The organism is Nostoc sp. (assembly GCF_036917975.1).
In the GTDB taxonomy this organism is placed as follows: Bacteria; Cyanobacteriota; Cyanobacteriia; order Cyanobacteriales; family Nostocaceae; genus Nostoc.
On the sequence record NZ_JBALEJ010000027.1, the window covers coordinates 57,672 to 98,591 of the forward strand.

General features: G+C 42.2%; 30 protein-coding genes and 1 pseudogene. 19 read left to right on the forward strand and 12 right to left on the reverse strand.

Going from position 1 to position 40,920, the window contains the following annotated elements; all coding sequences use genetic code 11:
• Positions 1-131 precede the first annotated feature (131 nt).
• Positions 132-365 carry a hypothetical protein gene (locus V7K76_RS13085; RefSeq protein ID WP_334776253.1) on the reverse strand — a complete coding sequence of 78 codons (234 nt, stop codon included), beginning with the start codon at positions 363-365 and terminating at the stop codon, positions 132-134.
• Between the two features lie 75 nt (positions 366-440).
• Here V7K76_RS13085 and V7K76_RS13090 point away from each other — a divergent pair, with 75 nt between their 5' ends.
• The 3 genes from V7K76_RS13090 (at position 441) to miaB (ending at position 4,859) form a co-directional block, all read left to right on the forward strand.
• On the forward strand, positions 441-1,793 hold the full coding sequence (locus V7K76_RS13090; RefSeq protein WP_334776252.1) for a histidine phosphatase family protein: 1,353 nt from the start codon (positions 441-443) through the stop codon (positions 1,791-1,793).
• Positions 1,794-2,027: 234 nt separating this feature from the next.
• Positions 2,028-3,335, forward strand: a complete 1,308-nt coding sequence (locus V7K76_RS13095) for a dihydroorotase (RefSeq protein WP_442936243.1) — start codon at positions 2,028-2,030, stop codon at positions 3,333-3,335.
• A gap of 156 nt (positions 3,336-3,491) precedes the next feature.
• Positions 3,492-4,859 (forward strand): tRNA (N6-isopentenyl adenosine(37)-C2)-methylthiotransferase MiaB, encoded by a 1,368-nt coding sequence (gene miaB / locus V7K76_RS13100; RefSeq protein ID WP_334776250.1) that lies wholly within the window; start codon positions 3,492-3,494, stop codon positions 4,857-4,859.
• Between the two features lie 42 nt (positions 4,860-4,901).
• Here the strand turns inward: miaB and V7K76_RS13105 are convergent, their stop codons facing one another.
• Both V7K76_RS13105 and V7K76_RS13110 read right to left on the reverse strand, forming a co-directional pair.
• Entirely contained in the window at positions 4,902-5,186 is a 285-nt protein-coding gene (locus tag V7K76_RS13105; RefSeq protein WP_334776249.1) for a hypothetical protein, read from the reverse strand.
• A gap of 58 nt (positions 5,187-5,244) precedes the next feature.
• Entirely contained in the window at positions 5,245-5,424 is a 180-nt protein-coding gene (locus tag V7K76_RS13110) for a hypothetical protein (protein ID WP_334776248.1), read from the reverse strand.
• 369 nt (positions 5,425-5,793) lie between these two features.
• Between V7K76_RS13110 and V7K76_RS13115 the strand changes: the two genes are divergently transcribed.
• The gene (locus tag V7K76_RS13115) at positions 5,794-6,189 is read left to right on the forward strand and encodes a hypothetical protein (RefSeq protein WP_334776247.1); all 396 of its coding nucleotides are present in this window, start codon (positions 5,794-5,796) and stop codon (positions 6,187-6,189) included.
• Between the two features lie 273 nt (positions 6,190-6,462).
• On the opposite strand, the gene V7K76_RS13120 is transcribed toward V7K76_RS13115, so the two are convergent.
• A complete protein-coding gene (locus V7K76_RS13120) occupies positions 6,463-6,594 on the reverse strand; it encodes a hypothetical protein (RefSeq protein ID WP_334776230.1) in 132 nt (43 codons plus the stop codon).
• Positions 6,595-7,026: 432 nt separating this feature from the next.
• Positions 7,027-9,669, reverse strand: coding sequence for a sensor histidine kinase (locus V7K76_RS13125; RefSeq protein WP_334776246.1), 2,643 nt, complete (start codon positions 9,667-9,669; stop codon positions 7,027-7,029).
• Positions 9,670-10,285: 616 nt separating this feature from the next.
• On the opposite strand from V7K76_RS13125, the gene V7K76_RS13130 reads away from it, so the two are divergent.
• On the forward strand, positions 10,286-13,096 hold the full coding sequence (locus tag V7K76_RS13130; RefSeq protein ID WP_334776245.1) for an ATP-binding protein: 2,811 nt from the start codon (positions 10,286-10,288) through the stop codon (positions 13,094-13,096).
• Positions 13,097-13,258: 162 nt separating this feature from the next.
• On the opposite strand, the gene V7K76_RS13135 is transcribed toward V7K76_RS13130, so the two are convergent.
• Positions 13,259-14,497 (reverse strand): acyl-CoA dehydrogenase family protein, encoded by a 1,239-nt coding sequence (locus V7K76_RS13135; protein WP_334776244.1) that lies wholly within the window; start codon positions 14,495-14,497, stop codon positions 13,259-13,261.
• Positions 14,498-14,997: 500 nt separating this feature from the next.
• Positions 14,998-15,225 carry a hypothetical protein gene (locus V7K76_RS13140; protein WP_334776243.1) on the reverse strand — a complete coding sequence of 76 codons (228 nt, stop codon included), beginning with the start codon at positions 15,223-15,225 and terminating at the stop codon, positions 14,998-15,000.
• 726 nt (positions 15,226-15,951) lie between these two features.
• Between V7K76_RS13140 and V7K76_RS13145 the strand changes: the two genes are divergently transcribed.
• Positions 15,952-16,893 (forward strand): N-acetylmuramoyl-L-alanine amidase, encoded by a 942-nt coding sequence (locus tag V7K76_RS13145; protein ID WP_334776242.1) that lies wholly within the window; start codon positions 15,952-15,954, stop codon positions 16,891-16,893.
• A gap of 776 nt (positions 16,894-17,669) precedes the next feature.
• Positions 17,670-19,289 (forward strand): ArnT family glycosyltransferase, encoded by a 1,620-nt coding sequence (locus tag V7K76_RS13150; RefSeq protein ID WP_334776241.1) that lies wholly within the window; start codon positions 17,670-17,672, stop codon positions 19,287-19,289.
• Positions 19,290-19,746: 457 nt separating this feature from the next.
• On the opposite strand, the gene V7K76_RS13155 is transcribed toward V7K76_RS13150, so the two are convergent.
• Positions 19,747-20,133, reverse strand: coding sequence for a hypothetical protein (locus V7K76_RS13155; protein ID WP_334776240.1), 387 nt, complete (start codon positions 20,131-20,133; stop codon positions 19,747-19,749).
• A gap of 450 nt (positions 20,134-20,583) precedes the next feature.
• Here V7K76_RS13155 and V7K76_RS13160 point away from each other — a divergent pair, with 450 nt between their 5' ends.
• The gene (locus tag V7K76_RS13160) at positions 20,584-22,467 is read left to right on the forward strand and encodes a chloride channel protein (RefSeq protein WP_334776239.1); all 1,884 of its coding nucleotides are present in this window, start codon (positions 20,584-20,586) and stop codon (positions 22,465-22,467) included.
• A 531-nt stretch (positions 22,468-22,998) separates the two neighbouring features.
• On the opposite strand, the gene V7K76_RS13165 is transcribed toward V7K76_RS13160, so the two are convergent.
• Complete coding sequence (locus V7K76_RS13165) at positions 22,999-23,412, reverse strand: AbrB family transcriptional regulator (RefSeq protein ID WP_179068863.1); 414 nt, start codon at positions 23,410-23,412, stop codon at positions 22,999-23,001.
• A gap of 438 nt (positions 23,413-23,850) precedes the next feature.
• Between V7K76_RS13165 and V7K76_RS13170 the strand changes: the two genes are divergently transcribed.
• From V7K76_RS13170 to V7K76_RS13190, 5 genes are all read left to right on the forward strand, one after another.
• Positions 23,851-24,291: an Rrf2 family transcriptional regulator gene (locus V7K76_RS13170; RefSeq protein ID WP_292853777.1), complete on the forward strand. Its 441-nt coding sequence runs from the start codon at positions 23,851-23,853 to the stop codon at positions 24,289-24,291.
• A 256-nt stretch (positions 24,292-24,547) separates the two neighbouring features.
• Positions 24,548-25,519, forward strand: a complete 972-nt coding sequence (gene cbiB / locus V7K76_RS13175; RefSeq protein WP_334776238.1) for an adenosylcobinamide-phosphate synthase CbiB — start codon at positions 24,548-24,550, stop codon at positions 25,517-25,519.
• A gap of 219 nt (positions 25,520-25,738) precedes the next feature.
• Positions 25,739-26,275, forward strand: a complete 537-nt coding sequence (gene pyrR / locus V7K76_RS13180; RefSeq protein WP_334776237.1) for a bifunctional pyr operon transcriptional regulator/uracil phosphoribosyltransferase PyrR — start codon at positions 25,739-25,741, stop codon at positions 26,273-26,275.
• Between the two features lie 576 nt (positions 26,276-26,851).
• Positions 26,852-28,123 carry a DUF4912 domain-containing protein gene (locus tag V7K76_RS13185; protein ID WP_334776236.1) on the forward strand — a complete coding sequence of 424 codons (1,272 nt, stop codon included), beginning with the start codon at positions 26,852-26,854 and terminating at the stop codon, positions 28,121-28,123.
• An 83-nt stretch (positions 28,124-28,206) separates the two neighbouring features.
• Positions 28,207-29,133, forward strand: coding sequence for a phosphodiester glycosidase family protein (locus V7K76_RS13190; protein ID WP_334776235.1), 927 nt, complete (start codon positions 28,207-28,209; stop codon positions 29,131-29,133).
• Positions 29,134-29,302: 169 nt separating this feature from the next.
• Here the strand turns inward: V7K76_RS13190 and V7K76_RS13195 are convergent, their stop codons facing one another.
• A complete protein-coding gene (locus tag V7K76_RS13195; RefSeq protein ID WP_334776234.1) occupies positions 29,303-29,593 on the reverse strand; it encodes a hypothetical protein in 291 nt (96 codons plus the stop codon).
• 127 nt (positions 29,594-29,720) lie between these two features.
• On the opposite strand from V7K76_RS13195, the gene V7K76_RS13200 reads away from it, so the two are divergent.
• The 3 genes from V7K76_RS13200 to V7K76_RS13210 all read left to right on the forward strand — a co-directional run bounded on the left by V7K76_RS13200 (position 29,721) and on the right by V7K76_RS13210 (position 35,119).
• The gene (locus tag V7K76_RS13200; protein WP_334776233.1) at positions 29,721-30,041 is read left to right on the forward strand and encodes a hypothetical protein; all 321 of its coding nucleotides are present in this window, start codon (positions 29,721-29,723) and stop codon (positions 30,039-30,041) included.
• 313 nt (positions 30,042-30,354) lie between these two features.
• Positions 30,355-30,561, forward strand: coding sequence for a helix-turn-helix transcriptional regulator (locus tag V7K76_RS13205; RefSeq protein WP_334776232.1), 207 nt, complete (start codon positions 30,355-30,357; stop codon positions 30,559-30,561).
• Between the two features lie 313 nt (positions 30,562-30,874).
• Positions 30,875-35,119 carry an ATP-binding protein gene (locus V7K76_RS13210; RefSeq protein ID WP_334776231.1) on the forward strand — a complete coding sequence of 1,415 codons (4,245 nt, stop codon included), beginning with the start codon at positions 30,875-30,877 and terminating at the stop codon, positions 35,117-35,119.
• Between the two features lie 225 nt (positions 35,120-35,344).
• Here the strand turns inward: V7K76_RS13210 and V7K76_RS13215 are convergent, their stop codons facing one another.
• Entirely contained in the window at positions 35,345-35,476 is a 132-nt protein-coding gene (locus V7K76_RS13215) for a hypothetical protein (protein ID WP_334776230.1), read from the reverse strand.
• 536 nt (positions 35,477-36,012) lie between these two features.
• On the opposite strand from V7K76_RS13215, the gene V7K76_RS13220 reads away from it, so the two are divergent.
• The 3 genes from V7K76_RS13220 (at position 36,013) to cas6 (ending at position 40,236) form a co-directional block, all read left to right on the forward strand.
• Complete coding sequence (locus tag V7K76_RS13220) at positions 36,013-38,223, forward strand: EAL domain-containing protein (protein ID WP_334776229.1); 2,211 nt, start codon at positions 36,013-36,015, stop codon at positions 38,221-38,223.
• A 133-nt stretch (positions 38,224-38,356) separates the two neighbouring features.
• On the forward strand, positions 38,357-38,977 hold the full coding sequence (locus V7K76_RS13225) for a hypothetical protein (protein WP_334776228.1): 621 nt from the start codon (positions 38,357-38,359) through the stop codon (positions 38,975-38,977).
• A gap of 95 nt (positions 38,978-39,072) precedes the next feature.
• Positions 39,073-40,236: a CRISPR-associated endoribonuclease Cas6 gene (cas6, locus tag V7K76_RS13230; protein ID WP_334776227.1), complete on the forward strand. Its 1,164-nt coding sequence runs from the start codon at positions 39,073-39,075 to the stop codon at positions 40,234-40,236.
• Between the two features lie 192 nt (positions 40,237-40,428).
• Here the strand turns inward: cas6 and V7K76_RS13235 are convergent.
• A pseudogene (locus V7K76_RS13235) lies at positions 40,429-40,827 on the reverse strand (transposase family protein); the annotation flags it as partial.
• Positions 40,828-40,920 lie beyond the last annotated feature (93 nt).

Sequence of the window (40,920 nt, forward strand, 5' to 3'; positions counted from 1 at the left end):
AGCATGGCAATCTTGAATAACTTGTGATAAATAAGATCCCCGACTTCTTTAAGAAGTCGGGGATCTGCAAGTTGCAATTATGACAAATCAATAGTATTACAATGATAAATAATTGTGCCTCACTTGTTACACTAACTTTGCTTGGAAGAAGATTGTTTATGTTTTGAAATACCACGCTGAGGATTTAAAAATGGGGGGATGGGACAGTCTAACGTCATAGCGATCGCTCTGAGTAAATCTGCCTCTGAAGGAGTAACTTTATTATCTAATAGTACCGTGTGGGCGCAAGCATCAGCAATAGCCTGTTTGAGTTTAGGAGTAGCAAGACGGAGATCCCCCTGCCCCTTTTCCTCTTGCTGACTCAATCTGCCTTCTGGAGTCGATAATTATGCAATCATTTTGCAGTAAAATTAATCGTCAAGATAGAGGAGGGCTTTGAGATGACTCGTGTCATCATTGTGCGCCACGGTCAAAGTGGTTATAATACCGAGCGGCGTATCCAAGGACGCACTGACGCGTCAACATTAACCGAAAAAGGTCGTAACGATGCCAGTAAAGTAGGCAAAGCCCTCAGCAATATCTTATTTAATGCAATTTATAGCAGTCCTTTGCAACGAGCAAAGCACACGGCAGATATTATCCATAGTGAGTTAGCTAATCATGCTGAACAATCTGCTGCAATCCAAGTTTCTAATTTACTGTTAGAAATCGACCTGCCTTTATGGGAAGCACTGCTGACTTCTGAAGTCAAGCAGAAATTTGCCGAAGACTACCGCACTTGGCATCAACGCCCAGACGAACTGCGGATGCTGCTTAATGATGCCCAAGGGACAAGAGAACATTTTCCCGTTCTTGCTTTATACGAACAAGCAAGGCAGTTTTGGCGAGAAACTTTGTCTCACCATCAAGGCGAAACTATTCTGATTGTGGGACATAACGGAATTAATCGCGCCCTGATTAGCACAGCACTAGGAATTTCTCCCAGTCGCTATCACTCAATACAGCAATCTAACTGTGGCATCACTGTATTAAATTTTGCTGGGGGATTGGGCGAACCAGTCCAGCTAGAATCCTTAAATCAGACGCAACACACCGGAGAATCTTTACCCTCTTTGCGACCGGATCATCAAGGAGTACGATTGTTGCTGGTTCGTCACGGTGAAACCGACTGGAATCGCCAAACCAGGTTTCAAGGACAAATTGATGTCCCTCTCAACGACAACGGTAGACAACAGTCGCAAAAAGCAGGCGAATTTCTCCAAGAGGTAGCGATTGATTTTGCGGTAAGTAGCACAATGTTACGCCCTAAAGAAACAGCAGAGATTATTTTAAAACAACATCCGAATGTAAAGTTAGAGTTGCAAGGTGGTTTAAGAGAAATCAGTCATGGACTTTGGGAAGGAAAATTAGAAACAGAGATAGAGCAAGAGTTTCCGGGAGAGTTGCAACGTTGGCGGCTAGTACCAGCCGAAGTGCAAATGCCCGAAGGAGAAAATTTGCAACAGGTGTGGGAACGCAGTGTTGTTGCTTGGCAATCAATTGTACAAGCCGCATTAAATAATGAATTCAAAACTGTTTTAGTAGTAGCTCATGACGCTACTAACAAAACTTTGCTTTGTCACATTCTAGGCTTATCGCTGGAAAATTTCTGGAATTTTCGTCAGGGTAATGGCGCAGTCAGCGTTATTGACTATCCTTCTGGAATCGATGGTTTACCAGTCTTGCAAGCGATGAACATCACCACTCACTTGGGTGGAGGCGTACTAGATAAAACAGCTGCGGGAGCGTTGTGATTGAGTGCTGAGTGCTGAGTGCTGAGTGAGGAGTGAGGAGTGAGGAGTGAGGAGTGAGGAGTTAGGAGTTAGGAGTGAGGAGTGAGGAGTGAGGAGTTAGGAGTTAGGAGTGAAAAATTATGAGTTAGGAATAAAGTTAAAAATGATCAGCAAGGAACAAATAACTGGTAAATCTTAACTCATAACTTGTAACTTCTAACTCCTAACTTTATTTTTAACTCCTAACTAAAAAAAATTATGATAGAACTGCTGCAAAAAGTACGGGTGATTGATCCGGTTTCTGAAATCGATGAACTCTTTGATGTACTGATTACTGATGGTTATATCAAAGTAGTAGCTTCGCACGTTTCTGATATTAGTTCCGATACTAAAATTAGAGATTGTCAGGGATTAGTTCTTGGGCCTGGGTTGGTAGATTTGTATAGCCACTCTGGGGAACCTGGTTTTGAAGAACGGGAAACTATTTCGTCTTTTTTACAAGCTGCTGCTGCTGGTGGCTTTACCAGAGTTAGCATTTTACCCGATACATCCCCAGCTATTGATAACCCTGCACTTGTGGCACAGTTGCAGCAGAAGAGAGCAGAGGGGCAGAGGGGCAGAGGGGCAGAGGGGAATTTATCTCCCCTGCACCCCGGCTCCCCTGCTCCCCTGCTTCATATCTGGGGCGCTATCACCCTAGATGTTGCTGGAAAGCAAATGACGGAATTGGCAGATTTAGCGGCGGCTGGTGTTGTTGGTTTTACGGATGGTAAGCCGTTAGAAAATTTGGCGTTGGTGCGAGGAGTATTAGAGTATCTCCAGCCGTTGGGGAAACCAGTAGCGTTTTGGCCTAGCGATCGCCAATTAACAGCAAATGGTGTAATGAGAGAAGGCTCAGATGCTCTCCGTTTCGGTTTACCTCCAATACCCGCCAGTGCTGAAACAACTGCGATCGCAGCTATGCTTGAATTAGTTGCAGCAATTGGTACACCAATCCATATTATGCGCGTTTCCACCGCTCGCAGCGTGGAATTAATCGCCTCGGCTAAGGCGGCTGGTTTACCAATCACCGCCAGCACCACCTGGATGCACCTTTTACTGGATACAAAAGCAGTTAAGAGTTATCACACTAGCTTGCATTTAGACCCGCCTTTAGGTAATCCTCGTGATGTGGTGGCGTTGCGTGCTGGAGTACGTGCAGGTGTGATTGATGCGATCGCTATTGACCACACACCCTACAGCTACGAAGAAAAAGTCCAAGCCTTTGCCGAAGCACCAGCCGGGGCAATTGGTTTGGAGTTAGCATTACCTTTGCTGTGGCAATATCTCGTTGAAACTAAAGAATTTACAGCTTTAGAATTATGGCGAGCATTGAGTACCAGTCCAGCAGAGTGTTTAGGGCAGAAAGTAAGTGCGATTCTACCTCATCAACCAGCAGAACTTACTTTATTTAATCCCCAACAAACCTGGAAAGTCGAACGGAAAAGTCTTTATACACTTTCACAAAATACACCTTGGTTAGGACAACAGTTAAAGGGTCGTGTTGTGCAAACTTGGTGCTGAAATAATTTGTAATTCGTAATGACGCTCGTTCCGACGCTCCTACGTCGCTAACGCTGCGCTATCGCTACGCTAACGTAATTCGTAATTCTACTTTTATGACTCCAGTAGAATAGAAATAAAGTTTATAATAATTACGCTGATTAAGCAGAATTGCCCATGACCTCTTCTAAACGCCAATATCACATCACTACTTTCGGTTGTCAGATGAATAAAGCTGACTCAGAGCGCATGGCTGGCGTTTTGGAAGAAATGGGCTTTGAGTGGTGCCAAGACCCAAATAACGCAGATGTAATTCTCTACAATACCTGCACAATTCGGGATAATGCGGAACAAAAGGTATATTCTTACCTGGGTAGACAAGCAAAGCGCAAACATGAACAGCCAGATTTAACCCTCATCGTGGCTGGTTGTGTTGCCCAGCAAGAAGGAGAAGCGCTGTTGCGGCGAGTGCCAGAATTAGATTTGGTAATGGGGCCACAACATGCCAACCGCCTGAAAGATTTGCTGGAGTCGGTGTTTGAAGGCAACCAAGTTGTCGCAACTGAGCCAGTTCACATTATTGAAGATATTACCCAACCGCGACGAGATAGCAAAGTAACTGCTTGGGTAAATGTGATTTACGGCTGTAACGAACGCTGTACCTATTGCGTAGTTCCCAATGTGCGCGGTGTCGAACAATCTCGCACACCGTCAGCTATCCGGGCTGAAATGGCAGAATTAGGACGGCAAGGTTATAAAGAAATTACTCTACTCGGTCAAAATATTGATGCTTACGGTAGAGATTTACCTGGAGTGACATCAGAAGGTAGGCATCTGAACAACTTTACAGATTTGCTTTATTACGTCCATGATGTGCCGGGGATTGAAAGGCTAAGATTTGCGACTAGTCACCCCCGTTATTTTACTGAGAGATTAATTCAGGCTTGTGCTGAATTGCCCAAGGTGTGTAAACACTTTCACATTCCCTTTCAATCTGGGGATAATGAACTTTTAAAGGCGATGGCACGGGGTTATACCCATGAGAAATATCGCCGGATTATCGATACCATTCGGCGGTATATGCCAGATGCCTCCATTAGTGCTGATGCCATTGTCGGTTTTCCTGGTGAGACAGAAGCACAGTTTGAAAATACCCTCAAATTGGTGGAAGATATTGGCTTTGATATGTTGAATACAGCAGCATATTCACCACGTCCAGGGACACCAGCTGCTTTGTGGGACAATCAGCTGAGTGAAGAAATAAAAAGCGATCGCCTCCAACGGCTCAATCATTTAGGAAACTTGAAAGTAGCAGAGCGATCGCAACGTTACTTTGGACGCATTGAAGAAGTTTTAGTAGAAGACCAAAATCCTAAAGATCAAACCCAGGTGATGGGGCGCACTGGTGGTAATCGTTTGACCTTCTTTAGCGGCAACATCAAAGAACTCCAAGGGCAATTAGTGAAGGTAAAAATTACCGAAGTTCGCCCTTTTAGTTTGACGGGTGAACCAGTTGAAGTGAGGCAAACCGTTTTGCAGTCATAACTAGTTGACATGCCTCTTTAAGATTGGCAAATATTCCTAGACTTACCAATTAGGCATAGCCAAAATTTCAGCTAATTTAGGATTTGGTTCGGCTTTAGCTGCTGCGGTCAATTTCTGCATAGCTTGAGCCACTTCAGGATTAGCTTTAGCAGCTGATTCCACCTCTAGTACAGCTTTTTGATAATCAAATAGTTGCTCTGGTGCTTTCTCGATCGCTGCTACAGTATGGGAAGACTGTTTTTTCAGCGTGACGAGAAACTTGCCAGTCTTATCCACTAAAGACTCTGTGACGAATAGCACTAAGAAAAGCCCAAAGGCTTGTGTCACCTCGTTCCCAGCCTGGAGGCTGGGAATGTATTTAAAAGAGGCTCTGCCTCTCGTCAAGCTACTGGAGGCGTAGCCTCCCAGAATGGGTTCTCAGCCTGGAGGCTAGGAACCAGTCAGAGCAAGGGCTGTATCTTTTCTTAGTGCCATTCGACTCTGTGACCTTTTCGGTTGTTTTTTCTAAGGCTTTGGTGGGTATTATAGTGCCAACAGCGATCGCAGCAGTAGTTAAAGGTTCCATGTGCTACTTTGATTGACTATGTGTATCCTATTTACTTATTAACATAACTCACCCTACTGGCTCTAAGCATAAAATTACGGTTTCATCAACAAGAACATGTTTTTCATCAACAAAAACATGTTTTTCATCAACAAGAACATGTCTTTCATTAACAAGAACATGTCTTTCATCAACAAAAACATGTCTTTCATTAACAAGAACATGTCTTTCATCAACAAAAACATGTCTTTCATCAACAAAAACATCATTTTTATGACAAATACTGAGTCTCTACTTATACTAATGACTAATTTATGAGGATTTTACTGAACTAGGATACAGCTTTAGTAAGGCAAACTAGCTCTAAAGCAGAATAAAAGGGATACATTTATGCCTGGGAAGCAACGTACATATCGCGTTTTAGAAAAAGCTGAATTAAGAGCGGCGGGACTTAAAGCAATTGATCCCAGTATGGATTTTGGGGATGAGCGCAATTTGCAAAATATGACACAACTAATTGAGCAGTACCGCAGCAAAATAGATGCTTATAATACTGCTCTAGCCGTGATTGATTCTTCTAGAACTGAGATGGATCAATTGGACAAAACTTTAAGCGATCTAACCGAAAAAATGCTGATTGGGGTTGCTTTTAAATACGGCAAAGATAGCCGGGAATATGAAATGGCGGGTGCTGTTCGCAAAAGCGATCGCATCCGTAAAAGCACAGCAACACGCTTGAGAGCAACTTCAGAGGAAGCAGCTACTAAGAGTGATAAAACTGCATAAAAATTGCTTTCAGATTAAAGTCTGGGGCTACTGAAACAAATCGGGCTAAAAACAAGCCTTTAGGCATGAATCAGAGTTATACAAAGTAGGGCAACAAGTACTAATTACTGTCGTGCTTTTATTTTGGATTATTTTATTGTCTAGAACAACAATCAAAGCTAAACCTTAGTGATTTTTCTGCTTTGTACTTTACTTTATAGCGTTTCCCATTCAGATGGGGTACAACGTTATATCGCAAGGTGTAGGGGCACGGCATTGCTCATTAGTGTCAACTTAAGCTGAAATTCCTTTAAAACCTCGTTTCCAGCCTCCGGCTGGAAATGCTGCTCCTGGTGGCTCTGCCGCCAGCAAGCGAGGCGGAGCCTCTAGGATGGCATTCCCAGTCGGAGACTGGGAACGAGACAATATCTAAAAGCTTTTACTAGGCTAGCTTTCACGTTAAGTTGCCACCAATGGGCATTGCCCATTGGTGTTAACTTAACGCGAAACCGCTTGTCCGCCGGGAATTAAAATTCCCGTCTCATAGCTAAAGTCATCTGAAGATGACTAAATATCGCCAAAAATCTCCAGTCTACTTCAGTAGACTTTAGCCTACTAGCCCGGAAATTTATTTTCGGGCGGGCATGGAAGCCAACAGATAAACTATTTCCAGCTTAAGTTGACACCTATGGGCAATATCGTGCCCCTACGGGTGTACCTCACGTAAACGAGAACCGCTATAGTCATCAGAAACTTTACGTAAATTTTTTGATGTAACTATAAGTAAATTCAGTAAAATTCGTAAGGTTTAACAGATATAAATTAAATAAAATTACCTTTATATATGATCAATATCTGTTAAACTTCAACTTCCCATTTATCCACCTTTTTCCACGGAAGCTTCACCGTAAATCGGCTACCTTTGCCTAACTGACTTTCGGCGTGAACAGTTCCACCGTGCAACTCGACAATTTTTTGCACCATCACTAAACCTAAACCACTGCCCGTAGAACGACGAGTAGAGGCATTTTCAACCTGCATAAAAGGTTGAAATAATTTAAAAAGATCATCAGAAAGCATCCCAATACCCGTATCTACGACGCTGAAAAAGATATATTCATTGGTAGCAGTTGGTTGCACTTCTATCCAAACTTCGCCTCCTTCTTTAGTAAACTTAATGGCGTTAGTCAACAAGTTGATAAATACTTGGCGAATCCGACGTTCATCAACTTGGATAGGTTCGAGTTCTTCAGGTACTTGTGCCCTCAACTGAATGTTTTTCTGGAATGCTAGATGTTTGACAAAATTTAAGCTGTAATCACATAATCCTTGAATTGAAGTAGCAGCTAGTTGCAGTTCTATTTTGCTGGATTCGGTATCGGTAAAGTCAAGGATTTGGCTAATTAATTCTAGTAAATTCTTACCGCTAGATTCGAGTATAGTTAAAGACTGCTGCTGTTCTTCGTTTACAAGGCCATACACTCCATCTTTGAGGGCTTCTGTGATTTCCAAAATAGAGTTTAAGGGATTTCTCAAATCGTGATTGATGTTTACTAAAAAGGTGCTTTTAGCACGATTTGCCATTTCCGCAGCTTCTTCAGCCTCACGTAAAGCGGATTCTGCCTGTTTGCGATTGCATACTTCTAAAGTTAGGGCAACAAATTCTGCAATTGAGCTAACAAAATTTTCCTCGCTTACTTCCCATGTCCGGGGAGTGTCAATTTGCTCATACAATACTGTTCCCACGATTTTACCCCCAACCCAAATAGAGGTATCAATTAGGGATACAATATTATTTGGTTCTAGTAATTTATCCCATAATTCCTGTACCCGTAAATCAGTGCGAGTGTCAGTAATGGCAATGGTACTCAAAGCCACCACGGCTTTATAGTAAATTAAATAATCTGCAAGGTTGCGTTCTAAACCTGCTGAATGTTTTTGATTGCTACGTTCATAGAGACTTATACATTGTAGTTTGGTACGCTCATCATTAAATAACCATACACTTACTCGCTCTACTTCTAAGGCATTGGCTGCTTTTTCGGTGATGACTTTGAATGCTGTTTCTAGATTTCCTTCAAAAAGCGCTTTGTGATTTGCCAGTTCTGCTAATACCCGATGATGTTGGCGCAGTTTTTGTTCACTATTAATACGTTCTTGAATCTCTTGCTGTAAGTCTTGAGTTCGCTGCTTAACTTGCAGTTCTAACTCTGCATTTTTAATAGTCAGTGTAGTAAAATTTTTGCGTAACTGTTGCGCCATCTCATTAAAAGATTCACCCAGAATTTCTACTTCTTTAATGCCCTGTACTATCACCACTGAGTCTTTGTCATTGGTAAAATCGGTTAAATTTTTTGTCGCTGTGCTGAAATCCAAAATTGGCTGAGTTATCCAACGGGCGGTAACAATCCCCAGTATAGTAGCTAATCCTAATGCTCCTAAACAGAGAAAAATTGTAGTTTGAGGATTGCGATTAATTTGTCCCATAAAATCTGCTTCTGGGACATTTACTACAATCAACCAGTTGAGATTTGATTCGCCCTGTAATGGTTTAACTTCTAAAAATTGTCGTTTGCCGTCCAAAGAAAAATTTAGTTGCTGTAAACTTTGAATTTGGTCAAAGTTATTAAATTTAGTTGTTAAATATTTAGCGGCTGCTTGAGTCGAAGAATTCACACTTTGGGAAGCTGCCAACCGAATTGGCTTACCATTTTGTAAGCGGAATGGTTCTTCGGTTGTGGAACTTGCAACTAATAGCCCTGAACGCTCGATAATAAAAATTTGCCCAGACTTGCCAACTTTGATATTTTGCAGCAAATCTCCAATTTCTGATAAACGAATCAGAGTGCTGTTGACTCCGAATAACTGACCTTGGGAGTTATAGATGGGTTGAGATGCACTAATGAAGAGTCTTGGTTCATTGCTGGGTATAAAAATCTGACTAAAGCTGAATTTTTTGGCAGTAACAGCTGTTTGATAATCAGGACGCGATCGCGCATCATAGTTTTTAATCACCTCTGGTAGCTGGGTACGTTGACCTTGAGAGTCAATTTTGTAAGTGTAAAGGTCGTACTCAGTTGACTTTCCGGCTTTTTTAAGTAAAAATTGGCGATCGTTGAGCTTTTCTACCGTTAGGTGTTCTTGTTGTTCATTACTTACCGTTAAGGCCAAGGCATCAGGAAAAGTCTTTAACTGCTCTATTAAGTATGACTCCCAGGTTGGAAGATTTTCTATCTTTAGCAAGCCGATATTAATCAGATTTTGATTACCGCGTAGTACCTGACGCGGAGTTGACAAATAAGTTTGTAAATTCTGCTCAACTCGATTGACAACTTCATGACGCAATTCACTAGCCACCTCATTGACTGCTTTTTGCCCATTGTGAATTGATAAATACGCAGTCAATCCCACAGCTAGGAGGATTTGCAGCAGAAACAGCACTACCAGAATGAAGCTTAGAGGTATACCTTTAAATAGGGAAAAAACAGTATTTTTGGTCATCTGCCCACTCCCCTTGCTCCCTCTTTCTGTCTTGTAGTACTGAGTACAACACCGCGAGTTTGCTGTCCTGTGGGCTTATGCATAGTTTGTACTCGGTCGGGTCAAGTGCCAATATAGCACTTCTGACAAAAGAACAAAACGTTAATTAACTAGACATCTGGTGAAAATGAATGTAGAGACGTAGCAGTGCTACGTCTCTACAAGGGTTCTGGATAACGCATATTTAATTTCTGGAGATGTCTACTGTATTAGTGTCAAATTCATTTTGTGGTTCGTTTTCTTATCCCTTAAATTTGAAAACCTCGTTTCCAGCCTCCGGCTGGAAATGCAACTCAAAAGCGGCAGAGCCGCCAGCAAGAGAGGTGGCAGCCCCAAAGACAAGCATTCCCAGTCGGAGACTGGGAACGAAACAATATCAAAAAGCTTGTACTAGGCTAGTTTTCACGTTAAGTAGACACAAATGAGCATTGCTGTGCCCTTACGACTGGCGCGACGCTGAGAGAATCAAAGTATTTTAAAACACGCTCCATACAGAAAATTTATGTTAATACCACTTAGCAGATGGGAACTCTAGTTAATAAGCTTAATTACAGTATCCTACCCAAAACTACCAATCATGTCCCATTTTGCTCATTCCACTTTGGGCCAATCTTCTTACCCTCGCTTAACTAGAAGCTTAAGTGCTGTTGAAAGTTGGGGTTTTGGTTTGACGGCTCATATTTCTTGGACAGCATTGGTTCCAGCAATTCATGCTGCTCTCGGTTTCCAAGCTATTTTTGTTTGGATACCTGCGGTGATTTTCGGAATGCTACTTAACTATCAAGTCAAAAGCTTGGGTATACATTTTATTAATGTGGCTGGAGGAACACCCAACTATACTACCAAGCTACTGCAACGCTACCCTGGAGTAGCTCGCTATGCAGCAATTGGATACCTTCTCAACTGGGTTTCTTACCTATCAGTTAATACAATCGTACTTAGAGATTTAATTAAGGTGAATTTGGAGGCGCTGGGTATTACCTGTCCAGATATATTTTTGGATCTGAGCTTTACACTGTTGCCTTTTATTGTGGCGTTTAGTGGGACTCGCGCCCTGAGTATTTTACATTTGTTTTTTGTAATTCCAGCCTTTGGACTGCTAATAACCTTCTGTGTGCAAGGTCTGGCTTGGTTAGCGTTTTCTCCCGTTAGTCCTGGGTTTTTTCCTAATAATTGGTCATCTTTAAGCTTTGGAGATTGGGCAAAGTGGTTCTTTTTTGTCACTTATGCAACCTACAGTTGTGAAACGGCTTCTTCTTTTGTCGCTGATAGCCGCCAACCCACTCAGACGCTACGCTTTCTAGACGTTGCCGCTTGGATGATGCCACCCATCTTTTTGGGTGGGTCTTGGGTAGTCATGCGGTTAGCAACAAATCCTAATCTTAAAGATAATGCTTTTCTGAATCTTGTAGCGGCTTCCCAGCCCTTTTGGGGAAAATTTGCTGGTTTAAGTGTTTCTTTTTTGTTAGTCGCTGCTTGTCTTTTAGGTTCGGCAACGGTAGTTTCTAATTGTCCGCGAATTCTGTATCAATTGTCTTTAGATAACCATCTTTCACCAGTATTTTCCGTTGTCTCACGTCGGGGTGTGTTTGTCCCAGCTTTGACATTGACACTGCTATTGTGCTTAGTCTATTTGATTTGGGGAGATGTGGCGCGAATTGTCGCTGTTGGTAACGTCGGTTGGTTTGTCTCCTTTATGTTACTGCATCTAGGGCTTTGGCTTGGGCGCGATCGCCCAGAAGTTTTGTTCCCCCGCATATCTTTAGGCATTTTTTTCTTAGAAGTTGTAGTGCTGTTGGTGGGCGGATTTGCCTGGGGTTGGCTGAACTTCCTGATTGGGTTATTGTTTCCCATTGGTGTCTTAGGAATTGATGCAGTAATTCGCCGTGTGAATTTTGCTCCCTTCCATACCAGTTGGTGGCTGCGGCGATATCGCACGCGTTCTGTGGTAATCATCAAAGATTCAGTAATTCTTCAGGTGAGCATCCTGATTTTTTTACTGTGTGGTGCAGTGGCAGTTGGCTGGTTATTTGGCGTCAAACTTAATAACGTGGCAACTGCGGGGGGTGAGAATATATTTGTGGTGTTGCTGATGAGCGTGGCATTTGTCGGCGTAGCGATCGCTTGTTGGACAACTTTACCGCAAGTGGTAGCGATCGCAGAAGCTCGAGAATCTGCCGAACATCTGTTTACTGTTGCCCAAGATGGTATTTTAGTCGTAGACGATCGAGGCATTATCCGGCAAGCTAACCCAGCCACCAAATCATTTTTTGGTGTCAACCCATCTGAGTTACTAGGAAATCACCTCAACAAATGGCTGCCCGCATTAGTCTACTATCCAGACCAGTGGACAAAGCGTAGCGAACAACCCCTACTCGGTCATGGGAAAAACAGAACTCTGGAAGTTTCCATCTCAGACCGACCTCATCAGGATTTTCAGGAATACGTTGTCATTCTCCACGACATTACCCAGCGCAAACAAGCAGAGCAGATATTGCAATACTCAGAAGCACAATTGCGCCAAGAGGCCAAGCAGTTAGCATCTCAATTGGTGCATAGTGAAAAAATGTCCAGTTTAGGGCAGTTAGTCGCAGGTGTAGCGCACGAAATCAACAACCCAGTCAATTTTATCTCTGCCAATATCGGCTATGCGAATCAATATATCCAAGATTTATTGAGACTGCTGCAACTATACCAGCAAAGCTATCCTCATCCAGCCACAGAAATTCAAAAAGAAACAGAAGCCATTGATTTAAATTTTCTGATTGCAGACTTGCCTAACTTGCTAACTTCCATGACCGTTGGTGCCGAACGAATTACCGAAATTGTCTTATCTCTGCGAAACTTTTCCCGCTTAGACGAAGCAGAGATGAAAGCAGTGAATATCCATGATGGTATAGATAATACCTTAATGATTCTGGAACATCGCCTCAAACCTAAATCTAACCATCTAACCATTGAGGTGATTAAAGAGTACGGCGACCTGCCATTAGTAGAATGTTATGCTGGACAACTGAATCAAGTATTTATGAATCTTCTTGCCAATGCGATCGATGCTTTGCAAGAGTCGGTAGAGAATATTGAGTGGGGAGTGGGAGAAAAAGCGCTTCCGACTCTCCAGATATGCATTCAGACTAAACTCACTAGCGAAAATCAGGTAGTTATTTGCATTGCTGATAATGGTACAGGTATTCCAGAAAATGTACAAAAACACTTGTTTGAACCATTTTTTACTACTAAACCAATTGGTAAAGGTACTGGGTTAGGTTTATCTATTAGTTACCAAATTATCACCCAAAAACATCAGGGAAAATTACAATGTATTTCTGCTCCTGGTGAAGGGACAGAATTTGTAATTGTAATTCCGTTGAATCAGCAAAGTAATTGAACTGGGGACTGGGGACTGGGGACTGGGGACTGGGGACTGGGGATTGGGGATTAGACATCTCCAGAAATTAAATATGCGTTACCCAGAACCCCTGTAGAGACGTAGCAGTGCTACGTCTCTACATTCATTTTCGGAGATGTCTATTGCATTAAAAACTTAGCTTTAGAAAAATCCTCGTGTCGGCAATGGTGTACCGTTGATCTCGTAGTCTCCGATCGCACGAGCTTTGAAGTGACCCGGATTATGAGATGCCAGGGTGCGTGCATTGCGCCAATGACGATCAAAGTTGGAGCTTTTCTTGGTTGTAGAAGCACCGCCAACCTCAAATAACAAAGTGGCTGACTTTAACGCTAACTCATCAACAATTAATTTTGCCTTGGCTGCACTCAAAGAAGCTGCCAGCGCCACAGCTGTCTCAGAGTCTTCACCCTGTGCTTGAGCAGCAGGAAGGCGATCGAGAACGTCGGCGGCGGCTAGAACGATCGCTTCGGCGGCAAAAGCGTTACTGGCAATCTGACCAACGGTCTGCTGCAAAATTGGATCATCTGCGGCTTGCTCGGTTGTAGCATGGTAAAAGGTTCTGGGTCGTTTGTGAATCAGTGCCGTCGCATCGCGGAGAACGCTGCGAATAATGCCAGCATTAATTGCAGTCAGAAATAATTGGGGAACGATATTGTATGGCAAGTTGTCCTTGTCTGTATCTGTCTCCAGAATAACTTCATCTGCCTCTACGCGGACATTTGTGAATGTAGTCGTTCCTGTACCAGTCAGTCTTTGTCCAAAGCCATCCCAGTCGTCCACAAGGTCAATCCCTTCGCGTTTCGTTGGCAAAAGCGCCGTCGCTACGGTGTCGTTGGGTGTTAATAGACGCACAAAGATCAAGTCTGCATAAAGGCTACCAGTGCTGTAATACTTCGTCCCGTTCAGACGATAACCACCATCATCAGGTATCAATTTTGTATTCGCAACTTGGCCGCCACCAGCTCGCTTAACCTCCAGTTCGGTAGAAGCGAGGCCGATGATTGCACCATCGACGACAGCTTTCAGCCAGCGACGATTCCGGGGAGTGCGTTCTGAGCGCAAAATCCGCTCTGTCACAGAGAAATGATTCCGTACAATGTGAGCAACGTTTGGGTCAGCATCTCCCAGCCGAATAGCAACCTCGAACAGTTCGCGCGCGCTGCTACCACCCCCACCCTCAGCAACAGGGATTCGCAATGCACCCAATCCCGAACGCCGGATCAGTTCGACTACATCATAAGGAAGGATGCGATCGCGATCGCGCTCACTTGCTCCCAAAGCAATAAAATCGAAAAGGGTTTGGAGTTCTGGAGAGTTCGCGGTGACAGGAGCCGAAAACTGAAATGTGGAGTCTAGAACTTTTTCTTCAATCTTGATCATTGTTTTTCTCTCTGAAATATACGGCGTTGAAAATCGATACCAGAACGCAAGCACAATGCTAATCTTGCAGCTAGCGTTGATAAAATCTTTAACTTGAAAGCGACAAATAATTGATTCAGTTTCCAGAAGATAAAAGTTACAAAATAGTTATTCAAAATATCCGCGATCGCTGCTTGAGACTAAGTGCAAAGACTCTCAAGAGACTACAAAACCCTATAATTAAATAGGCCTTTATTCTGTTCAAAAATACAAAAGTATGCTTTACTTACATACTATTTTCGTTGATTAAACAGCCATTGAAGAAACTCCCAAAGCTAAGATAGGTTACAAAATACTGCAAGCCTATCGGTTTACGGGAGTTAATGAGATGATAGGAAATATCCTACAAGGCTAGATAAGGCAAGTCAAGCTTTTCTTGAAGAATCCCAGATTTTGTTGAGGCACTTATACCGTTTCTTTGTGAAACTGCGCCAAATCTCTTAATTTCTTGGCGTACTTCTCTAACGAGACGCTACGCGATGGCGGCAGCCTGCGGCAAGCTGCTTTGCGTCTACGTTCTTGATTTCTTGCAGATAAGCGTACCCTAGACAGGGTTCATTCATGGAATTCTTTAGTAGCTTCACAAAATTTAAAGATCCGATAAAACCTCGTTTCCAGCCGGAGGCTAGAAATGCTGCTCCTAGCCGCAGAGCCGCCAGCAAGAGAGGCGGAGCCTCAAAGACGAGCATTCCCAGTCTCCGACTGGGAACGAGATAATATCTAAAAGCTTGTAATAAGTAAGTCGGTGCTAATATTTCCAGCTATGTTAAGGAATTTTTGGGGATTTTTAGTCATCTTCAGATGACTTTAGCTATGAGGCGGGAATTTCAATTCCCGACGGACGGGCGGTTTCACGTTAAGTTGACACCAATGAGCAATGCTGTGCCCCTACCACATGGTCTATTTACCTGAAAATAGCTGTAAGTTGATACGAGTGGGCAAGCCATGCGCCTACGGGTGTACCTCACGTAAACGAGAACCGCTATAAACATACCATTTCAAACGGCGCAAGAAGCTCGGAATACAATTCTTTTGACTTTTGACTTTTGACTTCCGCCTTGGGGTGCTAGGTACACCTGTCATAGCTTTCTACTTTTACAAAGCGTTATTATCTGAATAACGGAAGCAATTGCCGCATTTCAATTTATTGCAAAAATTAACTTGTTATTTACGATTTTGATAACTTATAATAGTTCTGTTTTTGCTTACAATACACCTTGCAATTAGTGGATTTTAGACATAAAATTGGCTGTTCAGGTTCGCGCAAAAACTTATTTTGTTTACCACCGTAGTAATGCTTAAAATAATGCAGTCATTGCTAACAAGTACTTCAACAGATTTATTAACAAAACTTTGTCTCTATAATTAGAAGAGTTTTGGACTAGTGTAAAAATAAGTAAGTTGAGGATGAAATCATGAAATTTGGAATTGATAGCGGGCACAATTGTCCACCAGACACAGGAGCTAATGGAATTAGATTTGAGGATAATTTAACTCTAGATGTAGGTAATAGAGTTATAGCCAAGTTAAGAGCTTTAGGAAACGAAGTCGTAGTATGTAGACCAAGTAGTGCCCGTACAGTAACGGAATCGCTTTCAAAAAGATGTTCTACAGCGAATTCAAGCAAAGTAGATATTTACGTCGCGATTCATTTTAACTGTTTTAATGGACAAGCTAACGGCACAGAAGTATATGCAACTAGCGATACAGGTAACAAAATCGCTAAACCTGTATTAGATGAAATCGTCAAATTAGGATTTTTTAATCGCGGCATTAAGAGTGGTTCCCACTTGTATGTTCTGAAACATACAGATATGCCTGCGATTCTTGTAGAAGGTTGCTTCATTGATTCGCAAAAAGATATGAATCTTTTTGATCCTGAAGCAATGGCTAATGCAATCGTCAAAGGCTTAACTGGGAAAGTATCAAGTGTTCCTGTTAAGCCCGTACAAGATCAAGAAAATGATGTAGATGAGACTATCCTCAGATTGCAAAAAGCCTTAAATCAACTCAAAATAACTGATAAAAATGGTAAGGCGTTAGTAGAGGATGGCTTCACCGGGGCTAGCACCAAATCTGCTGTAGAAAAATTTCAGACTATTATCGCAGTTCAGCCGACTGGAATTGCTGACACAACTACATGGAATGCCATAAATATAATTTTGGCAAAACGAATTATCAGACCAAACCATGCTGGTGGTGCAGTTGTCAGATACTTGCAATACCGTTTAGGTGTTGATAATGATGGTGTCTATGGCCCACAAACAGAGGTTATAGTGAAGAACTTTCAAAGGCAAAATGGTTTAGATGCCGATGGCATTATTGGGCCTGCTAGCTGGCAGAAATTAATTGGTTAGATTAGTTATTTGTGCGATCGCCTGAAGCTGTTGACCTAAAATAATTTAAAGAGATAACCAGGGCGTAGGAAGTCACTTATGCTGCTGACAGGAATATGTTCAACTTAACCAAGTTGGCGTTTGATAAGTATCAATCGCATTTGGTCATAAGTAATTTCCTATCGCTCTGGTGTTTTTTTGGCGGTGAAGTTTCGCCAAAAGTAAAGGGCTTTCCAAGCCTATAACAATTGTTACTGTTTTGTTGTATGAATGGACACAATTTTTGCTAGCTTTCCAAGAAAATCGTCAGGAATTCTATTTTGAATTATTTACAACCAAAAAGATCCCCGACTTCTTGAAGAAGTCGGGGATCTGAGCCTCTCAACGTTCAGATGCCAAATAAAATTGGGATAAATGCTTATATCTTATTCTGAAGAATATTATCCCATCAGGACGTTATTGAAATTCTTGTTTTTCTGAGACTAGCAATCTTACAACTAACGAGATAAAAATTAAACTTAGGGTAAAACTAAAAATAGAATACAAGTTTATTTACGGACTAACAAACAGGTTATAAATAATTTATTGCCTGTATTATTTTTATCATTTATTTGCCAAAATGTTCTCTAAATAACCAATATAAATTTTTCAAAAAATAGGGCTAATTATAAAAAGTTGAGTTAATCTTGGAAACTAGCAATTGTTAAGAACATACGTTGTTACTGGGTGGCAACATTGGAGATTCGCTAGATGTCTCTATGTAATCAAACCAGCAAGTAAAATGATTACCAGAGAATATGCAAGAAGGAAGCTTTATTTGGAGTCATCTGGAAAAACAGCATCGCACGGTTGGCAAATGGATTGATTGGGTATGGCTAATAGTGTTGCTGTTGGCAGCAGTGTTACTGTTTAGCATCAATTTAGGAGGATTGCCGTTGCGAGATTGGGATGAAGGTACTGTGGCTCAGGTTGCTCATGAAATTTGGCACGCACCAGCAGGTTCAATGCGTTGGCTTTATCCAACGCTAGGAGGCGAACCATATCATAACAAGCCGCCTTTGATGCATTTGTTAATTGCTTGGGCTTATTCTCTAGGAGGTGAAAATGAGTGGACAACGCGTCTACCTGGAGCAATTTTAACAGCGACATCTGTACCTTTACTGTATTGCATTGCTCGAGAGATATTTCGTCAGCGTTGGGCAGCGATTTATAGCGCTTTGATTTACCTAACAATGCTACCCGTGGTGCGTCATGGGCGGTTAGCAATGTCAGATGGAGCAATGGTAAGTTTTTTGATGGTGATGATGTTGTGCGTGTTGCGATCGCGCCGGGATTTACGTTATTGTCTTGGTGTTGGTGTTAGTTTCGGGTTGATTTGCCTGACTCAAGGATTGCTAGGCATATTACTAGGTGCGATCGCACTTGTATTTCTGTTTTGGGATACGCCACGACTGCTTACCTGTTACTATCTTTGGATCGCAATCTTAATTGGCATTCTACCTGTAGCTGGTTGGTATGGTGCCCAACTAATTCATTATGGTTACACTTTCGCCCAAGTTGGACTTGTAAACCCATCACTAGGTCGAGTTGGCTCATTTGCCGAAGCAAATCCTGAACCACCTTGGTACTATGTTATTGAGCTTCTTAAGTATACATGGCCGTGGTTATTATTCTTACCACAAACTATCCGCTTAACCTGGGAAAATCGCAACCTGAGTTGGGCAAAACTAGTAATGGCGTGGAGTGGTATTTATCTGCTGGTAATTTCCTTCATGATTACCAAAGTTCCCTGGTATCTATTCCCGATTTACCCTAGTTTAGCCTTAGCTTTTGGTATCCAGTTATCAGATACAGAAAACTCGCCTTTACTCTCATCCTATCCCCGTGCTTGGGTTGCTGGTTTGGCAATACTTGCTGTAGTCGCTTCTGCTGGTAGTATTTATTTCAGCTCGGGTACGACACCCACAACAGACTTACAACTGATTTTTGCCGCAGTAGCCGTGACTATGACTTTAGCAGCCATTTTGGCAGAACGAGGCGACGGGCAATTTCTGAAAATTTTGTTCTGGGGAAGTTATGTTTCACTACTGCTGTTAATGAAATCTAACTACTGGGTTTGGGAATTATCTGAAGCTTATCCAGTGAAACCAGTCGCCGCTATGATTGTGCGAGCAAATCCAGCTACGAAGAAGATTTACACATCTTTTCCCTACCATCGTTCCTCGTTGGATTATTATAGCGATCGCACCATCATTCCCGCTTCTGTTGGTGAACTGGAATATTATTGGCACTACAACGGACAACCCTACTTTCTACTTCATACATCTGCTTTCAACAATCTTGAACTAGAGTCGATGAAGCTAATTGACCAAGCTGAAGGTTGGAAGTTAGTCACAAAAGATACTAATCGGCTATGAAGAAGGGGAAAGAGAACCAGTGAAAGCAAGTCTAGAACTAGCTTTTAGATTGCCTCGTTCCCAGTCTCCGACTGGGAATGCTTGTCTTTGAGGCTCCGCCTCTCTTACTGGCGGCAGAGCCGCTTTTGAGTTGCATTTCCAGCCGGAGGCTGGAAACAAGGTTTTAAAGGAGTGCATTAGACATAGGTTGGGTGGAGCGGAGCGCAACCCAACAGATATCAGGATGTTGGGTTACGCAAAGCCTACACCCAACCTACAATTTTTTTACTACTTCTTGTGAGTTAGCAATTTCGCCCACCTCACAAGATTGGATAATTTATTTGTTGGAAATCCTTTAAGTAGACATAATATAAAACCGTGTCCTATTTGGGGTGAACAAGACACGGTTTTATCGGAGTATTTAGTTATAATATTACAAAAATCAAAGTAGAATTTGATTTATACCAAATTAATCCATTTACTGAGATTTGTTTCCTGGTTCATTAACTTTCTCTGTTGTGGGAAGTATTTGGCGATCGTAACTTATACTTTCTTGGGTAAGAGCGATCGCACCAAAGAAAATCGCACTTCCTACAGCCAGTGCCACCATCGGACGCTTGAGTAGGACAAAATCTCGGAGAATCCTTGCTAAAGGTCGGCTTTGCCGACGTAGCGCCGAAGAAATCATCATTTGTCTCCAAGTAAACGGATCGCGGACATAATGACCACTTTGGCAAACTACTAGCCGTTCCTGGCAATAGGGACAGCAAAACAAGCCCATGCGGGTTTTAATTGGTTTGGGCGTAGCATTTCTTTGGCAAATTGGGCAAGTAACATAATGATTATCAAAAGTGTGTATATTCATTTACCTCGTCCGCCTAGTCCATTTACTCGCTCTATAACAATAGCTATACTGACTTGGGATCAATGTATGGTCGGAAATCAGGCATAAACCATACATACATTCTATTACTACCAAAGATGACTCAATGGTCGCAACACGAGTATAGCTAGATTTAAGCAAGGATGACTCCTAGTTAATGTTTACGGGTGAGTCCACCCAACCGACAGAAACTTTCTTGTCTCTAGAAAGAATAGTGTTGGCGTTGCCCAAACTGAGCATCGCTTACCCTCAGATATTAATTGTCTCCCATTTAACCATTCTCACCACAAAAATTTTGCACAATGACATTTTTAGCTAAAGCTTTGTAAATCGAGCAAATCAAGTCTACTTGTCCGGTTGCTAAATAATGGCTCACAATGAGAAGTAACAGATAAAAATTTAAATTTTTTCTTACATTTACCCCGCCTCTCAATGACTCTCTTGCCTGCCACTCAACTGAGGAAGGTAACGGAACAACCTGCCTTTCCTACACCTTCCACTCCTTTAGCTCGCCTAATTAATCGTTTTCAACCATCTCCAGAAACCGTCGTGCTATTTTTAGCCATGCTGATTGGCGGTGGCACTGGTATGGGTGTAGTTACCTTTCACTATTTAATTCAGCTGATTCACCAGCTAATGCTGGAAAATTTAATGGGTCAAATTGGCGTCTGGGGTTCTTGGACTTTAGCCTGTGTTCCCATCCTTGGCGGATTAATTGTTGGCTTGATGCGTTGGCGCACTCAAGACTTTGGCCCTGGACTTTCATCTCTAATTGCCGCCTCTGAGGGAACGGAGATTAGGCGACCATTACGACCAGTTACAAAAATGCTGGCTGCATCTGTTTCTTTGGGGAGTGGTGCTTCTTTGGGGCCAGAGGGGCCGAGTGTCGAAATTGGGGCCAATTTTGGGATGTTGTTCTCTGTGATTCTCAAAGTATCTCAAGAACGACAGCGTTTGCTATTAGGTGCTGGTGCGGCGGCTGGACTGGCAGCAGGATTTAATGCTCCCATCGCTGGAGTATTTTTTGCCTTAGAGGTGGTGATGGGAGCGACATCTTTTGCTACTTCTGCTGTCAGTGTGGTGCTACTAGCGGCGGTGGTAGCAGCATTGATTGCCCAAATCGGTTTGGGGACACAACCTGCTTTTGATTTACCTGTTTACCAAGTTCGTAGCCCCTTAGAATTACCCCTTTACCTTGGCTTGGGTTTAGGGGCTAGCCTAGTTGCTCTGGCTTATACTCAATCCATTCGGGGAGCAAAAGCCTGCTTTGCTGGGAAGGTTCCAGGCTTTGCTTTTTTGGGACGAATTCCTGAGCCGATTCATCCAATTATTGGCGGTGTAATCATTGGCGCAGTTGCTTTGAAATTTCCGCAAATTCTGGGTGTCGGTTATGAAACTGTAGAAGCAATGCTTCAGGATGTAGAGTTTCCACTCTATCTGTTGGTAGTGCTGTTGGTGGTGAAGCTACTGATAACTGCAATTAGTACAGGTAGTGGTTTCGTCGGCGGTTTATTTGCACCAGCAATGTTTTTAGGTGCTTCTTTTGGATCGGCTTATGCCAAAATTTTGGCTGTAGCATTCCCGGCAATTTGCGATCAAATGGCGGCTCCCCCAGCTTACGCAATGGTGGGAATGGCAGCAGTGTTAGCCGCTAGTGTTAGAGCGCCGTTAACGGCTATTTTAATGCTATTTGAATTAACGCGAGACTATCGCATCGTTTTACCATTGATGGCAGCTGTGGGCTTGAGTGTTTGGCTAGTGGAAAGGATGAAACCAACTTTTAACTCTAACTCTAACTTACAGCAAATTGGTCTTTCAGAATTGAAAGATGAACAAGCAGAAATTGTGCAGCAAATTTTGGTAGAAGATGCTATGTACCCCTGCCCAAAAAAGTTATCTGCAACTCTTGGGGTGTTAGATGCAGCTGTGGAAATGACACGCGATCGCGTCCGCAGTGCTTTAGTAATTGATGAAGCAGAGCAATTAGTTGGTATACTCTCTCTAGAAGATATTAACCGTGCCCTCGATCTTTGGCAAACATACCCAAATTCGCTAACTGAAATTCCAGATAATTTATCCAGTCAAACCCTTATAGACATTTGTACTACTGAAATTCTCTATGCCTGGCAAGATGAATTATTATCTGAAGCTTTAGACCGAATGAGTCTTCGAGGTTTGCATCAATTACCAGTGATAGCACGAGACAAACCCGATCTCATTTTGGGTTTACTAGAAAAAGAGCAAATTGCATTAACCTGCAATTTAGCAGTAACGCGCAAGGCACTTCGCCACTATTTACCGAAAAATTGGGTTTAGAGCTACGTCATAAATGACGGCTTTCAATTAATTAGTGTACCAGTACACTATAGTAATAATAGTGGAAAGGTAATCAACCACTTAAAAAACCTAGCTGTCAAAAGACAAAGCACTGAACCTTGATAATTGAACGGCAGTTGCTCTACTTGGGGAAACCCCAAGACCGCACTGCCTCATCTATGCGGTTGTACTGCATTTTTCTAGTTTCCTCCTAGCAGTAGGTAAAAGATTCATAGGGGCTAGACGACTCAGAATTTTGGAACAAATTGTTTCAAGTAAAACAGGACTTGCAGAAATGCAACTACCGAGGGGCACTCGGAAAGTTAACGCTTGGGGAGAATCCCACCTCTGGTCTAGATGACGCAAGGACTCTAGGTTAAGTGGTTTCGTTGAACCAAGAATCCCCTTCGATTTATCGTGGGGAGTGTCAACAGTCTTACCTACCACAGATATAGCTATTAGTCATTAGTCATTAGTCATTAGTCATTGGTTTTAACAAAAGACAATTGACAATTGACTAATGACAATTTATTAAGCTGTGGCTTCTATGGCTTCATCATCTTCCCGATCTTCTGGATCTACCTGTCTTAGGCGAATGTGCTTTTTGCCTAAAGTGATCAAAAATTCATCTCCTGGTTTCAGATTCATCTGTTTTGTATAAGCTGAACCTATAAGTAAGTTACCATTCGATTGCACACTAATTCTATAGCTAGCACTACGTCCACCACGCCCATTAGCGCTGGGTGTACTGTCCAACTGAATGCCTTCAGCATCAATTAGGGCATTTAAGAACTTCATCATATTCACGCGCTCTATACCGTTTTTGGTAACGGTATAGTAGCCGCACTTCTTGGCTTTATCTTCCTTGCTCTCGTTTTCTAGCTCTTTGACTTTTTTGAGCAGTTCTTCACCGAGTAGGGGTTCAATTTTTTTCAGTTTAGGCATCAACTTAGGTCGAAAATGAATGTTTGAAGTGTTTGAATCGATTTTATTTTAGCTGAGGTTGAGCTAATAGGAACATAATCCTTTAGTTTTTTATCTCAACCTAGCCAAGTATATTACACTCAGATGCACAATTGTTATGCTATTACCAAATATTGCCAAGACAATCTATTTTAGAGAATGCTGCCAATAGTGATAACTATATATATAGTTTGTGAATTACTGCTAGACTATATAAGTTTTAAGTTTTCTAAACTAACGCTCAAAAGGTTGTCTAGTTGCTGAGGATGATAACTGAGTCACAGAATGATAAGCAAAACTGATCCTTAGTCATTGATCATTTATAAATTTTACTGAGCGTTGCCCTTGATGCAGCCTCTCATAGAGAAGTATTAGTCATTGGTCAATGATTACAAAGGATAAACAACAAAGCTTACCAAAATGAAACTAACTACCAGAGGACACTATAGTGTGAAGGCGTTGCTAGATTTAAGTTTACAGCCAAGATATGGCCCTGCATCTGTAAGAGCGATCGCCAAACGCCAAGATATCCCAGCTCCTTATCTTGAAAAACTACTAATAGAAATGCGTCGTGCGTCTTTAGTCAAATCAATTCGTGGTAGCATTGGCGGATACCAATTGGCAAGAGAGCCTGCACAAATATCTATAGGACAAATTTTAGAAGCAGTTGGTGAGACTAGCCATTTACCCCATCACACCCCAGCACCTACACAAGCTGAAGATTGGGTAACATTTAGTCTTTGGCAGAGACTCAACCAAAAGCTCAAGGAAGCTCTGTACAGTATTACTTTAGCAGACCTTTATTACGATGCTCGTAGTTGGCAAGCTTCCCTTGGAGAAGAGGCTAGTTTTGTGGTTTAGTCAAGAGTCAGTAGCCAAATGTTGACTACGAATTTTAGATTTTAGATTTTAGATTTTAGATTTTTTGGTTGATACCCTGCCCGCTAATCCGTTTCGCAACGCTTTCGCAGGCGGAACAAATCAAAAATCCTCAATTTCAACTCCGACGCTCAAGAGCCAAGTACCCAGACTTCGTAACGCTACGTTAACTTGGTCGGGGTCAATCCAAAATTCAAAATCCAAAAGCCAAAATTGGTTGATCCAAGACTTGTGACTTATGACTAATAATATCTATATATTAATAATTGCTGCATTTTTAGATTACTTGATTGGCGATCCTTGGGATTGGCCTCATCCCGTGCAAGTTATGGGGTGGGTAATTTCTCGCCTGAGCAAATTTTCTCTCCAATTGTGTCAAAATTCTCTAACACAACGCCTAGCTGGAATTGTACTAGGCATTATCTTGATAATTGGTAGCGGGCTTGTTGGCTTTTTGATAATTAAAATTGCCCGATTGGTTCATCCACTGTTGGGAATTGCAGTAAATAGCATTCTTTTGGCTAGTTGTTTTGCTGGCAAAAGTTTGCACGCAGCAGCGGAGGCTGTTTTACAACCTTTAACAACAGGAGATTTGGAGAAGGCTCGGAATATTTTAAGTAATTATGTTGGTCGAGATACACAAAACCTTTCACAAGCAGAAATTTCGCGAGCCGTTTTAGAAACGGTTGCAGAAAATGCCACTGATGGGGTCATGGCTCCACTTTTTTATGCAATTGTTGGTGTCTTTATACCAGTTGTCGGGCCAACTCCCTTGGCTTTGGCATACAAAGCTAGCAGTACCCTTGATTCAATGGTAGGCTACCGAGAAGCACCTTATACTTATTTGGGATGGTTCTGTGCGCGGTTAGAAGATTGTTTAACTTGGCTACCTTGTCGGTTAACAGTTGTGACTCTGGCACTGTTATCGGGTAAACCGATGTACCTTTGGCGAATTTGTCGTCGGGATGCAGTTAACGATCCTAGTCCCAATTCTGGCTGGAGTGAGTGCGCCTATGCTGCTTTTTTAGGTGTGCAGATGGGGGGTACAAATTGGTATCGTGGGGTAGCTAAGTACAAACCACTGCTAGGAGATGCTATTTATCCCATTACTACAACTTCTATTCAGAATGCTTTGCAGCTAACTCGATATTGTTTTTTGCTATGGTTGGGGATAGCGATCGCTATATTCTTAATGCTCTCAAATCGGTAATGATAAATATAGGGAATAGGGAATAGGGAATAGGGAATAGGGCATAGGGCATTAAGCAATTATATTGAGCATTGCTGTTGCCGCAGCCTCTCATAGAGAAGTATTAGTTATTCCTCAATCCCCAGTCCCCAGTCCCCAGTCCCCAATCCCCAGTCCCCAGTCCCCAATCCCCAGTCCCCAGTCCCCAGTCCCCAATCCCCATATCTTCAGTCTGTAGCTATGTCTGCCAAAGTAGTTGAAATTCTCTCATCTGAAGAAATCCGTCGTACCTTGACTCGCCTTGCTTCTCAAATTATCGAAAGGACACGTGATTTGTCTCAACTGGTGCTTATTGGTATTTATACCAGAGGTGTGTTATTAGCTGAATTGCTGGCACGTCAAATTGAGACACTGGAAGGTGTAGCCGTGTCAGTCGGCGCTTTGGATATTACATTTTATCGAGATGACCTTGACAAAATTGGATTGCGGACTCCAACGAAAAGCGAAATTCCCTTTGACCTTACAGGCAAAACAGTTGTACTTATAGATGATGTGATTTTCAAAGGACGGACAATTCGTGCTGCTTTGAACGCAGTTAACGATTACGGTAGACCAGAGGTGATTCGTTTAGCCGTATTAGTAGATAGGGGTCATCGAGAATTACCAATTCACCCAGATTTTATTGGCAAGAAGTTGCCTACTGCTAAAGAAGAAATTGTCAAAGTTTACTTACAAAATTTCGATGGACGAGATGCAGTGGAGTTGATTAGTCATTAGGCATTAGGGGTTGGGAGGCGGAACTATAGCGCTTCTGGTTTGGGTTTCGAGTTCTCGGCTCAAAAACTGAGACTGATTTTGATAATATTCGAGAATATAGATAGTTTCAAAATTTGATTAGTCGTTAGTCATTGGGCAAATCCCCAATCCCTTTGAATGGATTGCGGTTTTTGGCTAACCCACAGCTTAATGTCATGAAAAATCTATATTATGACGATGCTGTAATCTCAAACTCGCCAGTAATGTGATGAAAACATGACATTATGATCCCGGAAGGGCTGATAAATTCGTGAAACAGGCAAAAAACCTACTTCTTACCCCTTGATCCCTAGATATGCTTAGTGGTTAATATTGACTTAACAAACAGAACTCCTCACGATCCCAAAGAAATGCTAATTTTGGCATAATCAGGAATCGCAAGGATGTTACCTCAATTTAAAAACAGATTAAAAACTTAAAAACTGGGCAAAACCAGGAGTCAGGATAAGAAATTCATCTGGAGTGGATGAGATTTTTATATAGCATTCTTTAACCAGGGGAAATCATTTACCGCTTAAACTACTGGAGGCCAAATTAATGGCAAAAGAACGCCCACCACTAGAAGAGATGACCTTACGCCAACTACGCAAAGTTGCTAGCGAATATAGCATCTCTCGCTATAGCCGAATGCGTAAATCACAACTGCTGGCATCAATACAAGAAGTCCAGCGCAGCAAAAATTTACTCAGTCCATCTCGTTCATTGGAGGCACAAGAAACCGTGGAAGCTGCAAAGTTTGAATTAGGTCAGGAAGATCGTACTGGCGGATCTTTGGCTGATGTTGATGAAGGACTGGCAGATTTGCCCTCTGGCTATGGTGATAGCCGGATTGTACTCTTACCGCGCGATCCTCAGTGGGCTTACACTTACTGGGATGTTCCCAATGAACACAAAGAGGAACTGCGCCGCCAAGGGGGACAACAACTCGCACTGCGGATTTATGATGTCACCGACATTAATATCGAATACCAAAGCCCCCACAGTATTCAAGAATATCCAGCTGATGAACTAGCAAGAGAATGGTATTTACCAGTTCCAGTTAGCGATCGCGATTATGTGATCGATATCGGCTATCGTGCTGCTGATGGTCGCTGGTTAGTACTAGCTCGTTCATCGAGAGTACACATCCCACCCGTCTATCCTTCTGACTGGATAGAGGATGTCTTCATCACTGTCAACTTTGAAGAAGAAGATTTGCGTGGCAAGACTCAATACGAACTAGTTCCCCCTGCCAAGAAGGTTGCAGCTACCGCCACCGCCAATGGTAATACTGTTGTGAATAACGGCAACCTGAATAACGGCAACCCCATCTACGACCAAATCTTTGGTTTAGCGGAATCTGCCGAAGTGTTACGGGTTGCTGGTTCTATCTTTGGTTCTCAGCATCAAGTACCAGGTTTAGCGCGTCCCGAACAAGCTCTCAGTTCCTACATTTTCCCCTCTGGTGTTGGTCTGTGGGCATCTGGGTTAACCGCTTCCGGTGCAGGAATGTCAGGTGTTGGCTTCTCGGCTTCTGCTGTACCAGTGCGTCCACGCAAGTTCTGGTTAATTGCCGATGCTGAATTGATCGTCTACGGTGCAACCGAACCTGATGCTACTGTAACCATTGGTGGCCGTCCAATTCAGCTAAATCCAGATGGAACATTCCGTTTCCAGATGTCCTTCCAAGATGGTTTAATTGACTATCCGATTTTGGCTGTCGCTGCTGATGGTGAACAAACCCGATCAATTCAAATGAAGTTTAATCGTGAAACACCATCTCGGAATACTAACACCAAAGAAGAAGCTGTTTTAGAATGGTTTTCTTAAGTTTTGGTTCTCAGATTAACTCCAGACTGAAATTTTAAATTATTCCCCGCTATAGTAATTCTGTAGCGGTTTTTTTGCATTATATGTCTACAAAAAGATTATTTTTGTTATTTATCTTGATAATCAGTGCAAGCTTATTATCAGGTTGTCAAAAAATTGAAGCAAATTCAGTCTCAAAAGCATCTAAAACTTGTCCTGGCAAAGATGCCAAGTTCAGTATTGATTTTTTTAAAACCAATAATCAAGGTAAAAAAAATCCCAGAGGTATTAATAATGTGATTATTTTTAATCCCAAATCAGCAGAATTAGATTTCAAAGTTAATCTTGGTCTATCTCATAAACTCTACGCCAAAGATGCTAGGGGTAAATTGCGTAAAGAATATGTAGCAAAACAGTTTCATGAACTCATCACTGATGAAAATGCCAAATTAAACGGACAGCTACCCATTGCCGCAATTAATGCTGACTATATAGGTACTGATGATAAACCACAGGGCTTAAATGTTTCTCGTGGCGTAGAATATTCAGGAGTATTTAAAAATAAGCGTTCTTCCTTTGGCATATCAGGGGGTACACCCAACCAGCGACAAGCTACTATCCAAACAGGCAGAAGAAAAAACGATATTCTCAATTACAATTTAGTGGGTGGTAATGGCAGATTTTATCGTCAGGGTAAATTTAAAGATATTTGTCAAGACTTGGGAGAATTTGCTTGTAAAAATGCTAAAAATCGCTCTCTGGCAGCGATTACTAATCAAGGCTATGTAATTCTATTAGTTAATGACTTGAAAGCTAATTCAGATATTGAGTTATCTCAAGTTAATCAAGAATTACTACCAGATATGTTTAATAATGTCTTAGAAGGTATAGCTAGCAATAACTGTTTAGGTCAGATTCAAGAAGGGATTTTATTTGATGGAGGTATGTCTCCAGGATTGTATTACAACCAGAAAACTTATGTAGAAAATTTTGGGCCGATTGGTTCAGTTTTTTTGATTTACAAAAAATAAAAATATCGAGCCTACTTTATTTATAAAAATCACAATACTCAGATCACCGACTTCTTGAAGAAGTCGGTGTTCTCGTCACTCAGGAATGATTCATAAATAGTTTTGTACCTAGCTAAAATTAGATTTAATTCCATCTAGCGTAATTTTAGAATACTGACTCTTTAACTTTTTACGACTTCTCAAGCTTGTTTGGATTCACCCAACGATTGACAAATTCGTTGTTATGTTTGTATACCTTAATTTGCACTTGCTTGGAACTTAACTTGACTATTTCGGCGGGAATTCTTTGAATATCGCTAGAATCTGCGCGAGGCTTATAAAGCCAAATAACTTTTTGCCCAACTTCAAAGTAGTTATGATTGCTAGTCAAAGAAGGCGTACTTTCTGCCCAAGAGGGGAAAGCAACTGCTAAGTTGATCAAAAGTACTAAGACCACTAAACTTATTTGGAAAAGTTTCATGATCATTGCACTTGTCTTAGGTCTTGTGGGGCAATCAATCTGCTGCTCTAGCATTTAAATATTATCCTGTTTATTAATCGCAAACTAAGTGGGAGCATCCCAAATGTGTAAGTTATATCAAACCCGAATGGCACTAAGAAAAGATACAGCCCTTGATCTGACTGGTTCCCAGCCTCCAGGCTGGGAACCCATTCTGGGAGGCTCCGCCTCCAGTAGCTTGACGAGAGGCAGCAGCCCCTTTGAATACATTCCCAGCCTGGAGCCTGGGAACGAGGTGACACAAGCCTTTGGGCTTTTCTTAGTGCCATTCATATCAAACCCAGGTGATAAATTGTCATTGCGTACTCCTTCGGAGAACCCGCAGAGTACGCAACATCGTGGAGCGAATGCAATGACAAACATGTTCTTGCAAAATTGGGATGCTCCCACTGATTTTAGGATAAAGTGACTTCGCAAATAAAATCAAATATTCTTTTTGCTGGAAACGATAAATTAATTTTATGATAAAATTTGTGATGTTCTGACTTAATCACAATCTCTATCTCAAGAATAATAGACGAAAAAGAACACTCTCTCGTAAAAATTGATAATAAGTAAGTCGGTGAGAAAAATTCAATGTATATGAAGAAATATAAATTAGTAGGGTGTGTTATGCCGTAGGGTAACTTCCTTGAGATTGTTGACTACATTAAAATTCCTTAACATAGCTGGAAATATTAGCACTGACTTACTTATATAGTGCTTTATAAACTTTGATCTATATGCCTCAGAGTATAAATTTACTTGCGGCGAAGCAACCTAAACTAGTTCGTGCCCTGCGGCAAGAGTTAAATCTGTCTAAAGAAAGTTTTGCTACTGAGTTTGCTATCACTTCCCAACAATTAATTAATTGGTGGAAAAATGGATATGTAACACCTTCTCTTTTAGCAATACTGCGAATTAGGAGCCTACTGAATGAGTCAGGTTAACATGGTCAAATTATTCAGCCAACATACTTATAAGAAAAGTTTTGTGAGTTCTGAATGAGAATCCCCCTTGGTAGCTGAGAATATTGATGATATAAAGGTGACAATAAAAATAGCCAAAACAGCAACTTGCCCCAAAAAGACTATTTCAATACTTTGGAAGGTCACAACATTAGCATTTCACGCTGTATATACCCTTAAATATCCTCTAAAATGACTGTTTAGAAGCTTAAACATCTTAATTCCTAGAGGATTTTCCCAAAAGACGATCGCAAATGTAGCTTGTAACCGACGCATGACCAATCGAGAGGAATTAATGAAGAACGAATCAACGTCAGCCAGAAACGCCGACGTAAATTTACTTCTCGGCGGGGGTGAAATGGGTGCTAGGATGCGAGAACTGGATTGGTCAAAAACTTCACTCGGCCCAACACAGCAGTGGCCACAGAGTTTGAAGACTGCCGTGCGGATTATGCTAACTTCCCGTCAAGCTATGTTTGTTTGGTGGGGCGAGGAACTGATTAATCTTTACAATGACGCTTACAAGGCTATTATTGGCGGCAAACACCCAGAAGCACTTGGGCAACCGGCTGCGTACGTGTGGCGGGAAATATGGGATCAGGTTGGGCCCCGAGCCGAATCAGCGATGCTGAAGAATGAGGGCACTTACGACGAAGCGCTGCTGCTAATTATGGAGCGCAATGGCTACCCAGAGGAAACCTATTATACTTTTTCATATAGCCCAGTTCCTAATGACCAGGGCGATACAGGTGGGATTATCTGCGCCAATACAGACGACACGCAGCGAATTATTGGTGAGCGTCAGTTGGCACTTTTGCGCGAACTAGCGGCGAGAACGGCAGACGCGCGGACGTTTGATGAAGCCTGTACGGTGAGTGCGAGTTGTTTGGAAAGCAACCCTTACGATCTCCCTTTCGCAATGATTTATCTGGTTGATCCAGATAAGCAGGAAGTTTTTTTAGCTGGAACGTGTCGCATCGAGCAAAATCATCTAGCAGTTCCAGAAACAGTGGCTCTTGATGCTGATGGGGTTTGGCCCTTTGCAGAAGTAATCAAAACCCATCGGGCAAAACTGATTTCCGATTTGGAAGTGTCTTTTAGTAGTCTACCTTGTGGTGTTTGGCAGCGATCGCCCCATCAAGCGATCGCAGTACCCATTGCCCCATCTGGTCAAACGGGAAAAGCTGGTATACTAATTGCTGGTTTAAACCCCTTCCGGCTATTCGACGATAATTATCAAGGATTCATCGATTTAGTTGCGGCTCAAATTGCAGCCAGCATTGCTAACGCCCAAGCTTACGAAGAAGAACGCAAACGCGCTGAAGCCTTGGCAGAAATCGATCGCGCGAAAACTGTCTTTTTTAGTAACGTCAGCCACGAATTCCGTACCCCACTTACCCTGATGTTGGGGCCATTAGAAGACACCTTAACTAATTGTGCCACTCTGCTTCCAGCTAAAGAACTAGAGCAGTTAGAAATGGTGCAACGCAACGGAATTCGGCTGCTGAAACTTGTCAACAGCTTGCTAGACTTCTCGCGCATAGAAGCCGGACGGGTTCAAGCTTCTTATGAACCCACCAACCTTGCCACTTTCACCACAGAACTAGCTAGTGTATTTCGTTCAGCAGTAGAACGTGCAGGAATGCAATTATCAGTCAATTGTCCTTCCCTGCCAGCAACAGTATATGTAGATCGGGAGATGTGGGAAAAAATTGTTCTTAACCTGCTCTCCAATGCCTTTAAGTTCACGATGACTGGAGAAATTGCGGTCAGTTTACAGTGGTCAAATGACCACATTGAGTTTGCAGTCAAAGACACAGGAATCGGCATCCCAGCAGCAGAAATCCCCTACCTTTTTGAACGATTCCACCGCGTCAAAGGGGCGCAAGGACGAACTTTTGAAGGATCGGGAATTGGATTATCACTGGTGCAAGAATTGGTGCAAATGCATGGTGGAAGAGTTGATGTCACTAGTGTTCTAGGCGCAGGTAGTTGCTTTACTGTGTCAATTCCCACAGGATATGCTCATTTGCCGCCAGACCGAATTAGTGCCCCTCGAACTTTAGCTTCAACTGCATTAGGTGCAAGCCCATATTTAGAAGAAGCCATGCGTTGGCTACCGGAAGAGGGGATTGGGGAATGGGGAGTAGGGAATAGGGAAATGGCATCTTCATCCCCTACTCCCTACTCCCTACTCCCTACTCCCTCTGCCCGAATTCTCCTTGCTGACGACAACGCAGACATGCGCGATTATGTCAAACGGCTATTAAGTCAGCAATATGAGGTGGAATCAGTGTCGGACGGTTTAGCAGCTTTGGATTCTGCTCGTGGGCGTGTCCCAGACTTGATACTGACAGATGTGATGATGCCTGGATTAGATGGCTTTGGACTGCTGCAAGAATTAAGAGCCGATCCGCAGACGCAAAAAGTTCCCATCATCCTGTTGTCGGCACGGGCGGGGGAAGAGGCACGGGTGGAAGGGTTAGAAGCGGGAGCCGATGATTATTTGATTAAACCCTTCTCTGCCCGTGAATTGTTGGCGCGGGTAGAGGCAGCCCTAAAAATGGCTCGTCTCCGCCAAGAGGCAATGGAACGCGAACAAGGGCTGCGAATTGAAGCTGAGGTGGCGAAAGCGCACTTAGAGACTGTCCTAGCTGGCATCCAAGACCAGTTTTATGTGTTGGATCGAGAGTGGCGTTATAGCTTTGTTAATGACCAGGTAGCAACAGTTGTTGGTATCCAAAAGGAAGATTTGCTAGGTAGGATCTTTTGGGAAGTTTTTCCAGATGTGGTCAACAGCGAGTTTTATACTCAGATTCATCGAGCGAACACACAACAAACTGTTGTTCAGTTTGAATACTTTTATCCTACTTGGCAGCGCTGGTTTGAGAATCGCGTCTACCCCTTTGCAGAAGGAGTAAGCATTTTTACTACAGAGATTAGCGATCGCAAACAGGCAGAAAAAGCCCTTCGGGAAAGCGAAGAAAAGTTCCGCAACATGGCGGACAATGCCCCCTTCATGGTTTGGGTGACAGACAGCCATAGCCGTTGCACCTATCTCAGTCAAAGTTGGTACAACTTTACAGGTCAAAACGAGGATATTAGTCTGGGATTTGTTTGGTTAAATGCTGTACATCCAGAGGATGGCAATGACGCTAGGAATGTTTTTCTGGAAGCTAGTAGCAGTTATTCGGCTTTCCGTATGGAATATCGCTTGCGGCGCAAAGACGGCGAATATCGCTCTTGTATCGATGCCGCTAACCCGTGGTTTGGGGTGGACGGTGAGTTTAAAGGTTATATTGGCTCAGTAATTGACATTACAGAACGCAAAGTAGCAGAAGCAGAACGCGATCGCCTCCTGGAACTTGAGCAAGCTGCTAGAACTGAAGCCGAAAGAGCCAACCGGATTAAAGATGAGTTTCTAGCAGTGCTTTCCCATGAATTGCGATCGCCTCTCAATCCGATTCTTGGTTGGGCGAGACTTTTGCAGACTCGTGAATTTGACACCGCAGCCACGAAGAAAGCGATCGCAACCATCGAGCGGAATGCTAAATTACAGGCTCAACTAATTGAAGATTTGCTTGATGTCTCCCGAATCTTACAAGGCAAACTCAACCTTAAGATGTATCCTGTCAATCTAGCGCTTGTGATTGAGGGGGGATTGGAAACAGTGCGTTTGGCAGCAGAAGCTAAAAATATTCAAATTCAGACAATGCTAGATGCTTCATTCGGGCAAGTTTTGGGTGATTCTAGTCGTTTACAACAAGTTATCTGGAATCTCTTATCGAATGCTGTTAAATTCACTCCTGAAGGAGGGAAAATTGATATTCAACTAGAGCGCGTTGACACTCAAGCTCAGATTACTGTTAGCGACACAGGTAAAGGAATTAGCCCTGACTTTCTGCCCTATGTGTTTGAATATTTTCGTCAGGCTGATGGCACAACAACCCGAAAATTTGGTGGCTTGGGGTTAGGATTAGCAATTGTTCGTCATTTAATAGAATTACATGGTGGCACAATTTCAGCTGAAAGTTTAGGTGAAGGGCAAGGAGCGATTTTCCGAGTCAGGCTACCATTAATTAAGAAAGATTTACCCCCAAAACAAGACATAAATATTACTGCATTAAATCCTGCTTCTGAGACTGAAATTCTTGCAGGCATCCAAATCTTAGTTGTGGATGACGACAATGATACTCGTGACTTCCACACATTTGTGCTAGAGCAAGCTGGAGCAATGGTAATTGCTGTGACATCAGCAAAAGAAGCGTTGCAAGTATTGGCAGAGTCAGAACCAGATATACTGCTCAGTGATATTGGGATGCCAGAGACAGATGGCTATATGCTGATGCAGCAAATTAAAGTATTGCAGGCAAAACAAGCCAAACAGATGCCAGCGATCGCTTTAACTGCTTATGCAGGCGAAATCAACCAGCAACAAGCACTCGCATCAGGCTTTAAAAAGCATCTATCCAAACCCGTGGAACCAGATGAGTTAGTCAAGGCAATTGCAACTCTAATTGGCAGAAGTTGGAATGGCTGAGTGTTCGCCTGTGGTGTATAAACTGCTTAAGAGGGAACAGGGAAATCCCCATAATTAGAATTAGTGAATTTTAATAATGACCTTTTTTTAATTAAAAATTAAAAATTAAAAGTTAAAAATTAAGGAGGATAATAATTTTTAATTAATTTGGGGTACAAGCCCCCACTAAATCAAAGATTCAGTGGTCTACAATCAGTGGTGGGTACAAGCCCCATTGGTGTCAACTTAAGCTGAAATTCCTTTAAAACCTCGTTTCCAGCCTCCGGCTGGAAATGCTGCTCCTGGTGGCTCTGCCGCTAGCAAACGAGGCGGAGCCTCTAGGATGGCATTCCCAGTCGGAGACTGGGAACGAGACAATATCTAAAAGCTTTTACTACGCTAGTTTTCATGTTAAGTTGACACCAATGTACCCTGCGGGAAGCCGCTTTGCGTCTACATGAATTGCCCCTATACCTTATTTGAGTGGGAACCGCTATATAGCAATCCGATTTGATTTCTGAATCACTCGTAGAGGTAAGGGACTGGGGAATGGGGACTGGGGACTGGGAAGAAGGAATAAAGGTGTACTGAGTTTTGTTCAAAAATCAAATATGAGTCCTATATTTACTCTTAATTAATCGAGAGAAAATTTTTTTATTCTGCTTATTTATACCTTTAGTTTGTAACTTACATTATTGATCTAACTCCTGATTATTTTGCTTGATTACGCAAAATATATCGGCAATTACTTGAGCGTGTAGTATAAAATTTGGTAAGTGTTGGTAAGCTACTTACTCAGCTAAATTATTCAGTTTACTTAACTCATCAAATCTTCATGTATTTAAGGGGTAGTTTATCTTTTACAGTAAAAATAGTGGGAATAATAAACTAAATTGGAAGCAAATTAGTTAGCTATGAGCCAAATATGTCCTATCTCCAAAACCTGCGCTTGTCGCAATGTTGCACGCTGCCGGACTCAGGAGGCAGGTAGGCTCTTTCTCTGGTTCCCTGTTCCACATACCCTGACAAAAGTCACCTCCTACCTAGAGCAGTTTGCCCTTGAGTATGAAGTGATGCAAGAGCGACCAGGTTTGAGTTTGAATTGTAGAAGCGGACAGTCTCTAGAAATTGCCCGTAACCTGGCCAAACTACTTGCACCGAGAGAATTAAAAGAAACGCAAGTCCTTTTCATTCGAGGTACTATCCAACCTCAAATCCACGATTTTAGTGACATAGCCTCATTACAACGCTTCATTCAGTTGAACCAATCCGACTGGCTGGTTGAAATGTTAGCGGCAGAACGATTCACCAGTTACTTCCAACCAATTGTCTCAATTAACGATACATCGCAGATTTTTGGATATGAATCGCTCTTGCGGGGACTGGATGAACAAGGCAATTTAGTACTACCGACACCAATTATAGAGTTAGCAACTGAAGCCGGACTTCTACCACAACTCGACCAAGTTGCTCGTCTCAGCACAATCAATCAATTCAGCCGCCATCAAGTGAGTGGGCATATCTTCATCAATTTTGCACCAACGTCACTTTATGACCCAGTTTTTTGCCTACGTAGTACAGTAGAGGCAATTGATACTGCCGGAATTTCGCATGATCGCGTTGTTTTTGAAGTCGTGGAGTCAGATAGTCCTCAAGATTTAGCCCACCTCAAGGCAGTGCTACAATACTACCGGAATGCTGGGTTTTTAGTCGCCCTTGATGACCTTGGTTCTGGCTATTCCAGCCTAAACTTGCTGCATCAGTTACGTCCAGACTTTATCAAGCTGGATATGGAGTTAATTCGAGATGTACATCAAGACCTTTACAAAGCTTCGATTACTGAGAAGCTTCTAGAGATTACTCAAAAATTAAACATCCAAACCGTTGCTGAAGGAATTGAGTGCATTGAGGAACTGAACTGGCTGCGAGAACGAGGTGCAAATCTTGCTCAAGGCCATTTGATTGCTAAACCCAGTGCAGTGCCTATTACTACAACCCCTTACTTTGATCCGATCGCATTAACTATAGCATCGGCAAATTCTCAGGTAGTTGAGCAGGTTCAACACCAAAGCGAGTCCGAGCGAATTGTCGCAGCTGTGACGCAGCACATTCGCCAATCGTTGGAGTTGGACGAGATTTTGCAAACCACAGCAGCCGAAGTACGACAACTGTTTGAAGTAGACCGAGTGCTGATTTACCAATTTGAGCCAGACTGGAGTGGGTTAGTTGCTGTAGAATCCTTAGCAGAAGGGTGCATGTCCATTTTGGGATTTCACGTTATGGATACGTGCTTTAAATCCACGCGTGCAGCTTACTTCCAAGAAGGTAACACCAGAGCAATCGAAAACATTGAAACTGCGGGACTATCGCCGTGTCATATTCACCTCCTCCAAAGTCTGCAAATCCGAGCAAACCTTGTCGTACCTATTTTGCAGCAAAAACGTTTGTGGGGATTATTGATTGCTCACCAATGCCGTAGTCCCAGACAATGGCTGCAATCGGAAATTAACTTATTTAACCAGTTAGCAGGTCAAGCTGCGATCGCTATTCAGCAATCAGAACTTTACCACCAATTACAACAAGCAAACCAGGAATTACAGCGCCTTGCCTGTTCAGATGGTCTAACCCAAGTAGGAAATCGACGTTGTTTTGATGACACGTTAAAGACACAGTGGCAACGATTGGCACGAGAGCAAGGCTCGCTATCTTTGATTTTGTGTGATGTCGATTACTTTAAGCTCTACAACGATACGCATGGACATCTGGCAGGAGATGATGCACTTAGACAGGTTGCCAAGGCAATCTCTCAGACAGTGAAACACCCCGCAGATTTAGTTGCTCGTTATGGTGGAGAAGAGTTTGCAGTCATTTTGCCGAATACTGATATCGAAAGGGCCATTGCAATTGCAAGAGATATTCAGACCAATATTAGTGCATTACAAATGCCTCATCCTCATTCTGATGTTAGTGAATTTATCACCCTAAGTCTTGGTGTGGCAACCATCATACCTCATAGCCAATTATCTCCTGAAACCTTAATTGCTGCTGCTGACCAAGGACTCTACCAAGCAAAAGCACAAGGAAGAAATTGTGTGGTGCAGATGGATTGTAAGGATGCTGACTGAATAATTACTAAATTTAGCTGAAAATTTAATTTGCTCAACAAAAAGTAATACAAGCTTAAAATGCGTGTATACCTTCAAGGATAAAGACAGTAAGACAATTAATGACTGTATAAATTTTCTTCAGGATGGCAATATGGCTTTCAGTAGTTACAAAACTATCGGTGAAGTTCTCAAAGCATTTCAAACTACTTATACTGAATCAAATTTCATCGGTGAAGCTGAGTTCAATATTCCTGATTACTTCCGAGAAGACTTAGAAACGGTAATGCGGGAAGGAGTAGTGGATAACTCAGAGTTTGCCATTTGCGAAAACTTGATTTACCCAGTTTTGAAGGAAGTTTGGAAGAAATACAGTAGCAAGTTTACTTTATGGAGTCATCAGTCATTAAATTATGACGAAAAATTATCAGGATTTCCTGAATATATTTTAGCTAAACGCTCTCCTTTAGGCAAAGTTGTATTTGACAAGCCATACTTCATTTTAGTAGAAGCAAAGCAAGATAATTTTGAAGCTGGGTGGGCACAATGTCTGGCAGAAATGATTGCTGCACAGAGATTAAATGATGAATTGAGAATCACGATCGTTGGTATTGTTTCTAATGGCGATCGCTGGCAATTTGGCAAGCTAAATGATGAATTATTTACTAGAAATATTACATCTTACTCTATTCAAGAGCTAGATAAATTATTTTCTGCTGTCAATTACGTATTTCAACAGTGTGAATTGCAGCTAAATAATCTGGTCACTGCTTAACTAATCCTTAGAAGAGGACAAAAAGAGATCACTTATTCCCCTCAAGGGGACGGAAAATAGTAGAATACTTAACATCATTTGCATAGCATCCAGTGATGGCAAGAGCAGCAGCATCCACTAGTCGCAAAGTAAAATCCAAATCAGAATCTTCTTCAATTCCTACCTGGTCAGATGACACGGAACTGGTGGGATTGGTGTTTGACCTTGAGCCAACCACTTCCACTTCCCTCTACTCCCAGTACACGATTGGACTCCATGCCTGGTTTCTCGACCAAGTACGGCAATTTAACCCAGAACTTTCTGCATATCTCCATGACGGAGAGTCAGAAAAGCCCTTCAATATTTCGGCGCTGGAAGGTCAACTCCTCGCCAGTGGAAGACAACTGCAATTAGAAGCCAAGCAAATTTACCGTTGGCATCTCAATGCTTTGTCTCCAAGAGTGCTACAGTTTCTCAAACAATGGTTAACCCAACTGCCTCAAATCCTCGACTTAAGAGGCGCTCCCCTGCAAATAAAACAGGTGAGTATCGCCCATTCACCCAGTACTTACGCACAATTATTGCAGTCTCTACCAGAGAAACCCTCTAATATCAACTTCAGCTTTGTCTCGCCTACCAGCTTTCGCCGCAAAGGTCATCATTTTCCCCTGCCGGTGCCAGTTAATCTTTTTCACAGCTACCTACGTCGCTGGAATGACTTTTCAGGAATCCCAATCGAACAAGAACCTTTTCTCGATTGGATAGATGAAGTGGTAATTATCCATCAGCATCGCTTGGAGTCGGTGAAGGTAGCGGCTGGTAAGCGGGGTTCGGTGACTGGGTTCACAGGGGTAATGTCCTGTGGTTTGAGTAAGGCTGCTTTAGCAAACTCTGAGTTTACCCAATTGTTTTATGCTTTGGCACGCCTTTCTCCTTACTGCGGTACGGGACACAAAACTACTTTTGGACTGGGACAAACTCGCTTAGATTGGGTGAAATCAGAGATAAATTTACCTACTCAGGTACTAACAAATCTGCTGGGAGAACGCATTGATGAATTGACAGCACTATTCACTTCACAACGAAAACGCACAGGAGGCGATCGCACTGATAAAATTGCTTCTACTTGGGCAACTATCTTAGCACGTCGGGAGATGGGAGAATCATTGCAGGTGATATCCCAAGATTTAGAGATGCCCTATGCTACTGTGAAAACTTACGTCAAGTTAGCTCGGCGGGCGCTCAAGGATAATGTCGATTATACAAGAACTCTTGCATAAATTTTTTATGCTATGATGATAAACTGTCTTTTTTTTGATTTACAGAGCCAAAATAGTGGAAATCTTGTATAAATTTTCTAACAATTTGTTTTTAATAAAAGCCGAAAATAAAATTTAGCACAATAAATTTGTCCAGTTCTAAGTTAGTGCTGAACTCGCTCGTATTTATTCGATTTGTGTTTAAGTTTGTCTTTAAGCTTTTAAGCTGAGTTCGTAATTATAAATTCCAGCAATTAGGTTTGATCTTAAGCCGAATCTCCGATGACGATTTCGGTATCTATAAGACAAGATTTTAAAAATTTTTAGACGACGATGAACGTGTTCAACAACAACTCTCAATTTATTTAATTTTCGATTATATTTTTTCTGCTCGGAAGTTAATTTTCCTCCCCTTGGCTTTTTAATTGGAGTTTCGCTAAGTTCATGAATTTTAGCTATTCCTTGATAACCTTTATCAGCAAGAACTTTCAATAATTCTGCGAACTTTACCCCACTGGTTTTTAATAATCGAAAATCGTGGGCTTTTCCTTTACCATGCGCTAAACATATAATCTTCAATGTTTTTTGTTCGATAATAACTTGTGTCTTTAAACCCACATTCCGCACTTCAACTTGAAGCATAAAGAGATTACAGTCAAGATAAAAGCGAAAAGTCAGGATAATTAAGAAAATAATACTGAATTA

What these genes read in the sequence shown, in the direction of transcription:
- V7K76_RS13160 (WP_334776239.1), top strand. Translation starts at nt 20,584, where the DNA reads ATGACTCTCTTGCCTGCCACTCAACTGAGGAAGGTAACGGAACAACCT.
- V7K76_RS13210 (WP_334776231.1), top strand. Translation starts at nt 30,875, where the DNA reads ATGAAGAACGAATCAACGTCAGCCAGAAACGCCGACGTAAATTTACTT.
- cbiB (WP_334776238.1), top strand. Translation starts at nt 24,548, where the DNA reads ATGACTAATAATATCTATATATTAATAATTGCTGCATTTTTAGATTAC.
- V7K76_RS13140 (WP_334776243.1), bottom strand. Translation starts at nt 15,225, where the DNA reads ATGCTCGTCTTTGAGGCTCCGCCTCTCTTGCTGGCGGCTCTGCGGCTA.
- V7K76_RS13115 (WP_334776247.1), top strand. Translation starts at nt 5,794, where the DNA reads ATGCCTGGGAAGCAACGTACATATCGCGTTTTAGAAAAAGCTGAATTA.
- cas6 (WP_334776227.1), top strand. Translation starts at nt 39,073, where the DNA reads ATGGCAAGAGCAGCAGCATCCACTAGTCGCAAAGTAAAATCCAAATCA.
- V7K76_RS13130 (WP_334776245.1), top strand. Translation starts at nt 10,286, where the DNA reads ATGTCCCATTTTGCTCATTCCACTTTGGGCCAATCTTCTTACCCTCGC.
- V7K76_RS13135 (WP_334776244.1), bottom strand. Translation starts at nt 14,497, where the DNA reads ATGATCAAGATTGAAGAAAAAGTTCTAGACTCCACATTTCAGTTTTCG.
- V7K76_RS13150 (WP_334776241.1), top strand. Translation starts at nt 17,670, where the DNA reads ATGCAAGAAGGAAGCTTTATTTGGAGTCATCTGGAAAAACAGCATCGC.
- pyrR (WP_334776237.1), top strand. Translation starts at nt 25,739, where the DNA reads ATGTCTGCCAAAGTAGTTGAAATTCTCTCATCTGAAGAAATCCGTCGT.
- V7K76_RS13170 (WP_292853777.1), top strand. Translation starts at nt 23,851, where the DNA reads ATGAAACTAACTACCAGAGGACACTATAGTGTGAAGGCGTTGCTAGAT.
- V7K76_RS13155 (WP_334776240.1), bottom strand. Translation starts at nt 20,133, where the DNA reads ATGAATATACACACTTTTGATAATCATTATGTTACTTGCCCAATTTGC.
- V7K76_RS13090 (WP_334776252.1), top strand. Translation starts at nt 441, where the DNA reads ATGACTCGTGTCATCATTGTGCGCCACGGTCAAAGTGGTTATAATACC.
- V7K76_RS13145 (WP_334776242.1), top strand. Translation starts at nt 15,952, where the DNA reads ATGAAATTTGGAATTGATAGCGGGCACAATTGTCCACCAGACACAGGA.
- V7K76_RS13125 (WP_334776246.1), bottom strand. Translation starts at nt 9,669, where the DNA reads ATGACCAAAAATACTGTTTTTTCCCTATTTAAAGGTATACCTCTAAGC.
- V7K76_RS13195 (WP_334776234.1), bottom strand. Translation starts at nt 29,593, where the DNA reads ATGAAACTTTTCCAAATAAGTTTAGTGGTCTTAGTACTTTTGATCAAC.
- miaB (WP_334776250.1), top strand. Translation starts at nt 3,492, where the DNA reads ATGACCTCTTCTAAACGCCAATATCACATCACTACTTTCGGTTGTCAG.
- V7K76_RS13225 (WP_334776228.1), top strand. Translation starts at nt 38,357, where the DNA reads ATGGCTTTCAGTAGTTACAAAACTATCGGTGAAGTTCTCAAAGCATTT.
- V7K76_RS13185 (WP_334776236.1), top strand. Translation starts at nt 26,852, where the DNA reads ATGGCAAAAGAACGCCCACCACTAGAAGAGATGACCTTACGCCAACTA.
- V7K76_RS13205 (WP_334776232.1), top strand. Translation starts at nt 30,355, where the DNA reads ATGCCTCAGAGTATAAATTTACTTGCGGCGAAGCAACCTAAACTAGTT.
- V7K76_RS13165 (WP_179068863.1), bottom strand. Translation starts at nt 23,412, where the DNA reads ATGCCTAAACTGAAAAAAATTGAACCCCTACTCGGTGAAGAACTGCTC.
- V7K76_RS13110 (WP_334776248.1), bottom strand. Translation starts at nt 5,424, where the DNA reads ATGGAACCTTTAACTACTGCTGCGATCGCTGTTGGCACTATAATACCC.
- V7K76_RS13190 (WP_334776235.1), top strand. Translation starts at nt 28,207, where the DNA reads ATGTCTACAAAAAGATTATTTTTGTTATTTATCTTGATAATCAGTGCA.
- V7K76_RS13200 (WP_334776233.1), top strand. Translation starts at nt 29,721, where the DNA reads ATGGCACTAAGAAAAGATACAGCCCTTGATCTGACTGGTTCCCAGCCT.
- V7K76_RS13220 (WP_334776229.1), top strand. Translation starts at nt 36,013, where the DNA reads ATGAGCCAAATATGTCCTATCTCCAAAACCTGCGCTTGTCGCAATGTT.